The sequence below is a fragment of the Pseudomonas sp. BF-RE-21 genome (genome assembly GCF_019947305.1).
Taxonomy (GTDB): domain Bacteria; phylum Pseudomonadota; class Gammaproteobacteria; order Pseudomonadales; family Pseudomonadaceae; genus Aquipseudomonas; species Aquipseudomonas migulae.
Genome location: NZ_JAGYGF010000014.1, coordinates 56,765 through 114,435, shown reverse-complemented (window position 1 = coordinate 114,435; position 57,671 = coordinate 56,765). Strand labels below are relative to the sequence as shown.

The window sequence follows — 57,671 nt, the reverse complement described above, 5'->3', positions numbered from 1 at the left end:
GATCCTGAAGGTGTCGCCCGCCGTGGCAGAAGCCGCGTTGAACTTCATCTCGACGCCGTCGATGACCGGTGCCGTTGCCGGCGCTACCGTGCTGAAGGAGCCCATCGGCGTGTTGTCCGGCAGGCGCTGCACGGTGTAATCGGTCGCGGTGGTGAACGTGACCTTGTAATCGTTGATGGTCAGCTTGCCAGTGTCCTTGATGCTCACATCAAAGTTACCGGTGCCCACGTTGTTCAGGCTGGCGACGCTGCGTTCAGAGACCAGCTTGGCCGAGTTGATGTTATTGAACAGGTTCGAACCGAAGGCGCCGTTCTTGTCGATGCCCTGGGCCTGAAGGCTGTTCATCTGGTCGGCGACGACCAGGGCCACACGACCCAATTCGTTCATGGCCGGGTCCAGCACGGTGCTGCGATAACGCAGCAACCCGCCGATTTCGCCGCCGGTCATGATCGCGGTGATATCAATGGTGCTCGAACCGCGATTGAGTTGCAGCGACAAGCGGCCCGGATCGTCTTTGCCCGGTACCACTTCAAGTTTGTTGACCGTGTTACCCATGACCAGCGGCTGACCGCTGCCCAGGTAAATGTCGAGATTGCCTTCACGCTCCACCACTTGCGCACCGGTGAAGGTCGCCAGCTGGCGCACGGTTTCGTTACGGGCGTCGAGCAGCTCGTTCGGCATGCCGCCGGAACTGGAAACCTCGGAGATCTTCTGGTTCAACTGCGCCACGGTAGCGGCCAGCTTGTTGACCTGATCCGCCATGTTCGTCAGGTTGCCGTTGATATTGGCATTCTGCTGGGTCAACTGCGCGGAGACCGAGTTGAAACGGTTGCTCAAGGCCTGGGCATCGCTGAGCAGCAACTGGCGGGACGCGTCGTCACCCGGCTTGGCGTTGACGTTCTGCACCGAGGCAAAAAACTTGGTCAGTGCGCCGTTCAGGCCGGTGCTGGTGTCGGAGAGCAATTTGTCCAGCGGCGTGACCTGATTCAGGTAGGCGGCCGAATCGCTGTTGAGCGAGGTGGTGGTCTGCAACTGCGCATCGAGGTAGCTGTTGTACACGCGACGTACATCGGCCAGGGTCGTGCCGGTGCCGATGTAGACATTGCCGAACTGCTGCGAGGCCTTGGTGCCCTGCACTGTTTGCTGGCGCGAGTACCCGGCGGTGTCGACGTTGGCAATGTTGTTGCCGGTGGTCATCAACGAGGATTGGCCAGCGGCCAGACCCGACATCCCGATATTGAGCAAACTCATGGTTCGACCTTAATCCTTGTGCCTATAAAGGCGTGGTGGAAACGCCCGCCGCAGCGTAGTTCTGGTAACTCGTCATCTGCTTGGCTATCTGCGAAATCTTGCTCGCGTAGTCCGGGTCGGTTGCGTAACCGGCCTTTTGCAACTCGCGTACAAACTGTTCTGGGTTATCGGCCGACTTCACGACATCTTGATAGCGATTGTTGGTTTGCAACAAAGTCACAAGGTCATGGAAGCTGTCCTTGTAAGAGCCATAGGAACGGAACTCGGCCGTCTCCTTGACCATCGCGCCATTTCGGAATTCGCTGGTGATCGCCCGCGCCGAATCGCCCTTCCAGCTGCTGCTGGCCTTGATGCCGAACAGGTTGTGGCTGCTGCTGCCATCCTGTGCGCGCATGACCGATTTGCCCCAGCCGGTTTCCAGCGCCGCTTGAGCCACCAGGTAACGCGGATCGACGCCGATGCGCTCGGCGGCTTCCTTGGCCATCGGCAACATGGTGTTGACGAACTGGTCGGCAGAACTGAAGGCTTTTTTCGCCGGTGCCAACGGTATCTGAGCGATGGCACGACCATGAATCTGCAAGCCGGCGTTCGCTGATGCTTGCGCAGTCGCCAGCCAGTCACCGTTGAACAAAGGCCCCGAACCGGTCGGCGTGGTGCGCTCTGCCAATCGAGTGTTATTGAGCGGCGCGGCGGCCGTCGTCGCCGAAGGCACCAAGCCCGCCAGCAAGCGGTCAGCCAGTTTCGGTGGCAACGCCAGGCGCCGCTGATTGATCAGCGCCATGTCGTTGCGATGTGCGCCCTCGCCTGCCGCCTGTGGAGCGCTGATCGAGCGCGAAGCCCACAACGGGCGCTGGCCATTGACTCGCGACAGCGGCCCGTTGGTCCCGACCGTGCCCGCCGCCACCGGCGTCTGCACCGCTGCTTTTGCCGCTTCCTGCTTGGCCGCCGACAGCGTTGCCGCTTCGCCCGGTGCCAATGGTTTGTTCTTCGACATCTGGCGCATCAGCACGTCCGCCAGACCAATACCGCCGCCCTCGCGGGACATGGAAACGGCCAACTGCTGGTCGTACATTTCCTGGTACTGCTTGGCCGCCGGCGTGTTGAGCGGATTGCCCTCGGCCAGCGTGTCGGTCGCCTTGCGCATGGACTTGAGCATTTCACCGAGGAACAGCGACTCGAATTCCTGCGCCACTTTGCGCAGGTTTTCGTCACTGTTCTTGTCGCCGACCTTGAGCTGATTCAGACGATTGAGGTCCGAATAGGACCCCGAATCGGCGCTGCTGACCAGACCACTCTTGTGCATATCCATGGTCGCCAGCCTCAGATCACGATCAGGTCGGCTTGCAACGCGCCGGCCTGTTTCAGTGCTTCAAGGATTGCCATCAAGTCGCCTGGCGCCGCGCCGACCTGGTTCACCGCACGCACGATCTCGTCGAGGGTGGTGCCCGGGCCGAACTTGAACATCGGCTTGGCTTCCTGCTGGGCGTTGACCCGCGAGCGCGGCACAACAGCGGTCTGACCATTGGACAGAGGGCCGGGCTGGCTGACGATCGGGTCTTCGGTAATGGTCACGGTCAGGCTGCCGTGAGTCACGGCGGCCGGGGACACCTTGACGTTCTGGCCGATCACGATGGTGCCGGTGCGGGAGTTGATGATGACTTTCGCCACCGCCTGACCCGGATCGACTTCAAGGTTCTCGATGATCGACAGATAGTCGACGCGCTGGCCCGGATCCAGTGGCGCACTGACGCGAATCGAACCGCCGTCGATGGCCTGGGCAACGCCAGGGCCGAGCATGTCATTGATCTTGTCGACGATGCGCTTGGCGGTGGTGAAGTCGGAACGGTTGAGGTTCAACGTCAGGCTGTTGCCCTGGTTGAAACCGCTCGGCACCGAACGCTCGACCGACGCACCACCCGGGATGCGACCGGCCGACGGAACGTTGACGGTGATCTTCGAACCGTCACGACCTTCAGCATCAAAACCGCCGACGACCAGGTTGCCCTGGGCGACCGCGTAAACGTTGCCGTCGATACCCTTGAGCGGCGTCAGCAGCAAGGTGCCGCCGCGCAGGCTCTTGGAGTTACCGATGGAGGACACGGTAATGTCCACCTGCTGACCCGGTTTGGCGAAGGCCGGCAAGTCGGCACTGATCGATACCGCCGCGACGTTCTTCAACTGCACGTTGCCCGAACCGGGCGGCACCTTGATGCCGAACTGCGAGAGCATGTTGTTGAAGGTTTGCAGGGTGAACGGCGTCTGCGTCGTCTGGTCGCCGGTACCGTTGAGCCCGACCACCAGGCCGTAGCCGATCAATTGGTTGGAACGTACGCCGGAAATACTGGCGATATCCTTCAGCCGCTCGGCCTGAGCACCGAAGGCTGCGGACATCAGGAACGCAGCCACCATCAGGTGTTTGAAATTCAACGTGACCACCTAGAAAGGGAACAGCGGGCTGAGGAAGAAACGGTCGAACCAGCCTGGCTGACTCGCATCGGCAAACGAACCGGTGCCCGAATAGGTGATGCGTGCATCGGCGATGCGCGTTGACGAAACCGTGTTGTCGGTCGCGATGTCATCGGCCCGGACCAGGCCGGCGATCCGTACCAGTTCATCACCGGTATTGAGGGTCATCCACTTCTCGCCGCGCACGGCAATGATGCCGTTGGGCAAGACGTCGGCGACGGTCACGGTGATCGAACCGGTCAGGCTGTTGCCCTGCCCTGCCTTGCTGTCGCCCTTGGTCGCGCGGTCGCCGCTGTAACTCGCATTCAGTGTCAGATCATTCTCATTGAATGGGTTGTTAGTGTTGGGCACCACACCGAACAACGACGTCAGGCCAATGCCGGCCTTGCTGTTCTTGGCCACTTGCGAGTTGGCGTTTTTACTGGCCTGGGTTTTTTCGTTCAGGGTGATGGTAATGATGTCACCGACCCGGAACGCCTTGCGGTCGCTGTACAGGTTCTGTTCGAAACCGGCCTGGTAGATCGAGCCGTTGTTCGCGGCAGCCGGCAATGGCGTACGCGGCAACACCGGGGCGTAGTAAGGGTCATTGGGCTTGGGCGTCGGACCGACGCAACCCGCCAGCGCGACGACGCCACTCAGTGCCAGGACAGATACAAAGCGATTCATGACCCTACCTCACGGTGTTGCAGGCGGCCTCATGACCGCCTCATAGACTTGATTACAGATTCTGCGTTACGAACGAGAGCATCTGGTCGGCGGTGGAGATCACCTTGGAGTTCATCTCGTAGGCGCGCTGAGTGGTGATCATGTTGACCATCTCTTCAACGGTGCTGACGTTGGAAGTTTCCAGGGTGTTCTGCAGCGTGGTACCGAAACCGGCCAGGCCTGGCGTGCCGACTTGCGGCGCGCCGCTGGCAGCGGTTTCCAGGAACAGGTTGTTACCCACGGCTTGCAGGCCGGCCGGGTTGATGAAGTCGGCGGTTTGCAGGTTGCCGATCACCTGGGATGCCGGGTTGCCGGCAATGGTGATGGACACGGTGCCGTCGCGACCGACCGTGAAGGTCTGCGCGTCGTTCGGAATGACAATGGCCGGCTCGAGGGCGAAGCCGTTGGCGTTCACGATCTGGCCGTTGGAGTCGAGGTGGAACGTACCGTCACGGGTGTAGGACGTGGTGCCGTCCGGTTGCAGGATCTGGAAGAAACCCCGACCGTCGATGGCCATGTCCAACGGCTGCTCGGTAGTTTGCAGGCTACCGGCGTTGAAGTTTTTCTGGGTGCCGACAATGCGCACACCGGTACCCAATTGCAGACCCGACGGCAGTTCGCTGTCCTGGGTCGACTGGGCGCCTGGCTGGCGTTTGATCTGGTACAGCAGGTCCTGGAACTCGGCGCGATCACGTTTGAAACCCGTGGTCGACACGTTCGCCAGGTTGTTGGAAATGGTGGTCAGGTTGGTGTCCTGGGCGGACAGACCTGTTTTGGCAACCCATAGAGCCGGAAGCATTCGATTCTCCTCGTGCGCCTGTTTTACGGCGCGACGTTCTGATAATTAGCTGATCTGCAAGACCCGAGCCATGGCCTGGTCATCGTCTTTGGCGGTGTTCATCATCTTGATGTGCAGCTCGAACTGCTTGGCCAGCGCCAGTACCGAAGTCATCTCTTCCACGGCATTGACGTTGCTCGACTCCAGGAACCCGGACACCAGTTTGACGTTGGCATCGGCTTGCGCCGGCTTGCCATCCTTGGTGTGGATCGAACCGTCCAGGCCTTTGGTCATGTTCTTGAAATCCGGGTTGACCAGCTTGATGCGGTCGACTTCAGCCATCACTCGTGGGCCTTCGCCCATCGCACGAATGCTGACGGTGCCGTCTTCACCCACTTCGATTTGCTGCTCGGGCGGCACGGAAATCGGCCCGCCATTGCCCATCACCGGCATGCCGTTGCCGGCCCGCAATACGCCCAGAGCGTCAACGTTCAGACTGCCGGTGCGCACGTAGCTTTCACCGCCGTCGGGGTTCTGCACCGCGATCCAGCCGTTGCCCTGCACCGCGACGTCGAGGTCGCGACCGGTTTGTACCAGAGAGCCCGCGGAGAAGTCGGTGGCCGGGCGTTCGGACATCGCAAACGCACGCGCCGGAAAGCTGTCACCGAATACCGGCATCGAACGCGCCTGCTCCAGGTCTTTCTGGAAGCCGTTGGTGGAGATGTTCGCCAGGTTGTTCGCATGAGCCTTCTGCGCCAGTGCATTCTGGCTGGCGCCGGTCATTGCCACATAAAGGTACTTGTCCACACTCTTTCCTCTGCATGCCGGACGTTTGCCGCCCACCGCTGTACTGCTGAGCGATAAGCAATTTGCAGACCAACTTTTTTCTGGCGGCGCGGAGCCCGGCAAACAAAGGACTTGGAGGGTTCAGGGGGAAATGGGGGAATGTGTCAAAGACGAAAAACCGGCGGTGTTATGCCGGTAAGTGGCAAGGCTTGGCCTTGAGGCTGAACAGGATACCGCTATCGCGAGCAGGGCTCGCTCCTACATTTGGAATGCAATCCCCTGTAGGAGCGAGCCCTGCTCGCGATGGGGCCAAAACAAACACAGCAAACGCCAGCTAGGACTCAGTCTTGCCAACCTCATACTCACGCAACTTGTTGGCAATGGTGGTATGCGAAACCCCTAACCGCTTGCCCAGTTGCCGACTGCTCGGATGCTCCGAATACAAACGCTCCAGCACCGCTTTCTCGAACCGCCCGACAATCTCATCCAGCCCGCCTTCAAGCGAAAAATCGCCAAGCGGCTGACGCACGCCATAATCCGGCAGGCGAATATGTTCAGCCTTGACCGTCCCGCCCTCGCATAACGAAACCGCCTGGAACAGCACGTTTTCCAACTGCCGAACGTTGCCCGGCCAATGGTAGTGACTGAGCCGCTCCATGGCCGCCGGCGCCAGTTTCGGCAGAGGACAACCGATCTGCCGACTGGCCTGATCAAGGAAGTGCTCCACCAACGGCGTCAAACCATCCAGGCATTCGCGCAGTGGCGGGATATGCAGCGAAAGCACGTTCAAACGGTGATACAAATCCTGGCGAAACTCGCCACGCGCGCACAATTCCGACAGGTCGACCTGGGTGGCACAGATCACTCGCACATCGAGGTAAACCTCTTCATCACTGCCTACACGACGGAAGCATCCGTCCTGCAGGAATCTGAGTAATTTCACCTGCAGGCGTGGGCTCATTTCCCCCACGCCATCGAGAAACAGCGTACCGCCCGCCGTCAGCTCCAACAGCCCGAGCTTGCCTTCGGCACGGGCGCCTTCAAACGCACCGGGGCCGTAGCCGAACAGTTCAGTCTCGGCCATGGACTCCGGCAGGCCGGCGCAATTGAGCGCCATCAGCGGCGACTGCCCCCGGGGGCTCGCCAGGTGGCAGGCGCGTGCCAGCAATTCCTTGCCGGTGCCGGTTTCGCCTTCTATCAATAGCGGCGCATCCAGCGGTGCCATGCGCCGGGCTTCACGCACCACCGCCGCCATCACTTTCGAGCTTTGGAAGATGCTGTCGAACCCGCGCAGTTCCTGTTTGCGCACGTTGTAAATGCGCTCCCCTACCCGGTCAGCACGGTGCAGCGTCAGCACCGCGCCGGCCATGGCCTCGCTGTCGTCATGCTCCGATTGCAGCGGCGCGATGTCGGCCAGAAACACGTCGCCCTTGACCTTGACCCGCAGCCCGTTGATCCGCGACTTGTTGGCGCGCACCAGTTCCGGCAAATCGAAATCCTCGGCGTAACGCGACAAGGGAATCCCCGGCACCTCATCGACACGCACGCCGAGCAACTGCGCCGCCGCGCGGTTAGCCGCGACAATCGAGCCGCCCATGTCGATCGACAACACCGGAAATTCCAGAGCACCGAGCAAAGCATTGAGTTCCATGTGCCGACGCTCGCTCGGCATCAGGCCTACACGCTTGACGCCAAAGACCCCGGCAATCGACTCGAATTTCGGACGCAATGCCTGGAACTGAATATTGATCAGGTTCGGGCAATGCAGGTAGATCGCGTTGCCATGCTCGCCACCCACTTCACCTCGAGCGACGTTGATCCCGTACTCGACCAGCAAATTGAGAATGTCGCGCAGGATGCCGATGCGGTTCTGGCAGTGGACTTTGATACGCATATAAGGCCCGAAGATAAATTAAGGCGATGGATCGCTCCCTGTAGGAGCTGGCTTGCCGGCGATGGCGTCCTTGAGAACGCTATCGCCGGCAAGCCGGCTCCTACCTACAGCGGTTTACCAATCAATCGAGGGCCGCAGGGGAAATTTTCTGTTGGCGCCCTCAGATAGTCGTCAAGATTATGTGACACCTGTGAGCCATTTCAAACCCGAAAAACTCATGCGCAGCGCCACAGCCGCCAATCCGTAACGAAAAGTTTACGAAAACCAACGAATTTTCCTACATGCGACGGCTTACACGTGCTGCAACATCGCAATTCCTGAGGTATTTCTAAGTCCATAGCAGGACATAACAAGAACGAAATCCCCTAGCAGGAGAGCAGCATGAAGCAGACGCAGTACGTGGCTCGCGAGCCCGATGCGCAAGGTTTTATCGACTACCCCGCAGAAGAACACGCGGTGTGGAACACGCTGATCACTCGCCAACTGAAAGTGATCGAAGGGCGTGCGTGCCAGGAATACCTGGACGGTATCGAAAAACTCGGCCTGCCCCACGACCGCATTCCGCAACTCGGCGAAATCAACAAAGTCCTCGGTGAAACCACCGGCTGGCAGGTTGCCCGAGTACCCGCACTGATTCCTTTCCAGACCTTCTTTGAATTACTGGCCAACAAGCAGTTTCCGGTGGCGACGTTTATTCGTACCCGCGAAGAGCTGGATTACCTGCAAGAGCCGGACATTTTCCACGAGATCTTTGGCCACTGCCCGCTGCTGACCAACCCTTGGTTCGCCGAATTCACCCACACCTACGGCAAACTCGGCCTGAAGGCTTCCAAGGAAGAACGCGTGTACCTGGCGCGCCTGTACTGGATGACCATCGAGTTCGGCCTGGTCGATACCCCCGAAGGCCAGCGCATTTACGGCGGCGGCATTCTTTCCTCGCCGAAAGAAACCGTTTACAGCCTGTCGGACGAACCTGAGCATCAGGCCTTCGACCCATTGGAATGCATGCGCACGCCTTACCGCATCGACATCCTGCAACCGTTGTATTTCGTCCTGCCGAACCTCAAGCGTCTGTTCGACCTCGCCCACGAAGACATCATGGGCATGGTCAAGCAAGGCATGCAGCTGGGCTTGCACGCACCGAAATTTCCGCCGAAAGCCGCGTGATCCGCAGCTTTTAGAATCAAGTGAGCCTGTCAGGAATCGACGCTTTGGTTTAGCGTGGTTGCACTGACGGCCGATTTCCAATCATTCGAATTCAGGAACACATCATGTCCACATTGAACCAAGCCCATTGCGAAGCCTGCCGCGCCGACGCCCCTCAGGTCAGCGACGAAGAGCTGCCGGTACTGATCAAGCAAATCCCGGACTGGAACATCGAAGTCCGCGACAGCGTCATGCAGCTGGAAAAGGTTTTCCTGTTCAAGAACTTCAAGCACGCGCTGGCGTTCACCAACGCCGTCGGTGAAATCTCCGAGGCTGAAGGTCACCACCCGGGCCTGCTGACCGAATGGGGCAAAGTCACCGTGACCTGGTGGAGCCACTCCATCAAAGGCCTGCACCGCAACGATTTCATCATGGCCGCGCGCACTGACGAAGTGGCCAAGGACGCCGAGGGCCGCAAATAATGCATTTCGACGCCATAGGTCGAGTACCCGGCGACCCGATTCTCGGCCTAATGGAGGCCTATGCGCAGGACCCCAACCCGCGCAAATTCGACCTTGGCGTGGGCGTCTATAAAGACGCCTTTGGCCTGACGCCGATTCCCCAGGCCGTGAAGATTGCGGAGCAGCGCCTGGTGGATCGCCAGACCACCAAGACCTACATCGGCGGTCACGGCGAACCGGCGTTCGGCAAAGCCATCAACGAGTTGGTGCTCGGCGCCGATTCTGCGCTGATCGCCGAACAACGGGCCGGCGCCACCCAGACGCCGGGCGGCACCGGTGCGCTGCGCTTGAGCGCGGACTTCATCGCCCAGTGCCTGCCGGGTCGTGGCGTGTGGTTGAGCAACCCGACCTGGCCGATTCACGAAACCATTTTCGCCACGGCCGGGGTCAAGGTTAATCACTACCCTTATGTCGGCAGCGACAACCGCCTCGATGTTGAAGCGATGCTGGCAGCACTCAACGAAGCCCCTGAGGGCGATGTGGTTTTGCTGCACGCTTGCTGCCACAACCCGACCGGTTTCGATCTGTCCCATGACGACTGGCGCCGGGTGCTGGAAGTGGTGCGCAGTCGTAATCTGGTGCCGCTGATCGACTTCGCCTATCAGGGTTTCGGCGACGGACTGGAGCAGGATGCGTGGTCGACCCGGTTGTTCGCTGCTGAACTGCCGGAAGTGTTGATCACCAGCTCCTGCTCGAAGAACTTCGGCCTGTACCGCGACCGCACGGGTGCGCTGATTGTCTGCGCGAAGACGGCTGACAAACTGGTGGATATCCGCAGCCAACTGGCCAACATCGCCCGTAACCTGTGGTCGACTCCACCGGATCACGGCGCCGCCGTCGTGGCAACGATCCTCGGCGATCCAGAGCTGAAAAGCCTCTGGGCCGACGAAGTGGAAGCCATGCGTTTGCGTATCGCCCAACTGCGCAGCGGTCTGGTCGAGGCGCTGGAGCCTCATGGCTTGCGCGAGCGCTTTGCGCACATTGGTGTGCAACGCGGCATGTTTTCCTACACCGGATTGACGCCTGACCAGGTTAAACAGCTGCGTGATCATCACAGCGTTTACATGGTCGGTACCGGCCGGGCAAACGTGGCGGGGATTGATGCGACGCGTCTTGATCTGCTGGCCGAAGCCATCGCCAAAGTCTGCAAGTAATCTCAAGAACTCTGTAGTTCCCTTGTGGGAGCGAGCCTGCTCGCGATAGCGGTGTATCAGTCGACATAGACGTTGACTGACACTCCGCTATCGCGAGCAGGCTCGCTCCCACATTTGTTTTGCGGTGTGCCCTCTTCCACACCTGTCTAGACAAGCCCATCCGTCGTAACAATTGGATATAAAAGTCTGATTGTCATTTCTCCTGCTGTATCCTGCCCAGGCTTTGTAAAAGCGCGGATCTACCAGATCTATCAACAGACTTTGCGAGGAGCGCGAAACATGCACGAGATCCCTAATCTCCCCTTCCCAAGCCTGCACGAAACTGAGCAGACACCCACGCAGCAAGCCGGCGCCCAACAGCCCGAGCCGAAAGAAGCCACTGAACGCCGCCAGGCCGACAGCGAAGACTGAAACACCCGCAATGCCAGACCGTGTGGAAAGCGCTAACATGCGCTTTCCACACCGCCTGAACCCTTGAGTTGCACACCATGACCGATGACTTTAGCGAGACCCAGGCCAGCGTTCTGATCGGCACCGCCGAGAAGATGATCGAGATCTGGAATCGCCTCCCCCCCGAGAAACAAGCGGCATTGCTCGCCCGTTTCGGCAGCGAAGAAAATGCCCTGGCCGCCCTGGTCACGACACAACTGGTCGCCCCCGCCAAACCCTGATTCACCCCCCACCCGGCAAATAGTTTTACTTTTCCACGCCCGCGGCCTCTCACGCCGCTATCATAAGCAGCCTATCTATCCTGCTTTCCCGTGGACCTTTACCCATGTCTGAAAACCAGCGCCCCCTGGCGGTCACGCTGCAAGTCGTTTCCATCGTCCTGTTCACTTTTATCGGCTACCTCAACATCGGCATTCCCCTGGCCGTATTGCCCGGCTACGTCCACAGCGATCTGGGTTTCGGTGCCGTAGTCGCCGGCCTGGTGATCAGCGTGCAATACCTGGCCACCCTGCTCAGCCGTCCATACGCCGGGAAAATCATTGATAACAAGGGCAGCAAACTGGCGGTCATGTATGGCCTCGCCGGTTGCGGCCTGAGCGGCGTATTCATGCTGATTTCGGCCTGGACCCAAAGCCTGCCGATGCTGAGCCTGATCAGCCTGTTGATCGGCCGCCTGGTGCTTGGCAGCGCGGAAAGCCTGGTGGGCTCGGGCTCGATCGGCTGGGGCATCGGCCGGGTCGGCGCGGCGAACACCGCCAAAGTAATCTCGTGGAACGGCATCGCCAGTTATGGCGCACTCGCCGTCGGCGCACCGCTTGGCGTGTTGCTGGTCAGTCAGTTGGGCTTGTGGAGCATGGGCGTGAGCATCGTGTTGCTGGCCGTGCTGGGCCTGGCGCTGGCCTGGCCGAAAACCGCCGCGCCCATCGTGGCCGGGGAACGATTGCCGTTCATGCATGTGCTGGGTCGAGTGCTGCCGCACGGTTGCGGCCTGGCGCTGGGTTCGATCGGCTTCGGCACCATCGCCACCTTCATCACCCTGTATTACGCCACGCAACATTGGGACAACGCGGTGTTGTGCCTGAGCCTGTTTGGCGCGAGCTTCATCGGCGCGCGGCTGTTGTTCGGCAACCTGATCAACCGCCTCGGTGGTTTTCGCGTGGCGATTGCCTGTCTGTCGGTGGAAACCCTCGGGCTGTTGCTGCTGTGGCTGGCACCGGATGCTCATTGGGCCTTGGCCGGCGCGGCGCTGAGCGGTTTCGGTTTTTCCCTGGTGTTCCCGGCGCTGGGCGTGGAAGCGGTCAATCTGGTGCCAGCGTCCAGCCGTGGCGCTGCGGTTGGCGCGTATTCGCTGTTCATCGATTTGTCGCTGGGGATTACCGGACCGTTGGCGGGCGCGATTGCCGCCGGATTTGGTTTTGCTTCGATCTTCCTGTTCGCCGCAATCGCCGCTTTGAGCGGTTTGGCACTGAGCGTTTACCTGTACAGGCAAGCGCCCAAATATCGTGAAGAGCGAGACGCCCGCTAGAAATCGACCTTGCCGCGCCCGGCCTTGATGCTGCCGCGCTTGGTCTTGGATTCGAGCCGACGCTTCTTCGAGCCGAGGGTCGGCTTGGTCGGACGGCGTTTCTTTTCGACCTTGGTGGCGCTGAGGATCAACTCGGTCAGCCGCTCCAGCGCATCGGCGCGATTGGCCTCCTGCGTGCGGTATTGCTGGGCCTTGATGATCAACACGCCGTCGCTGGTGATGCGGCTGTCACGCAGCGCCAGCAGCCGCTCCTTGTAGAACTCGGGCAAGGACGAGGCCGGAATGTCGAAGCGCAAGTGCACGGCGCTGGAGACCTTGTTGACGTTCTGCCCACCGGCGCCCTGGGCGCGGATGGCCGTCAATTCGATCTCGGCATCCGGCAGATGCACGTTGTTGGAAATCACCAGCATGGAAAAGCGTCCGTATTCAGAGTGCGCAGGATACCTTGATTAGCACCGTCCCTGTGGGAGCCAGCCTGCTGGCGATGAGGCCGTGTCAGTCGACATCATCATTGCCTGACCTGCCGCTATCGCGAGCAGGCTCGCTCCCACAGGTGTTTTGTGTGTACCCCAGAAACAACAAACCCGGCACATGGCCGGGTTTGTTGTGTCTGCACGCTGCGTTATTTCACTGCAGCCTGCAACGTTTGTTGAGCACTGCGCTTGTTCTTGATGCCGTAGCAAATCCACATGAACACGACCCACACCGGAATCGCGTACACCGAAACCTGAATGCCCGGGATCAACAGCATCACGCCAAGGATGAACACCACGAACGCCAGGCAGATGTAGTTTCCGTACGGATACCACAGGGCCTTGAACAGCGGCGTCTGCTTGGTCTTGTTCATGTGCTGGCGGAACTTGAAGTGCGAATAGCTGATCATCGCCCAGTTGATCACCAACGTGGCCACCACCAGCGACATCAACAGTTCCAGCGCGTTTTGCGGGATCAGGTAGTTCAACAGCACCGCAATCAGCGTCACTGCCGCCGAAGCGAGGATCGAACGCACCGGCACGCCGCGCTTGTCGATCTTCGCCAGGGCTTTCGGCGCATCGCCCTGCTCGGCCATGCCCAGCAGCATGCGGCTGTTGCAGTAGGTGCCGCTGTTGTACACCGACAACGCCGCGGTCAGCACCACGAAGTTGAGGATGTGCGCGGCGGTGTTGCTGCCGAGCATCGAGAACACTTGCACGAACGGGCTGCCGCTATAGGAATCGCCGGAGGCGTTCAGGGTCGCCAGCAGGCTGTCCCATGGCGTCAACGACAGCAGGATGACCAGTGCGCCGATGTAGAAAATCAGGATCCGGTAGATCACCTGGTTGATCGCTTTCGGGATCACGGTTTTCGGTTTGTCCGCTTCTGCTGCGGTGAAGCCGAGCATTTCCAGGCCGCCGAAGCTGAACATGATGATCGCCATGGCCATCACCAGACCACTGACGCCATTCGGGAAGAAACCACCGTGGGACCACAGGTTGGTCACCGACGCTTCCGGTCCGCCGTGCCCGCTGACCAGCAGATAGCTGCCCAGGGCAATCATGCCGACGATCGCCACGACCTTGATGATCGCGAACCAGAACTCCGCCTCGCCAAAGACTTTGACGTTGGCCAGGTTAATGAGGTTGATCAGCACGAAGAACCCGGCTGCCGAGACCCAGGTCGGGATGTCCGGTGCCCAGTAGTGGATGTATTTGCCGACGGCGGTCAGCTCCGACATGCCCACCAGAATGTACAGGATCCAGCAGTTCCAGCCCGACAGGAAACCGGCGAAACCACCCCAGTATTTGTGCGCGAAGTGGCTGAAGGAACCAGCCACCGGCTCTTCGACGATCATTTCGCCGAGCTGGCGCATGATCATGAAGGCAATGAAGCCGCAGATGGCGTAGCCGAGGATCATCGACGGGCCGGCGGATTTCAGTACACCGGCCGAGCCGAGGAACAGGCCGGTACCAATCGCGCCACCGAGGGCGATCAGTTGAATATGACGATTCTTCAGGCCGCGTTTCAGCTCGCCTGAATGCGAGTTTTGTCCACTCATGAAAAGGGTCTCACGCAAGGTTTGATGATGTTCAATAGACGTTGCTGCTCGGTTGCGACTTTAAGCAGCGCCGATCAAACCCCAGCGCAGGCACCAGGAGTTCAGCGTATTTACAACGGTCATGCGTCACCTGTTTGTTTTTATCTGTGACGAAATCGAACCCGACACGCTCGTGACGCGGCGGAGTGAACAAGGCGGATAGCCTTGAGGTTTGCGCAGGTGCGCAGGAGGTCACAGGTAAAACGCGGCGCATTGTACACCGCTAACCCCCTGCTGCCAGACACCGCTGGATCAGCGCGTCGGTTGCCGGGATTGCCTGTGTCCGCCCCGAGTGTTTCGGGCGGCTGCAAAAAGAGAGTCAGACCTTTGCGGGTCGTCGGCGTGAGCGATAGGAAAACCGCCCCACGGGGAGAGATGGAGATGAGTCACGGCGTACATTGCGCCTCCTTTTTGTTATGCACCTGCACGACAGGCATGGGGCGCATGACACCCTTCTGGAGCCGCTGAAACAAGCGGGCCAGAGAGCTGAAAAAGGTCTAAAGGCTCATAGAGCGGAAGAAATTTCTTACGGTTATCGTCGGAGGGTGGTTTCGCGAGGCCAATCGGCAGAAATCGTCAGGTTTTCTTTACGAGGCGTAACACCTATTTTCCACGCTGACTTTGGCAGTGCTCCCACTGACGCCTTCGCGGGCAAGCCTCGCTCCTACAGGTATCGCGGCTCGCGGAAACGGCACCGAACCTGTAGGAGCGAGGCTTGCCCGCGAAGACGGATTCACAGACAACTCACCACTTAAGTCAGGGCCAAAAAAAACGCCAACCCGAAGGTTGGCGTTTTTCATCTGCCGCTCAGCCCTTACTCAGGCTTGCGACGACCGAAGCCCGGACGCTGGCCCGAACCGGCTGGCGCGCCGCGGCGCTTGCCCGATGGTTTGTCACCCTCGACCAGCTTGATCCCCGGACGTTTTGGCGCTGGCTTGGCCGGGCGCTTGGTGTCCGATGGACGATCCGCCACTGGCGTACCGCGACCTGACTCACCACGACCCGCAGGGGCACCGCGGCCTTCGCCACGCTCAGTGCGACCGTTGGCCGGACGCGGCGTGCGTGGACCACGCTCGCCGTCGGCGCGTGGCGCTGCTGGCTTGCGGGCCGGGCGCTCGCCTTCGATATGCGGTTCACGGGTATCGCGCGGTGTAGCAGCGGACTGGTTACCGATGGCAGGACGCAACGAACGCACGCGCTCGGTCTTGCCCATCGGACGCGACGATTTACGCTGCATACGGTCGAGCTTGTCTTTGCTCTTGGCGTTCATCTGCGGCATGGCCACAGGCGTCAGACCCACTTCCGCACTCAGAATGTCGACTTCGTACTGGCTCATTTCGCGCCAGCGGCCCATCGGCAGGTCGGAGTTGAGGAACACCGGACCGAAACGCACGCGCTTCAGACGGCTGACCACCAGGCCCTGGGATTCCCACAGACGGCGAACTTCGCGGTTGCGACCTTCCATCACCACGCAGTGGTACCAGTGGTTGAAACCTTCGCCACCTGGCGCTTGCTTGATGTCGGTGAACTTGGCCGGGCCGTCTTCAAGGACGACGCCTGCCTTCAGACGCTCGATCATCTCGTCATCGACTTCGCCACGCACACGTACCGCGTATTCACGGTCCATTTCGTAGGAAGGGTGCATCAGGCGGTTGGCCAGTTCACCGTCGGTGGTGAACATCAGCAGGCCGGTGGTGTTGATGTCCAGACGGCCGATGTTGATCCAGCGACCTTCTTTGGGCCGTGGCATCTTGTCGAACACGGTCGGACGGCCTTCCGGGTCAAGGCGGGTGCAGATTTCACCGTCGGGCTTGTTGTACATGATCACGCGGCGTACCGACTCGGCGGCTTCTTCGCGCTTGATCACCTTGCCATCGATGGTGATGGCGTCGTGCATGTCGACGCGCTGCCCGAGGGTGGCGTCTTTGCCGTTGACCTTGATGCGGCCGTGGCTGATCCAGGCTTCTACGTCACGGCGCGAGCCGACGCCGATACGGGCGAGGACTTTCTGCAGTTTCTCGCCTGCTGGGCCGATTTCCTGGTCGTCTTTCTGGTCGTTGATACTCATCTGGGCACCTCCCGGTGTGGTCTGTTCAGGCTTTGCCTGAAGAGTTGAAAGCTTGTACTTGGGCGAAGGGATCGCCGAAGGGTCGCGAATCATACGCTCATGTCGGCGTTTGCGCATCAGAGACTAGCTGATGAATGGCCAGTTACCCGGATTTCCGCCGACCGGTGGTACCGAGGTTGATCAGACGCTGATCTTTGGTTGAACTCATCAAACTCTCCAGCCAACACAAACCCTGTAGGAGCCGGCTTGCCGGCGATGGCGTCCTGTCAGGCACTAAATGTGTCGACTGACCCACCGCTATCGCCGGCAAGCCGGCTCCTACAGGGATTTCATCGTCTGTGAGGTCGGAGGTCAGTCTTCGAACTCGCGGCGTTCGGCTTCGATGGCTTCGGCGAGGGCCCGGGCTTCGGCTTCTTCGTCGGACAACTCGGGTTCGGGCTCGGGTTTCGGCTGTTCGAGCGCGGCGACGGCGGCCAGGAGCTTTTCGCGCGCCTCAGCCACACCGAGCACATCATCTTCCCGTTCTTCTTCGACGGTGGCTTCTGGTTCGACTTGAAGCTCAGCCTCAATGACCGCTTCCGGCTGCGCCAAAACCTCTTCGGTCACGCTCATCTCGCCATCACGCAAAATGTCATCGAAGTCGGTCTTGAGCCCCTCCTCCATGGTGTCCAGCTCCAGCAACAACGTATGGAAGCTGGTTTCTTCTTTCGGCTCTTCCGGCTCGGCGCTGGCGTCCGCCAGTTCCTGCAAACCGGCTGGCACGGGCGCATCGTCGAAGTCGAGCACCGGGTCAGGCTCCAGCTCGCGCAGTTCTGCGAGCGGCGGCAGATCGTCAAGATTCTTCAGGTTGAAATGATCGAGAAACGCCTTCGTCGTCGCAAACATCGCCGGTTTACCGGGCACGTCGCGATAACCGACGATGCGAATCCACTCCCGTTCCAGCAACGTCTTGACGATGTGACTGTTGACCGCCACGCCCCGCACGTCTTCGATCTCGCCACGGGTGATCGGCTGGCGATAGGCAATCAGGGCCATGGTTTCGAGCATGGCGCGGGAATACCGCTGCGGGCGCTCTTCCCACAAACGCCCGACCCATGGCGAGAATTTTTCGCGGATCTGCAGGCGATAGCCGGAGGCGACTTCCTTCAGCTCGAACGCACGGCCCTCGCAGGACTTGGCCAGGATCGTCAGGGCTTTTTTGAAAACCGGCGGTTCCGGCCGCTCGCCCTCCTCAAAGAGTTCGAACAGGCGTTCAAGCGATTGCGGTTTTCCCGAGGCCAACAGAAAGGCTTCAAGCAGTGGCGCCAGCTCGCGGGGTTCAGTCAGGTTCATGATTCAACTCGTTATTCGGCTCGGGCTCGCACGTGGATCGCCGCGAACGGCTCATTCTGCACCAGCTCGACCAAGGATTCCTTGACCAGTTCGAGGATCGCCATAAAGGTCACCACCACCCCCAGGCGTCCTTCTTCAGCGGTGAACAGCTCGACAAAGGGAACGAAACCGCCCCCCTTGAGCCGCTCCAGCACGTCGCTCATACGCTCGCGCGTGGACAGCGCCTCGCGGCTGACCTGGTGGCTTTCGAACATGTCGCCACGGCGCAGCACCTCGGCCATGGACATCAACAACTCGGACAGACTCACATCCGGCAACAGCTTGCGCGCCCGTGCTTCCGGGGCATCCAGCTTGGGCACCACCACATCACGACCGACGCGGCTCAGGCCGTCGATGCCTTCGGCGGCTGCCTTGAAGCGCTCGTATTCCTGCAAGCGACGGATCAGTTCGGCGCGCGGATCGTCTTCTTCGTCTTCGATGGTTTCGGCGCGAGGCAACAGCATCCGCGATTTGATTTCGGCCAGCATCGCGGCCATCACCAGGTACTCGGCGGCCAGTTCCAGGCGCACCGACTGCATCAATTCGACATAGCCCATGTACTGGCGGGTGATTTCCGCCACCGGGATGTCGAGGATGTTGATGTTCTGTTTGCGGATCAGGTACAGCAGCAGGTCGAGGGGGCCTTCGAAGGCTTCGAGAAAAACCTCGAGCGCATCCGGCGGAATGTACAGGTCCAGCGGCATTTCCAGCACCGCCTGGCCATAGACCATGGCGAAAGGCAGTTCTTGCTGGGCGCCGGCCTGACTGTCGATAACGGGTTCTACTGCAGACATTTACGCCTCGGCCATGAACGGCGTCGGGTCGCCGCAACCGACGCGGATCACTTCCGGCTCGCCATCGGCGAGGTTGATCACTGTGGACGCCTTGATCCCACCGAAACCGCCGTCGATGATCAGGTCCACTTGATGCTCGAGCAATTGGCGCATTTCGTAAGGATCGCTCAGCGGGTCGGTGTCGCCCGGCATGATCAGCGTCACGCTCATCAGCGGTTCGCCGAGTTCTTCCAGCAGCGCCAGGGCAATCGGATGGCTTGGCACACGCAGGCCGATGGTGCGCTTTTTCGGGTGCAACAACAGCCGCGGGACTTCACGGGTGGCGTTGAGAATGAAGGTGTAAGGCCCCGGCAGGTGCGCCTTGAGCACGCGGAAGGTGCCGGTGTCGATCTTGGCGAACAGCCCGAGTTGCGACAGGTCGCAGCAAATCAGCGCGAAGTTGTGCTTCTCGTCCAGTTGACGCAACCGGCGCACGCGCTCCACGGCATTCTTGTCGCCGATCTGGCAACCAATGGCGTAGGAAGAGTCTGTGGGATAAATCACCACCCCGCCGTTGCGGATGATCTCGACAGCCTGTTTGATCAGGCGCGCTTGCGGGTTTTCCGGATGTATCTGGAAAAATTGACTCACATTCTCTACCTGTTCAGACGGCGGCAATAATTGGGTCATGTTTGAATCGACACCACAGTGGTGGCAGATCCTCCGGGAGCGGGCGGTATTCACCGATCTCGGACCAGCCTCCAGGGCCATGAAAATCACTGCCAGCGCTGACCAGCAGACCGAACTCGCGGGCGAGAATCGCCAGGCTGCCCACTTGCTCGGCGGGCTGATGGCCATTGACCACTTCGATAGCGTGGCCCCCAGCTTGAATATAGTCAGAAATCAGGCGGCGACGCTTGCTGCGAGTGAAATCGTAGTGCCAGGGATGCGCCAGGCTCACCCAGGCTTTGGCGGCGCGCAGGGTTTCGACGGTTTCTTCCAGGGTCGGCCAGTGTTGCTTGACGTCCCCCAGCTTGCCGGCGCCCAGCCATTTGCGGAACGCTTCGGCGCGATCCTTGACGAAACCTTCACGCACCATCCAGTCAGCGAAGTGCGGGCGGGCCGGCGCGTTGCCGCTGTCGCCCAGTTCCTGTTGAATCGCCCGGGCGCCCTCCAGCGCACCCGGCATGCCCTTCAACGCCAGTTTGCGGCTTATTTCTTCGGAACGTAGCCAACGGCCATCGTGCAACTTGGCGATGGCATCGACCAACGGCGCGGCATTGACATCAAATCCGTAGCCCAGCACATGAATGGTTGCGCCGCCCCAGGTGCAGGACAACTCGACGCCGTTGACCAGTTGCATCCCCAGCGCCGTTGCGGCGCTACGGGCCTCATCGAGGCCTTCAAGGGTGTCGTGATCGGTCAAGGCCAGGACTCGCACGCCTTTCTCGAACGCACGCGCAACCAGAACCGCAGGCGCCAGGGCGCCATCGGAGGCCGTGCTATGGCAGTGCAAATCAACATTCACAGGGATGTGTAACCTCAAATCAGCCGGCGCTATCGCGCGCCCATATGTTTGTTATTATGCCGCCACATCCTGCTTCTGGCTGCCACTGTGAAACAATTCATCGATTTCATCCCGCTCCTGCTGTTTTTCATCGTATTCAAAATCGATCCACGGGTCGTCGACATCGCCGGTCATCCAGTGACTGTAGGCGGTATTTACAGCGCCACGGCAATGCTGATCATCAGCTCCCTGGTGGTGTACGGCACGCTCTTCATCAAGCAGCGCAAGCTGGAAAAAAGCCAATGGCTGACGCTTATCGCGTGCCTGGTCTTCGGTAGCCTGACACTGGCGTTCCACAGCGAGACCTTCCTGAAATGGAAAGCCCCGGTGGTCAACTGGCTGTTTGCCCTGGCGTTCATCGGCAGCCACTTCATCGGTGACCAGCTGCTGATCAAGCGCATCATGGGCCACGCACTGACCCTGCCGGACCAGGTCTGGACTCGCCTGAACATCGCCTGGATCGCATTTTTCCTGTTCTGCGGTGCCGCCAACCTGTTTGTCGCGTTCACGTTTCAGGAATACTGGGTCGACTTCAAAGTCTTCGGCAGCCTGGGCATGACGCTGTTGTTCCTGGTCGCTCAGGGTATTTACCTGTCCCGCCACCTGCACGACGCCGATACCACCACGCCAAAAACCGAGGACTGACATGCTTTACGCAATCATTGCCACAGACGTCGCCAATTCCCTGGAAGCCCGCCTGGCCGCACGGCCTGCACACCTTGAGCGCCTGCAAGTGCTCAAAGGTGAAGGTCGTATCGTATTGGCCGGCCCACACCCGGCAGTCGACAGCAATGACCCGGGCGCTGCGGGTTTCACCGGCAGCCTGATCGTCGCCGAATTCGATTCCCTGAGCGCCGCCCAGGCTTGGGCCGACGCCGACCCGTACATCGCTGCAGGCGTCTACGCCAACGTTTTGGTCAAGCCGTTCAAGCAAGTCCTCCCGTAAAATCCCCCCGTGCGATGAACCTTCCCGGTTCATCGCGCTCTCAATCGCTCATTATTCTCGTTTGCCTGCCGACAACCTGCCCAATAATCGATTGGATTCAGGAGCTCCGATGCGCAAAGGTCCGTTGTGTCTGATGTTGGTCACGTTGTCGATCGTGGCGCCCGCCCACGGTGAAGAAAGTGCCGCCGGTGGTAGTTCGACGCCTCTGTCCTTGAGCGCCGGGAGCCAGATCAGCGAGTTGCAGCAACGCTTGAAGGTGAGCGAACAGCAACGAGAAGAACTGAGCAAACAACTGCAAAGTGCAGATGCCGAACGCGAAAGCCCTCAGCTGAGCCGGTTGCGCCAGGAGAATCAGCGTCTGAAGCTGCAACTCAAGGAAGCCCAGGCCAGCAGTCCGCTGCCGCGCTTTTTGACAGACCAGCAGCAATGGTTCGTGATCGGCGCAGGAGTTGCGCTATTGGCCCTGCTCTGCGGTATCTTCGCCAGTGGTGCAAGTCGAAAACGTCGACAATGGCTAAATTGAGTGAGTCATGAGCGAGCTGTTATTAATTGATGACGATCAGGAGCTGTGTGAGCTTCTGGTCAGTTGGCTGAGCCAGGAAGGCTTTCATGTCCGGGCTTGCCACGACGGTCAGAGTGCTCGTCGCGCGCTGGCCGAAACGTCCCCGGCGGCGGTGGTGCTGGATGTGATGCTGCCGGACGGCAGCGGCCTGGAACTGCTCAAGCAATTGCGCAGCGACCATCCGGAATTGCCGGTGCTGATGCTCTCGGCCCGCGGCGAACCTCTGGACCGCATCCTGGGCCTGGAACTCGGCGCCGACGATTACCTGGCCAAACCGTGCGATCCACGGGAACTGACCGCCCGCCTGCGCGCCGTCTTGCGCCGCAGTCATCCTGCGGCGGTGTCCAGCCAGCTTGAACTGGGCGATCTGTGTTTCAGCCCGGTGCGCGGCGTGGTCAGCATCGATGAACAGGAATTCACCCTCACCGTCTCCGAAAGCCGCTTGCTCGAAGCCTTGCTCAAGCAGCCGGGCGAGCCGCTGGACAAACAGGAACTGGCGCAGATCGCCCTCGGTCGCAAGCTCACCCTGTACGACCGCAGCCTGGACATGCACGTCAGCAACCTGCGCAAAAAGATCGGTCCCCACCCCGACGGCCGCCCGCGCATCGTCGCCCTGCGCAGCCGTGGCTATTACTACAGCCTCTGATCCCCAGCGATGACCGCGTCGTCTGCATCGCCGGCAAGCCGGCTCCTACAGGGTCGGTGAATACAACCTCCTGTAGGAGCTGGCTTGCCGGCGATGGCGGCTTACCTGACACACCGCGTTGTCTGAATCGCCGGCAAGCCGGCTCCTACAGGTTTGGTGTTGTGTCAGGTGGATGCCAAACCGTCTTTACCCAAGCTTTACGCTCCGCTGACCGCCGCTGACCTTGATCTGCGTAATCTGTACTCATCCGGAACGTACCGGGAACGAGACAAGGAGATTCACCATGCGCAAGACTCTTATCGCTCTGATGTTCGCTGCCGCCCTGCCAACCGTTGCCATGGCCATGCCTGAAGGCGCCGGCCCGATGGGTGGTTCGATGGACGGCTCGCGCCACGGCGGTCAGATGCACGGCATGCACGGCAAGGGCCCGTACAGCCAACTGGACCTGAGCCGCGAACAGCGCGAGCAGATCCGCAAGATCATGGGCGAGCAGATGCACGAGCGTAAGCAAGTGGTCGACAAGTACCTGGAAAAACTCTCGCCGGCGGACCAGAAAGCCATGAAAGATGAAATGGCCGCCAACCACAAGAAAGCCGAGGCCGATGTGCGCGCCCTGCTGAAACCGGATCAACAGAAGCAATTCGACGAGATCCAGAAAAAACAGGCTGAGCGCCGCGCCGAATGGGCCGAGTTCAAGGCCTGGAAAGCGCAACAACCGCAAAAAGCGCAATAATGCGCTGACCCCGGACCCAACGGCTGTACACCGTTGGGTCTGATACCACCCTGTTCAATGTGGGAGCGAGCCTGCTCGCGAAAGCGGTGTATCAGACCAAGTTACTTTGACTGACACACCGCCATCGCGAGCAGGCTCGCTCCCACATGGAATTCAGTCAGCTTGAGGATTTTCTGTGCGCTCATTGTTCTGGCGTATCCTGGCCAGCTTCTGGCTGGCCATCGCTCTGGTGGCAGGGTTGTCCATTCTGCTCGGGCACATGCTCAACCAGGACGCGTGGATTCTCAGTCGCCACCCGGGCCTCAATACCCTGCCCGAAGAATGGACGCAAACCTACGAAGCCCAGGGCGAAGAGGCCGCCCAGGACATTCTCGAACAGCGCAAACGCCAGTATCACATCGACGTTCAGGTGCTCAACGAAAGCGGTGACCCGCTCGTTCGCGGCACCTTTCCGCGCCGCGCCGCCGCCTTCGAAGCACGGCAGAACAACGATGACCGACGCCTGCCGTGGCGGCGTCTGACCGCCGAGTACACCAGTGAAAAAACCGGCGACACCTACCTGCTGATTTATCGTATTCCGCACCCGGAGCTGGACTCATGGCACCGCGAAAGCCTGCTCTGGCCACTGAGTGCGCTGGGCATCGCGCTCGTGGTGCTGACCCTGTTCAGCCTGTTCGTGACCCTGTCCATCACCCGACCGCTAAGCCGCTTGCGCGGCGCGGTGCATGATCTGGGGCAAACCACCTATCAACAGAACAGCCTGGTGAAACTGGCCAACCGTCGCGATGAGTTCGGCGTGCTCGCCAACGATTTCAACCGCATGGGCTCACGGCTGCAAAGCCTGATCGGCAGTCAGCGCCAATTGCTGCGCGATGTGTCCCACGAATTGCGCTCACCGCTTGCCCGGTTGCGCATAGCGCTGGCACTGGCCGAACGGGCCAACCCAGAAGAACGGGAAAAACTCTGGCCGCGCCTGACCCGCGAGTGCGACCGCCTCGAAGCGCTGATCAGCGAGATCCTGGTACTGGCACGGGTCGATGCCGACAACGCCAGCGCAGAAGACGTTGATCTGAATGCGCTGCTCAACTCGCTGCAAAAGGATGCGCAACTGGGTTCGCCGGAGCAGAACGTTCGCCTCGACGCAGAACCGCAACTGAATCTCAAAGGCTGGCCGACGATGATCGAGCGCGCCGTGGACAACCTGCTGCGCAACGCCCAGCGCTTCAACCCGGTGGGGCAATCGATTGAAATGCAGGCAGTGCGTCAGGGTGAGCGGATTGTGGTGAGCGTGCGTGACCATGGGCCGGGGGTCGACACCGAGCATTTGAGCCAGTTGGGTGAGCCGTTTTATCGGGCGCCGGGGCAAACGGCAGCGGGGCATGGTTTGGGATTGGCGATTGCACGCCGGGCGGCGGAGCGGCATGGCGGGAGTCTGGTGTTGGCCAATCATCCGGATGGCGGGTTCATTGCCAGTCTGGAATTACCTTTAGTGCCCGGGGCTGTCGTCCAACCCTAAAAGCTTCGCGGGCAAGCCTCGCTCCTACAGGTTTATGTCAGTCACAATGCTGTGGCACGACACCTAACCCTGTAGGAGCGAGGCTTGCCCGCGAAGCATTTGATCTTAGGGTTTGGAAGGCCAGACGCTGACGAATTCAGCCAGATCGACTTTCTCTGCAACACGCGGTTCTTTCAGCGGCGTGCCCAGGTACAGGAAAGCAATCACCTCTTCCCCTTCAGCCAACCCCAAGCCCTTGGCCACATGCGCCGAATACGCCAGCTCACCGGTGCGCCAGACCGCGCCAATACCTTGCGCATAGGCTGCCAGCAGAATCCCGTGCGCCGCACAGCCGGCCGCGAGCAACTGCTCGGACTTCGGATACTTGACGTGATCCTGCAACCGCGCGATCACCACGACCACCAACGGTGCGCGCAGCGGACCATTGCGGGCCTTGTCCAGCACCGCTTCGGACGCTTCGCTGTCCTGCAGTTTCGCGGCTTCGGCCAGCAACTCGCCCATTTGCTCGCGCGCTGCGCCTTCGACTGTCAGGAAGCGCCAAGGCTGCAAGTGGCCGTGATCCGGCGCACGCATCGCGGCGTTAAACAGCACTTCGCGCTGCTCGGCGGTAGGGGCCGGGTCGATCAGTCGTGGAACGGAAACACGGTTGAGCAAAGCGTCGAGAGCCTGCATCGGCCACCTCCTGAAAAAAATGTCCGGCTATTCTAGCTGCAAGTGCCACGGGGATGCCGGTTTACATGCCCTGCCCCACGGGTAGAATGGCGCCCTTCCTACTTTCAGCCCGAGCGGACTTCATGGCGTTGCCGACCTTACGTCTCATTGGTTTCATCATCGGCCTCTTCCTGATCACGCTGGCGATCGCCATGGTCGTGCCCATGGCCACCCTGTTGATTTTCGATCGCACCGGCGATCTGCCGTCGTTCCTCTGGGCCAGCATGATCACCTTTGTCGCCGGCCTGGCGCTGGTGATCCCCGGCCGCCCCGAGCACGTGCACTTGCGCCCGCGGGACATGTACCTGCTGACCGTCAGCAGCTGGCTGGTGGTGTGCATCTTCGCGGCGCTGCCATTCCTGTTGACCCAGCACATCAGCTACACCGACTCATTCTTCGAAAGCATGTCAGGGATTACGGCCACCGGCTCAACGGTGCTCAATCACCTCGATGACATGTCCCCCGGCATCCTGATGTGGCGCTCGTTGCTGCACTGGATCGGTGGCATCGGCTTTATCGGCATGGCCGTCGCGATTCTGCCGTTGCTGCGTATCGGTGGCATGCGGCTGTTTCAGACCGAGTCGTCGGACCGTTCCGAAAAAGTCATGCCCCGTTCGCACATGGTGGCGCGTTTGATCGTAGCAGCCTACGTCGGCATCACCATTTTCGGCAGCCTGGCGTTCTGGTGGGCCGGGATGAGCCCGTTCGATGCGATCAACCACGCGATGTCGGCGATTTCCACCGGCGGTTTCTCCACGTCCGACCAGTCACTGGCCAAATGGACGCAACCGGCGGTGCACTGGGTGGCGATTGTCATCATGATTCTCGGCAGCCTGCCGTTCACCCTGTACGTGGCAACGTTGCGTGGCAACCGCAAGGCGCTGATCAAGGATGAACAGGTTCAAGGTTTGCTCGGCATGTTGCTGGTGACGTGGCTGGTGCTCACCACCTGGTACTGGTGGACCACTCAGTTGCATTGGCTGGACGCGCTACGGCATGTGGCGCTGAACGTGACGTCGGTGGTGACCACCACCGGTTTCGCACTCGGGGACTACAGCCTGTGGGGCAATTTCTCGCTGATGCTGTTTTTTTATCTGGGGTTCGTCGGCGGTTGTTCGGGATCAACTGCAGGCGGGATCAAGATTTTCCGTTTCCAGGTCGCCTACATTCTGCTCAAGGCCAACCTTAACCAGTTGATTCACCCGCGCGCGGTGATCAAGCAGAAGTACAACGGCCATCGCCTCGACGAAGAGATCGTGCGTTCGATCCTGACCTTTTCGTTCTTCTTCACCATTACCATCTGTGTGATCGCCCTGCTGCTGTCGCTGCTCGGCGTCGACTGGATGACCGCGCTGACCGGCGCCGCCAGCACCGTTTCCGGGGTAGGCCCGGGACTGGGCGAAACCATTGGCCCGGCGGGCAACTTCGCCACCCTTCCGGATGCCGCCAAGTGGATTCTGTCGTTCGGCATGCTGCTCGGCCGACTGGAGATCATTACGGTGTTTGTTCTGTGTATTCCGGCGTTCTGGCGTCACTGACCTGGTTCGGCGCATCCATCAGCCGCACCCGGTACTCGCCGGGGGTGGCATCGAACCAGCGTCGGAAGGCGCGGAAGAAATTGCTCGGATCGGCGAACCCCAACAGGTAGGCAATTTCCAGCAGGGTCATGCTCGGTTGCGCCAGATACTGCTCGGCCAGTTCGCGCCGGGTGTCATCGAGCAGCGTCTGAAAACTCGTGCCCTCTTCCTGCAAGCGTCGCTGCAACGTCCGTTGCGACAAGTGCAGCGTCTGCGCCACGGTATCGCGCTTGGGTTCGCCCTGAGGCAGTAAACGGCACAACACCTGACGGGCCTTGTGGGTCACGCGGCTTTCGGAAAAGCGCGCCAGGTATTCCCCGGCAAAGCGGTCATGCAGCAGCGCCATGGCCTCATTGGCGGTTGGCAGCGGTGCTTCCATGTCGGCGCGCTCGAAAATCAGCGCGTCATAAGGCGCGTTGAACACCAGCGGCGCATGGAAGGCTTGTTTATACGGTTCGAGATCGACGGGCTGTTCGCCCTGCACCAACACCTTGCGCGGTTGCAGGGTGCGCCCGGTCAGCCAGCCGCACAGCGCCAGCGCGCAGGCCAGCGAGGCTTCGGCACTTTGTCGGGTCGGCGGCAGATGGTCGCCGTGGACCGTCAGAATCAGGGCATACCCCTCATCCAGCAGACGGAAACTCAGGTCGGCACTTTCGGCGATGATCCGCTGATAACGCACCAGGCGCTGAAAGCCTTCGGCCAGGGTCTGACTCGACATCAAGGCGTACCCAGCCACGTGGAATGACGCCGGTCGTACTACCTTGCCCATGTTCAGGCCAATCGCCGGGTTACCGGACAGCTCGACCGCGCGCTGCCACAGGCGTGTCATGGAATCTTGCGGGAAGCGCGCATCCGGATCGTCCAGTGACGCGTAGTCGAGCCCCAGCTGCTTGAACAGAACCCGGCAATCCAGGCCGTCCATCTCCAGTGCTTTGACAATCCCCATCGCCCAGCTTGCAGAAGTCGTTCGTTCGCTCATGGCGTTTACTTACATGATGAGCCGCATGCTACGGCCAATTTCCGAAGGATACTAAAGTGGCGCCCATTGTCACTGGCTGATGCCAATGATCACTCTAGACTCAAATAAGCTACCCGCAGAACAACTTGCAGTCAGAACAATAACCACAGAGATCGCAGTCGTGGAAAACATCAGACGTTTCAACAGCTTCGCTGAGTTTTACCCGTATTACCTCAGCGAACACAGCAACAGTACCTGCCGACGATTGCACTTTATTGGCACGACGCTGGTTATTTGCATTCTGGCGCTGACCATCGGCAAAGGTGCCTGGTCGATGCTGCTGGCCGTTCCGCTGGCGGGCTACAGCTTCGCCTGGGTCGGGCATTTCTTCTTTGAAAAGAATCGTCCTGCAACCTTTCAACATCCGTTTTACAGCCTGCTCGGCGATTTTGTGATGTTTCGCGACATGATTCTGGGCCGCGTACCGTTCTAGGCGCAGCCGCTATAGAAAAGCAAAGAGAGACTAGCCGATGAATGCCAATGCCCGCTTCACCCACATGCAGGACGGCACGCAGGAAGACTGGGCGATCATCGCCGCCGACTTCAGTGCCTACGCGAGGCAATTACCACAACGGATCATGGCGCACCTGAAACTGCTGGAGGGTGATTTTGGCGGGTTCCCGGTGGATCGCCTGACCCACTCCCTGCAAACCGCCAGCCGCGCCTGGCGCGATGGCCGCGACGAAGAGTACGTGGTGTGCGCCCTGCTTCACGACATCGGTGACACGTTGGGCTCCTACAACCACCCGGACATCGCGGCGGCGATCCTCAAGCCATTTGTCAGCGCCGAGAATGTGTGGATGGTGGAGAAACACGGGATTTTCCAGGGGTACTACTTTTTCCATCACTTGGGGATGGACCGGCATTTACGCGAGCAATTTAGCGGGCATCCTCAGTATCAGGCGACCATCGAGTTTTGCGCGAAGTATGATGCGGCGGCGTTTGATCCCGAGTATGAAACGTTACCGCTGAGCTTCTTCGAGCCGATGATGGAGCGGTTGTTTGCTCATCCGAAGAACTCGATTTACAGGGCGGCGATGCAAGAACACGCGCCGGCCTGATCGATCTGCGGTGTCAGGCCTGGCCCCTTCGCGGGCAAGCCTCGCTCCTACAGGCTTGCGCTGGCCCTGTAGGAGCGAGGCTTGCCCGCGAAGGCGTCTGACCTGCCTACGCGGGTTCGGCGACTTTGATGGCCTTCAACTCCGCCTCCCGCGCCTGGGCATCCGCCAACCGGTACAACTCGATCGATCCATCCCAATGCTCGATCAGCGCCGTACACGACTCCACCCAATCCCCGCAATTGAGGTAATCCACCTCGCCGACCTTGCGAATCTCGGCATGGTGAATGTGCCCGCACACCACGCCGTGCAATTCGCGTTTGACGCATTCGTGGGCGATGGCTTCTTCGAAGTCGCTGATGAAGCTGACCGCGGTTTTCACTTTGTGCTTGAGGTACGCCGACAGCGACCAGTAACCATAGCCATACCGGGCACGCCAATGGTTGAGCCAGCGGTTGAGGGTCAGGGTGAATTCGTAGGCCGAGTCGCCGAGGAACGCCAGCCAGCGGTGATAGCGGGTAATCACGTCAAACTGGTCGCCGTGAATCACCAGCAAATGACGGCCGTCGGCGGTCACGTGCACGGCTTCGTCCACCAACTGGATGTTGCCCAGAATCAGCTTCGAGTAACGGCGCAGGAATTCGTCGTGGTTGCCGGTGACATAAATCACCTCAGTGCCGCGCTTGCTCATGGTCAACAAACGACGGATCACGTTGGTGTGCGCCTGAGGCCAGTACATGCCGCCGCGCAGCTTCCAGCCATCGATGATGTCGCCGACCAGGTAGATCTTGTCCGCGTGGTAGCCCTTGAGAAACTGCGACAAGTGCTCGGCCTGGCAATCCCGGGTGCCCAGATGCACATCGGAAATCCACAAGGTCCGCACACGTTGCTTACGACTGGGTTTGGCGAGCTCGGCGCTGGTCATGGGCAACCCTCTGCGATTGTTTGCGCAAGCTTGCGCCGGTCGGGTTAATTGCCCATGACAGGGACAAGTCAGTCCTGTGACAACGCACATGAACGCCCTCGGTGTAGACTGGCAGCCTTAATCGGGAGACCTGCGATGAGACCGATCCTCACGCTGCGCCAATACACTCACGACCTGATCGTCCACAGCCACGACCACGCGCAACTGGTGTTCGGGTTGTCGGGTGCGCTGGATTTCGAGGTCGACGGGCATGGCAGCCAGGTGGTTCAGCAGAGTTTCGTGGTCGTCCCGTCCGGCTTCCATCATGCGTGCGGCAGCGCCAATGGCAGCCGCTGCCTGGTGCTGGATGTGCCGAGCGATCAATGGGTGGTTCAGTCCCTTGGCGAGCACGCCGATGCCAGCCGCCGCTTGCTCGACAACGCCGGGCGCCTGCCGCTGGATGCCGGGCAAAGCCAATTGGTCAGTTGGCTGGCGGGCAGTCAGGTCAGCGACCCGCTGATCGCGCAACAAGGCGCGGTACTGTTGCTGGCCAGCCTCAACAACGCCAAAAGCGAAGGGGTGGGCGGTCGGCGTCTGCCGTACGCCGCATTGAATGCGCACATCGATCAATACGCGGCCTATCCGTTGCAAGTGGCCGATCTGGCGCGCATTGCCGGGCTGTCCAGTGCTCGGCTGCATGCGCGATTTGTCGCTGAATGCGGGCAGACGCCGATGGACTACATCCGCAGCCGTCGCTTGCACATGGCCGTGAGTATGTTGCGCGATTCAGCATTGCCCGTTGGCGAGATTGCGAGTCGGGTCGGCTACAGCTCTCAAAGTGCATTTTCAGCGGCGGTGCTGCGGGAGTTTGGTGTCTCACCCGGCAAATTGCGGCGCGAGGCTGGCGACAAATGATGCGAGCCTGACGACAGACAGGCATACCGACAGCCCTCTAGACTGCACCTCTGTTGGTTATGTTTATCAAGGATCGCAATGACTCCCCGTACCGCCCTGGGCGCACTGCATATCGGCGCATTGATGTTTGGCCTGACCGGTGTGTTCGGCAAACTCGCCGCCGCCTCCCCCGCCGTTATTGTCTTCGGTCGCGCGGCCTTTGCCGTACTCGCCCTGGCCCTTTTCGCACGGTTCGCCAGCCACACCCGCTGGCAAAAACTCGACGCCGTGGACTGGCGCCGATTGCTGCTCAGCGGTTTGTTGCTGGCCGGACACTGGGTGAGTTTCTTCATTGCGGTAAAGGTGGCGGGCGTGGCGATCGCGACCCTCGGTTTCGCCAGTTTCCCGGCGTTCACCGTGATCCTGGAAGGGTTGATCTTCCGTGAGCGAATTCGCGCCAACGAGATCCTGCTGGTGGTGCTGGTGAGTGTCGGGTTGGTGCTGGTCACGCCGGACTTCGATCTGGCCAGCGGCGCCACCACCGGCCTGTTGTGGGCGGTAGGTTCTGGCCTGCTGTTCGCGTTGCTGTCGCTGACCAACCGCGCCAGTTCCGGGAGAATTCCGCCGGTACAGGCTGCGCTGTGTCAGAACGTAGTGGTCGCGTTGTGTTTGCTGCCAGTGGCGGCACCGCAACTGAGCGAAGTGCGCACCATTGACTGGCTGTGGATCGGCCTGCTGGGAATATTCTGTACCGGCGTTGCTCACAGTCTGTTCGTCGCCAGCCTCGCGGTGATCAAGGCACGAACCGCCGCCGTGGTGTTTGCGCTGGAGCCGGTGTACGGCATCACCATGGCGTGGTTGTTGTTCAATGAAAACCCGACGCTGCGCATGCTGATCGGCGGCGCGTTGATCATCGTCGCGATTGTCGTGTCCAGCAGGCTCTCCGGCGGTTCAAGCAAGAAAGCGGTTGCTGCCGAAGCCGCGTCTCACTGAGTGCGGTCGTTGTGTCCCAGGTCGCGGTCCGGATCAATCTGATCGCGGACCCGCTGCTTGAGTACCTTGGCCTCCGGAAAACCGCCGTCAGCCTTGCGCTCCCAGATCTGCACATCGTTACAGAAAATGTGAAACACGCCACCGGTGCCCGGCACCAGCGACACCTTGCCCAAATCGTCGCCAAAGGTACTGAGCAGTTCTTGCGCCAACCACGCCGCACGCAGCAGCCATTGGCATTGCGTGCAGTAAGTGATGACAATTTCCGGTTTATGCGCGGTCATGACGGGCGAAACTCCTGAGCCAAGGGGCACCGCCATGATAGAGCGTCAGCGGATACCGGCCAACAACGTCCGCGCAGTCTGTTTGAGTGGCTCATCACCGTCCTTGAGCAACTCGTTCAGCAGTTCGATGGCGCTGTCCAGATCGCCGTCATCGATGCAGGTCTGAGCCTGTTCCAGTTTGCCTGCGTTGCTCGGTTCCACCGGTTTCGGTCCCAGCGGTACAAGCTCAAGCGACTGACTTGCATCGGCGAATTCGTTGAGAAAATCGTCGTCCAGAGACTGTGAATCCGGTTCGGCGATCCATTCCAGCTCGGGCTCGCCCAGGGTCGGCTCTTCGGGTTTGGGCGATTCGTCCGAGGGTTTAGGGTTTTCGAATGGACTGACCAGGTCCCAACTCGAATCCATCGACAGGTCCTCCAGGTTCAACTGGAACTCATCGCCCGGCGCTGCTTCGGATTTTACCGGTGTCGTGATAACGCTGGTCGCAGCCTCGGGCACCGCGCTGTTCAGTTTCGGGTAGCGGGCACGGATTTCCTGAAGTTGCCGGGAATCGAACCCCGCGTCTCGCAAGCTGCTCTCCTGCGCATCATAGGCTGGCACATCCCCTTGTTTACCGAGGACTTCCAACAGTTGCACCGCCAGATCCGTGCGCTGTGGTTCCTTGACCAGGGCTTCTCGCAACAATGCCGCCGCTTCGGAAAAACGCCCATACGTCAGGTAGATGCCCACACCCTCCAGCACATCGCCAGATGGCGTCTCTTCGTGATGGACAGGGGCGGCCCTCACAGTTGGCGCTACGGTTCGATCAAGCACCGGTTCATGCCGCGACGGTAAAACCGGGAGATCTTCGGGCAATGCCTGAATCTGCTGTCGTTGCCGACGAACAATCAGCCCCAGCACCAGCCCCAGCAGCGCCAGCAACCCGATAATCAGCGGCCAGTTGAACGCCTCGGGCTCTTGTTCCACGACCGGGGCCGGCACCATGGCTTGCGGCGTGACCGGCGGTGCTTGCTGGACCTCCGCCAGGCGGGTTTGCAATTCGGTGATCTGTTTTTTTTGGCCGGCGATCTGTTCGTCTTGAGCCTGCAGCTTCGCATTCAACTCATCGACGGTTTTTTGCAGTTGCTGATTTTGCTGCACGCTGGCAGCCAGCTGTTCTGCGACAGGATCAATCATCGGTACAGCGGCAGGTGGCTCAACCTTCGCCTGGGCGGTTTTCTTCGCTACGGGTGGAGGCGCAACGGCAGGTGTAACGCTCGGGAATGGAGAGTTCGGTGAACTGGCGGCGGGTTCGTCAGTGACCGGAGTAATCCCCGGCGTTCCCGGAGGATCGATCAGCACGGTGTACTCGCGCAGCACACGGCCGTTCGGCTGGTTCAGTTGCACGAGAAAATTCAGGAAGGGTTCGTTGACCGCTTTGTTGGAGCTCACCCGGATCAGGCTGCGATTGCCCCGCAGGATCGGTGTGAACTTCAGGTCATTGAGAAAGAAAAGCCGTTCGACACCAGCACGGCTGAACTCGTCTGCCGTCGCCAGGCTGACCGACAGCTCGCCCTCCTCCAGACCGGCGGCATCCACCAGGGCGATGTCGGCACGCAACGGTTGATTGAGCGCCGAATGCAGGGTGATCTCACCCAGGCCCAGTGCAGGCGCCAATGCCGAGTAGCTGACAAACCCACCGGCCAGCAGCAGCCTGGCGCAACACCGCAATACAACGTGCCAACTCTCAAGCATGAGCATCCCTTAGATAACCAGAACCAACCAGTGCGTGTTCGCACATCCGTTACGAACACGATATTGCCTGGTAGTTCTTTATAGTCTGCCCAACGGGGTATCTCAAAAAGCCGGCGCTTGCTTATGCCTCAAGATTTTTCCAGGTTGGCCAGTATGTGCCCGTGGACTCGCATGCAGACCTTCAAATCCGCCTCATCGACGCCGTCGAACAGCTCGTGGCGCAGTTGAGTGGCAATGGTTTCAATTTGTTCGATCAGGGGAAGGGCCGGTGCACAGAGGACGATTTTTTTTGCCCGGCGATCTTCCAGTACTGCCTGGCGCTGAACCAGGCCCTGACTTTCCAGGCTGTCGAGCAGTCGTGCCAGGGTGGGCCCTTCGACGCCGACGCTTTGCGCCAATTCACGTTGGGTCGGGGCGTCGTCAAAACGCGCGAGGTGCAGCAGCACCAGCCAGCGCGCCTGAGACAAACCCAGGCCGGCCAGACGGCGGTCCAGTTCGGCACGCCAGCCGCGCGACATCTGGGCCAGTTGCATGCCAAAGCGGTGTTGATCGGTTAACGGCATAAAACACTCATGGTTAGACTGAAATAGAGAAAAACTAATTATTAGTCAGCTAAGCATGACCCTTGGCTTGAGGCAAGGTTTGCTCTGTACTGAATCGTTACATCAATACAACCGTTTCAGGATTTGAGCGTCAGATCTCGAATTCCGATTGCAGTGCGGCACGTACGCAGTACAAAACACCTTCCGGCACACGACCGGCGAACAGCGCAGCAATCTCCGCCACCGGCGGCAACTCACCCTCGCCGTCGAGGAACGCGTCCTGCACTTCCCCCATCAAGTCTTCGGGCAGATCAAGCGCCTGTTCCAGCGACAACTGCTGCTTGCCAATGGCCTCGGCGAGCATGGTGTAGACATTCTTTTCCGAACATTGCAGCTGACCGGCGATTTGCAGCGGCGTCATGCCGGCCCGCGCGAGCGTTATCAATTCGTGGCGCACGTCGGCCACCACTTTTGGTGCCTCGACCTGACCGCCGAGGACTTCGAGGAAGGCCTCGCCGTAACGCTCCAGTTTGCGCGCACCGACACCGCTGACCGTGGCCATTTCCGACAGCGAGGTCGGCTGGCTGCGGAGCATTTCCAGCAAGGTCGAGTCGGGGAAGATGACGTACGGTGGCACCCCATGTTCCTCGGCGAGCTTGCGGCGCAAGGCGCGCAAGGCTTCCCACTGTTCGCGTTCTTCGCCGCGAACCAGCTGGCTTGCCTGGCTCTTGCTGCTTTTCGCCGTGGTTTGCGGCTTGAGGTCGCGACGCAGTTCCAGGGTCACTTCACCCTTGAGCAGCGGTCGGCAGGTGTCACTCAGGCGCAGGCCGCCATAGCCTTCGAGATCGATGTCGGCCAGACCGCGAGCCACCAATTGGCGAAACAGTGAGCGCCACTCACTTTCGCCCATCGCCTTGCCGACACCGTATACCGACAGGTGCTGATGGCCAAAGCTGCGGACCTTTTCGTTGTCCTTGCCCAGCAACACATCCACCAGATGCCCGACGCCGTAACGCTGGCCGGTGCGATAAATCGCCGAGAGCGCCTGACGGGCCGGTTCGGTAGCGTCCCAGGTCTGCACGCCGTCAACGCAGTTGTCGCAGTGACCGCAGGGCTCGGGCATGTCTTCGTCGAAGTAGGCCAGCAAGGTTTGACGACGGCAGCGGGTTTCTTCGCAGAGCGAGAGCATGGCATCAAGCTTGTGATGCTCCAGACGCTTGTGGCGCTCGTCACCTTCGGAGTTCTGCAACATCTGCTTGAGCATCACCACGTCTTGCAGGCCGTAAGCCATCCAGGCATCCGCCGGCAGACCGTCACGGCCGCCGCGACCGGTTTCCTGGTAGTAAGCCTCGAGGGATTTCGGCAAATCGAGGTGAGCAACAAAACGTACGTTGGGTTTGTCGATGCCCATGCCGAACGCCACGGTGGCAACCATGATCAGGCCTTCCTCGTTGAGGAAGCGCTTCTGGTGCAGCGCTCGCGTTTCGTTAGGCAGTCCGGCGTGGTACGGCAGCGCCGGGAAACCCTGTTCACTGAGGAACACCGCCACTTCGTCGACTTTCTTGCGTGACAGGCAATAGACAATGCCAGCATCGCTGCGCCGCTCCGCGAGGAACGCCAACAACTGTTTGCGCGGCTGCTCCTTGGGCACGATGCGGTAAAAAATGTTCGGGCGGTCGAAACTGGAGAGGAAGCGCTCGGCATCCTGCAGGTGCAAACGATCGACGATTTCTTCGCGAGTACGCTTGTCCGCCGTAGCGGTCAGGGCGATGCGTGGAACATTGGGAAACAGTTCCGCCAACTGGCCCAGTTGCAGATACTCGCGGCGGAAGTCGTGGCCCCATTGGGACACGCAGTGGGCTTCGTCGATGGCGAACAGGGCAATTTCAAGGCTTTGCAGGAAGGCCAGCATGCGTGGCTGGACCAGACGTTCCGGCGCGAGGTAGAGCATCTTCACTTCACCGCGCTTGATCCGCGCGGCGAGATCGCGCTGCTGCTCGGCGCTTAGCGTGGAGTTCAACGCAGCGGCAGCGACGCCCAATTCTTCGAGGGTCGCGACCTGGTCGTCCATCAGCGCGATCAGCGGCGACACCACCACCGCCAGCCCTTCGCGCAGCAGCGCCGGCACCTGGAAGCACAGGGATTTACCGCCACCGGTAGGCATCAGCACCAGGGCGTCGCCGCCACTGGCCACGCGCTCAATGATTGCACCCTGACGGCCACGGAAACTGTCGTAGCCGAAGATGTCCTTGAGGACGCGTTGAGCCTGTTCGAGCATAAAAACTCCAAAAATCACCGAAACATCCCTGCAAGGCTGGTTCAGAACCACGCGGGCTGCACTGACAAATCGTAAGTGCGCATTGCATGACGCTTCACATTTCAGCCGTGACGCCAGCAGGGCATCACAAAGCGCGGGAGTATACCCGAGGGTTTCCTTGCAAAGGGCGCCGCTTAGAAGAGGATGATGTGTACATATCCGTTTCTGCGGTAACGGCTGCTATTGGTTTCGCCCTTACGGCGAGTTACTTGGAAAAGCGCCAAGTAACCAAGCGCTCTTGCCCCTTTCGTTCGGCCCTTCGCCAAGGCTCAGGGTCCCCTCGCTCCGGTCCTGCTCCGTGGGCCCGCCGCCATCGGCCATCCATGGCCGGGGGCGGCTAACCCGGCATCCATGCCGGGTTGCCCACTGCTCAGAACCTGCGCTCAGCCTCTCGAGGGGGCGACTACCGCCACAGCCGCCGAGGCGGCCTGAAAGCCGACCTGGCTCTTTGGATGTCCGCGTTGTCCTTCTCTGCTGCGTTCACTCATTCCGGATATGTACACCGCTCCCCTGTAGGAGCCGGCTTGCTGGCGATAGCGTCCATCCAGCCAATACAAACGTCGACTGACCCACCGCTATCGTCGGAACGCCGCCCGCAGCAAGCCGGCTCCTACAATGGATTGGGTTCACACGATTCAAAATTGTAGGAGCTGGCTTGCCAGCGATGGAGGTCAACGATAACGCGGGCTGTCTGAATGAACGCGTTGCCCCGACGCTTTTCGCCGGCAAGCCGGCTCCTACAATGGATTGGGTTCACACGATTCAAAATTGTAGGAGCCAGCTTGCTGGCGATGGACGTCAACGATAATGCGGACTGTCGGAATGAACGCGTTGTCCGGTCGTTTTTCGCGGGCAAGCCTCGCTCCTACAGGGAATCGTGTGTGCTTTTGATTTCCACCACTCATCAGGCCGAGCGTTAGCTCGCCTTCGGCTTTTGATCTGAGCGCCCCCTCGAGAGGCCGAGCGCAGGTTCTGCGCAGTGGGCAACCCGGCATGGATGCCGGGTTAGCCGCCCCCGGCCAGGGATGGCCGATGGCGGCGGGCCCACGGAGCAGGACCGGAGCGAGGGGACCCTGAGCCTTAGCGAAGGGCCGAACGAAAGGGGCAAGAGCCCTTGGTTACTTGGGGCTCTTCCAAGTGACTCGCCGTAAGGGCGAAACCGATAGCAGCCGTAACCACAGAAACGGATATGTACACCATCAAAATCCTCGCCGACTGACACACAGCATTCGCAAGCAGGCTCGCTCCAGCAAGGAATGCGCTGTTCTGGAAAATCACTGAGCGCAAATATGCCGCGCGGCTGGCCTGAGTGCTCAAGAAGGCCTAGAATTCCCGCATCTGTTAATTCCCAAGGTAGCCCTTTAATGTCCTTCGCTGAGCAACTAACCCGCCTGCAAGTCTTCCTCGACGCCGATGAACTGCATGACGAGGCGCTGGACTACGTGGCCGCCCACGGCTACCTCACCGCGCTGTCGATCTGTTCCGAAAGCGTTCCCGACCGTGAATGGATCGACGCCCTCTTCGCCGAAGAGCCGCATTACGCCGACGACACCGAGCGTGAAGCCATCGAATCCACCCTGCTGGCCCTCAAGGCTCACATCGCCCGCCAACTGGCGTCCGATGAAGAGTTCGAGCTGCCGTGCGAACTGGACCTCGGCGAAGATCCGGACGATTCCGACCTGCGTGGCTGGTGCATCGGCTTCATGGAAGGCGTGTTCCTGCGCGAAGCGGCCTGGTTCGAAACCGCCGAAGACGAAGTCAGCGAAATGCTGCTGCCGATCATGGTCGGTTCGGGTCTGTTCGACGAACAGCCCGAGTTCTCCGACATCGCAGCCGACGCCAACCTGATGGACGACATGATCGTGCAGATCCCGGAAGCACTGACCGCGCTGTACCTGCTGTGCAACGCGCCAGACGAAAAACCGGCGATCCTCAAGCCACGTCACCACTAAGGTTTTGCCTATGGACAACCCCATAGGCAACCGCTCCCTGATGTTGCGTTACGGGCTGCTGGCCATCGGCTGGCTGAGCGTAGCGCTGGGGGTGATCGGGATTTTCCTCCCGGTATTGCCCACCACGCCTTTCCTGCTGCTGGCGGCCGCCTGCTTCGCCCGCAGTTCGCCGCGTTTTTACAACTGGCTGGTGGAGCATCCACGGCTGGGTCCGTGGATTCGCGACTACCTCGACGGCAACGGCATTCCGCTCAAGGGCAAGGTCTACGCCATCGGCCTGATGTGGGCGAGTATTCTGTTGTCCTGCTACCTGGTGCCCCTGCCGTGGGCGCGCGGGTTCATGCTGACCAGTGCGGTGCTGGTGACGGTATATATTCTTCGGCAAAAAACACTCTGAAAATCCGAGCCATTGCGATGTGATGCTGGCCGTCACTCCAACCGCTTATCGGAAACCCTTCCACAACTGTTATTTCTGACAGTAGTCAATGTTGATGCTTCACGCATTAAATCAATCCGGCACTCACACCAGGACCGGAGTCCATCACCATGACAGCCAGACAACCGAACGTCCCATCGGGCACTGCGCCCGAGGAAACAGATTTGACATTGAGTATCAGAGCCGTCAGGGACTCCAAAAATGTCCTTGTAGGTCAAAACGGCACGACCTCCGATACCTTCTTCACGGTCAGTGGAACCGCTGAGCCGGACAAGCCGATTCTGGTACGGGACGGCTTTTTTGAATTGGCATCCGCCCAAAGCGACGGGGAAGGCCAATGGAAGACCGAGTTATTCGAGGTCAAGGAAGTCAAAAAATACAGCCTGACTGCCATGGGTAATTACGGCAACAAACCTGTTTCCAGCCCACCTCGAACCTTCACCGTGGTCGCCGACGCCCCCATCATCGAGTCCCTGAAAGATGACGAGGGAATAATTGGTGAAGGAGAAACGACCTACTCCTCATCGGTGAGCGTCACAGGTAAAGCCCTCCCGAACCAGAAAGTTCAGGCGTTCAATGGCAGCACACCACTTGAAGAGGCGCCGGTTAACCAAAATGGCGTTTACACACTTGAACTCAAGAATCTGCTGTCAGGCACCTCCTACACCATCACCGTCAAGGCACTCTACGGCGAAGGTAAATCATCCGAACCACGAAACTTCAACGTTGCAGCGGACATCGGCCTGTCTCTCGATGCTGTCGAAGACTCGGACGGCAATCCTGTCAACGAAGGTGACACTACCTCCGACCAAAACCTCACCGTCGTGGGCAAGTGCAGGCCAGGCAAGGATGTTCAACTCCTCGACCACGACGCCCCAGAAGGATTTCCGCCGGCGACCGCCAAGGGTAACGGAGAGTGGGAAATCAAAATCAAACTGGACCCAGGCGTGCATAGCCTGAAAGCCAAAAAACTGTACGGTGACGGGGAAGTAACCCCTACGCCCAGAACCTTTACCGTTAAAGGGGCGGATCTTGTAACGCTGGACACCGTGACTGACACCCATGGAACAACCGTCAATGACGGTGGTTTCACCTATGAGAGCAACCTGATTGCCAAAGGCGAAGGCGAAGCAGGCGAGTACGTCGAGATCTTCAACGGCAACGTCTCTTTAGGTGAGGGGCAAATCGGAGCTGGCGGCTACGAAGTCCCCATCGGCCCGCTGCCACTCGATAATTATCGCCTTGTTGCCAAGGCAAAATACCCCGATGGCGGTGAGTCTGGCCCGTACTCGTTTGAGGTCAGAAAATCCATCGCACCACGCGAAACCCAAGTGCATGATGCCAAAGAGGAAATTATCGATAACGGTAACACCACCTCCAGTTATGTAAGAGTCGGCGGCAAAACCGAACCGCTAGCGTCGGTCAACCTCAAGGTCAACGGGACCGTCGACCCGAAATCAGAGTCGGCCAACGAGGATGGTAATTGGGCGACACTTCTCACCGGATTGACAGTAGGCAGTGCCTATGTGGTCAGTGCCGTTGCTTCCGACGACCATAACGCCGAATCGAATAAAGTAAGGTTCACGCGGGTTTCGGCGAACGGTTCTACCGACAGTTAACAAAGACCATTGTGGCAGTGCAAAAAAAACCGCTTTTAGCGGTTTTTTTTGTCTCACACATTTAAAACTGATAGTTCGCACTGAAGGTGGCAGCCACGGGCTGTTCGACATTTTTACCCTTGGCATAATCGACACCGACACCAAGATGCAGTCTCTCGGACACTGAAACCATCACCCCTGCACCGACTTCGAAACCGCTGCCCGACAGGTTGTTATTGATCGAGTTTCCATTGACCCGCACGTTGTTATCGTTCGATGCAAACTCATGGACCACCGCCACTCGCCCGTATGGACGCACCTGAGTGTCGCCCAGGTTGATGCTTCGACCCGCCATAACGCCGAGCTTTGTGCGCAATGAATGCGTGTCGTCACCCTCAGCGCTCATGCCATTGTCCAAGTAATAGCTTTCTCCCTGGATGATTGCAGCGGATACCTGAACAGAAGGTTTGGCAAACCAGCCATCCCCCAGATCAATTTGGCGCCCCCCTTCTACCATCGCACTCACAGCCGAGTTGTTGTAATCGCCTTCGGCACGTTTGCCATCGCTCATACCGACTTTGGACTCGTTACGGAAATGGTTGAACTTAAGGACGCCATCAACGAAGTAGCCATTGTCCTGATTCCGCCAGCCGAAATAAGGACCGAAGTAGTAACTGTCAACCGTGGCCGAGGTGCCGCCGTTGAGATTCAGATCGGATTTGCTGTATCCCGCCAGCATACCGACAGTCCACGGACTGTCACCCAGTCGGGTATCGGCGCCCAGGGTGAAACCCTGTTGCTCTTGACGATAACCCACACCCATCGAACCGTCGTCAACGTTCCACTTGTTGCCATAAGCTCGTACCCACAGGCCGTGGCGCTTGTCATCCGCCTGCAACTCGCCCATGCGGTTTTCCAGCGACTTCAACTCGCCATAGGACACGGTAAGGGCTGTTTGAAACAATGCCACTACCGATTGAGCACCGGAACTGAGCCGGGTGGTAGGGTTCAGGTAATACTCCGCTTCGCCGGAGGCGTTGGTTCTTTCAGCTAAATCGTATTGCCATGTCCCCACATCGACCCGGCCACCCAACAGCGCGAAATCTGCCTGGTTATTTCCGATCTGCACCAGCGTCAATTGTTGAGGAGACGTCGCGTCCTTGCCCGAAGCGTTGACGGCCAATTCATAGCTGCCAGTGGCCGCGCCGGCTTTCAGCAAGTCACTTTCACCGGTCTGGAAGTTGCCCTGCATGGCAATGATGCCGCTGCCATTGAGCGTACCCACCTCAAGTTGACGATTCGCACGTGGCACGCCAGGCGCACCGAAATTAACCGTGCTGTCGCTCAACGTCAGAGTGTCGATGCGGTCATCGCCAACCATGGTCAGGCTCGAACCGCTGTTAAGGCTCAGGTTGCTGTTGTTCAGGCGTCCGGTGAACGTTGAGCCATTGTTCAAGGTGACATTGGCCGTCGAACCGTTCTCGCGCAGGATATCGCCCTCCATCGAAGCACTATCGAAGGTGAGATTGGCGGTGCTATTGCCAGTCACTTGCACATTGCCTTGCAAGGCGCTGTTCGCAACCCGCATGTTCGCCGTCGAGGCGCCTTCCACTTCAAGTACATTGCCGTTATTGCCAATCAGCGTGGAGTTGTTCAACACCTCGATGCTGGCATCGGTGGCCTGCGCCACAACAATGGCCGCGCCATTGCGACCTCCAACGGTAGAGTTGTCCAGCACCAGGGAAGCATTCCCCACGTTCGCCGGGTCTTTTTTTATCAATACACCCGCAACATCACCGCTGATGCGGGTACCCGCCGTTGCACGCACTGCGCCGCCAAAAATGTCCAGCCCGCGACTGCCTGCGGCCGTTCCCGTCACTTGGCTATTGATCAAGTTGAGAGTACTCAGGCCCGACACTGTGGCGCCAGTTACGGCACCACTGAACTGACTGTCAGTAGCCGTCACCGTAGAGCCCAGGTTCGATCCGTTAGGACGGTTGACCAACAAAGCGGTGGCGTCGGCGGTCACCGTGGTCTGATTGATAGTCGCCGTACTGCTATTGATCGTTACACCGTTGCCGCCGCTATTGCCGTTGACGATCCCACCATTGATCGTCAGGGTAGAACCGCTGGTGACTGTGACACTGTTGGTCGTCGCGCCTGTTACATTTAACGTGCTGTTATTTCTCACCAGATAATCGGTGATTGGCGCCGTGGACGAATCGACATCCAACGTGTTGCCGTTATCAACGATAGTTGCCGCAAACGCTGAACAACTCATCAAAAAAAAAGCCGGCAATGTCGCCAGCGATTTAAAAGCACCTGTACCAGCAGGTACGCGTAAAACTTTGTATTGAGTCGTCATTTGCCTGCACCTTCTCGTGATCCGGTCTCCGTTGGCCAACTGTTGGGAGACACCAAAGGGTGCGGACGATACAGACGCTTCCTACGAAAAAATGTAGGACTAATCTCTTTCGACTACGGAAAATCCGTCAAACCAACCATTGCACGGAACAATAAAAACCATTCCCATCGCTGACAAAAAAGGAGGCACCAAGTGCCTCCTTAAACAAGTCATTAGATTGGGCAGGTCCCCCCACCGATTCGCATCGTTACTTTGGTCGGATCGGATCCTCCCGAGGCCGGTTGCCCATCTATTAACGCCGTATACTTAAGGTCGCCCCAACCGTCATTAGTCACGGCAAACTGCGCATAAGGGATTTTTACAAGGAAGCCATCTCTGGCTTCAACAGTAGACGGTGTTTTTTTCACTGTTACGGTGTTACCCGATATTGCTGGCCCTGGTTTATTTTGCCCGGGGGTGGACAGATCGTTAACATAACCCTGATAGACAAATGAAAGTTCCTGATTTGCCAGTCTAAGTTCGCCACCAGGAACCTCTACTTCAATGACCTTGCCCAGCAATGAATCATCTTTAATCGAACGACACCCTAATGTAGGTCCCCATAGACCGGTAACCGTGTGAAGAAATTTTGGTTTGGGGATAGTAACCGGCACTAGGAAAACATCAACTTCCTGATCTTTTGAACGATTGAAGTTCTCGTTGAGCGAGTGAGTCACATTGTAGTGAACCTTGGTGGCCGGATTGTTTCCGCTTGCTTCAAAAATTTCTGGAGCAATAGTAAAGGTCAACATCGTTGCAGCCGTTTCAGTACCATCCATCGTCCAGACACCACCCTTGCCTCTTACAGGGTCCTCCGGAACGGTAACTCCTTCCACATAAAGCGATACAACATGCCCTGTCTTGAAACCCTCATAAATAAGTACCTGTGCATCCACGCCGGCAACCAGGTCAACAGCCCTGATCTTGTTAGGGTCCGTCGTTACCGTACCTTGCACTGTTACCGGGAAAAGCTTGTCATGCGGAAAACCTGGCAACCCCGGTTTATCCGGATCAATCGGCAGTGGCGAATAGAAGTCAATGTTCAGATCTTTCGGAGTTGGAGTCCTGGGATGTAAAAGTCTGCCTCGCTTGATCTGATAGACAAGCGGAACCGTTTTCGGACCTACATTGCCGTTATGCAGGTATTTATAGGACAGCTGAAGTGGGAACGGAACCTGGGTAATAGGCACATCGATGGGAGTTTGCCCGTCTACGCTCAACAGCAGCCTGTCTTGAGGCAACCAGTTTTCGTAGTTGATTATGGCAGTAACCGGTGTCTGTGCATCCTCGACCAAGATCTGATCATCATCATCGTGCAGTCCAACCAGCAGAGTCTGGTTTTTTGGAGGTTCAGAGAGCACTACATCCAGCAAAAGAAACTCGGATATAAAGCTTTGATTACCTTTACGGTCAAACAGGACGAAAAACAGCGAGAATACGCCCTCTGCAGACCCAATAAATTCCTTGGTCAGTTTTTCGGTAACAGGCAAGATCGAAAGATCGTTGCGTACGATTCTTTCAATGAGTCGGGAGTTGGGTATCGATGAACCATATCGAAACTCAATTTCGTCTCCGATCTTTGCCCCTCCCCACTCTCGGCATGTCAACTTAACAAAGCCATGAGTATCCAGATAGGCCTTGGTAATCGTTAAATCTGCTTCAATTTCAGCCGGAACCCCTACTTTCCCAACAGGGACAGGCGGATCCATATCAATATTGATTTCAAGATCTTCTGTTCTGGCATCATTCGGCCCGTAAGTCTGATGATAAGACAACAAATGCGGCCCCGGAACGTTGATACGCCCCACATTAACTTCAAATTTCATTGGAAATTTTGCAGCAATCTCGTCGGGAGTCAAAGGCGTTACAAAATCCTGGACAGGTCCGAACAGGGTGCCATCCCACTTCAACTGCACAGTGACTCTTTCTGGATCTGGAGAACTGGCATCGGGAAAAAAAGGAACATCCACAACCAGAGGAAACACCCGATCTTTGTACTGGAGCTGTTGACCTGGATCATCGGCGGTCGGACCTAACAACGTAGTATTCGGCAAACCAGGTGGATCATTCGGGGGTGGTTCTTGATTGGCCAGCATCACTCTATTGTTGTACAACCGCTGTTCTTGCGGAGTCAGCACTTTATACTTTTCATAGATAGTCATTTCACAGTTCCTTGTTAACGGGCTTCAACTGCCCAGGATGTGGCGGATCTACGCACGATCAAAAATGACCCGGCGCTTGTTCGGGAAAACAATGTCGTGAAAGGCCAGGGTGACGGCCGACGGGAGTAAAAAATCGATTTGTCGAACTGCTTGAAAAAAACGCTTTCACTCAACCGATGACATGATTTAAAGGCAGTCACCAAAGTCTGGCTACTGTCAGAAATCACAGGTTTTGCTACCGCCGGTCGGACACTTCCCTAAACAACGCACAACAAAAAACCCGCCATCCCTTACACAGGGATGGCGGGTTTTGTTGTTTAAGGTTTCAGGTCACACGGTATCGACCTTCAACGAATGGTCATTCAGCATGCCGTTGATGATGGTCGCCGTATCCGCCCCGGCAATCACCCCACCCGCGCCCGGTGTCACACCGTAATGGCTGGCCAGGTCCACACCGGCCAGGTCGATAGTCTGGTTTGGCGCAGCACCCGCCATGCCGCTGACGTCGATGCTGGTGACCAGTGAATCGCCGCTGCCGGTGACTTTGAAGTGCAGGTAGTCATCCAGCGACGCCGCCGTGCCGTTCTCCCCTTGCAACAGTTGCGACAGGTCGAGTTTGTCGGTGCCTGGCGTGAAGTCGGTAACCACGTCGTGGCCGCTGTTGCCTTTGAGCCACAGGAAGGAGTCGGCACCGGCACCACCGGTGAGGGTGTTGTTGCCGAGGCCGCCGATGAGCACGTCATCGCCGCCGCCACCGTTGAGCACGTCGTTGCCGAGGCCGCCGGTGATGATGTTGTTGTGGCTGTCGCCGGTCAGTTTGTCATCGAAGCTGGAACCGGTGAGGTTTTCGATGGCGGTCAGGGTATCGGTGCCGGCGCCCACAGTGTTTTGCGCGCCAAGCAGGCTCAGATCCACTTTGACCCCGGCGGTGGCGTGGGCGTAGCTCGCGGTGTCGATACCGGTGCCGCCGTCGAGCAGGTCGTTGCCCGCGCCGCTGTAGAGCAAGTCATTGCCGGCGCCACCGTGCAACTCGTTGTTGCCCGCACCGGCGGTGAGCACATCGTTGCCGTCGCCGGCGTTGATCACGTTGTTGCCAGTGCCCGCCACCAGCATGTCGTCACCCGTTGTGCCGGTGAGGGTGTGTCCGTCCTGATAGCTGATGGTCACCGCTGTGCTGTCGTCGACGGCGTAGGCGCCGTGATAGTCCGGGGTGGTGTTGTGGGCGCCGGAGTAGTCGACGGTCAGGGTCAGTTGATAATTTTCCGCGCCCTTGCCGTTGCCATGCCCGCCGTCATCGATGTTGATGATGTGGATCTGGTAGGTGCCGTCTACTGCGGCGGTGATGGTCTGGCCATCACCGATGCCGATGAACGAGCCGCCGTTGACCGAGTACTCCATGCTGACGTGACCGCCCGCCAGGTTGTGATCGAGGTTCAGGGTTTCACCCTGTTTGAGGGTGACGGTGATGTGGTCCTCGTCATTGCTGTTGCTGTTGCTGTTGCTGTTGCTGTTGCTGTTGCTGTTGCTGTTGCTGTTGCTGTTGCTGTTGCTGTTGCTGTTGCTGTTGCCGTTGCCGTTGCCGTTGCCGTTGTTGTTTTTGGCTTCGCCCAACGCTCCGCTGACCACCAGCACCGCGGTCATGGCTGCGGTGTTGGCGACGAATGCGCTGCGCGCGATGGTCACCGATTGAGCGTTGTTGCCGGTGAAGCTGTAGCTCGGGTTGCTGCCGGTAAAGTCCGCACCTTTGACAATCCAGCCAGTGTTGAAGGTGGTTGGCGATACGGTCAGCGGGTTGGCGTTGGCATCGATGTCGTTGGCCAGCAGCACGTCGCCCGGCACCGTGACGTTGCCCGACAGGACGTTGGTGATGATGGTTACGCCATTGTCGCTGACCGCGTTGATGCAGCCGTTGCTGACGTCGATGGTGATGGTCGTGGTGCTTTCGTCACCGTCGTTATCACGCAGGGTGTAGGTGAACACGTCGGTCGCGCCGGGGCCGTTCACGGCATTCGGGGTGCTGTGGTATTCGACGTTGCCCTGGGCGTCCAGGGTCAGGTAACCGTAGGTGCCGTTGATGTGGGTGTTGAGGCCGCCGTTGACCGGGGTCGAAGTGTCCGAGCCGGCGCGCACGCCGACCACACCACCGCCGAGCAAGGGTCCATCGGCGCCGGCGACGTCGTTCCACAGCACGTTGCCGCTGACGGTGCCGCCCTCCACCACCGACGCTGCCTCAGGGTTGGCGTTCGGTGTGTCATCGACGATGTTGACGTTGATCTGTCCGGTCGCGGTGCTGCCGTTGACATCCTTGGCCGTCACATCGAAGTTCTCGGAGATGCTGTCGGCACCACCGGGATTCGGGTGGTCGCTGTCGTAACGCAACGTGTAGCTGTAGCTCACCACGCCGGTCGCCGGGTTGTAACCGGTGATGGTGAAGATCGCGCCGGTATCGGTCTCGCTCGATTGCGGGAAACCTGCCGCCACGCCTGCGGTGACCACGGCGATGCCGCCGACGGTGAGGGTTAGCAGGCCATCCGGCGCGTTGACGTTGAAGGTGCCAGTCTGGGTCAGGGCCGGTGCGTCCGGGTCGGTGCCGTAGGTGAGGTTTTTTTCGTAGACGGTCAGTTCACCGCCATACGCGTCAAGGCCGCTGAGGGTGACCGGGCTGATGCAGCCATTGGTGACGTCGATGGTGATGGTCGTGGTGCTTTCGTCGCCGTCGTTATCACGCAAGGTGTAGGTGAACACGTCGGTCGCACCGGGGCCGTTCACGGCATTCGGGGTGCTGTGGTATTCGACGTTGCCCTGGGCGTCCAGGGTCAGGTAACCGTAGGTGCCGTTGATGTGGGTGTTGAGCCCGCCGTTGACCGGGGTCGAAGTGTCCGAGCCGGCGCGCACGCCGACCACGCCACCGCCGAGCAAGGGACCATCGGCGCCGGCGACGTCGTTCCACAGCACGTTGCCGCTAACGGTGCCGCCCTCCACCACCGACGTTGCCTCAGGGTTGGCGTTCGGCGTGTCATCGACGATGTTGACGTTGATCTGCCCGGTCGCGGTGCTGCCGTTGGCATCCCTGGCCGTCACATCGAAGTGCTCGGAGATGCTGTCGGCACCACCGGGATTCGGGTGGTCGCTGTCGTAACGCAACGTGTAGCTGTAGCTCACCACGCCGGTCGCCGGGTTGTAACCGGTGATGGTGAAGATCGCACCGGTATCGGTCTCGCTCGATTGCGGGAAACCTGCCGCCACGCCGGCAGTGACCACGGCGATGCCGCCGACGGTGAGGGTCAGCAGGCCATCCGGCGCGTTGACGTTGAAGGTGCCGGTCTGGGTCAGGGCCGGTGCGTCCGGGTCGGTGCCGTAGGTGAGGTTTTTTTCGTAGACGGTCAGTTCACCGCCATACGCGTCGAGGCCGCTGAGGGTGACCGGACTGATGCAGCCGTTGCTGACGTCAATGGTGATCGTCGTGGTGCTTTCATCACCGTCGTTATCGCGCAGGGTGTAGGTGAACACGTCGGTCGCACCCGGGCCGTTCACCCCGTTCGGGTAGCTGTGGTATTCGGCGTTGCCCTGGGCGTCCAGGGTCAGGTAGCCGTAGGTGCCGTTGATGTGGGTGTTGAGCCCGCCGTTGACCGGGGTCGAAGTATCCGAGCCGGCGCGCACGCCGACCACGCCACCGCCGAGCAAGGGGCCATCGGCGCCGGCGACGTCATTCCACAGCACGTTGCCGCTGACGGTACCGCCCTCCACCACCGACGTTGTCTCAGGGTTGGCGTTCGGTGTGTCATCGACGATGTTGACGTTGATCTGTCCGGTCGCGGTGCTGCCGTTGACATCCTTGGCCGTCACATCGAAGTTCTCGGAGATGCTGTCGGCACCACCGGGATTCGGGTGGTCGCTGTCGTAACGCAACGTGTAGCTGTAGCTCACCACGCCGGTCGCCGGGTTGTAACCGGTGATGGTGAAGATCGCGCCGGTATCGGTCTCGCTCGATTGCGGGAAACCTGCCGCCACGCCCGCCGTGACCACGGCGATGCCGCCGACGGTGAGGGTTAGCAGGCCATCCGGCGCGTTGACGTTGAAGGTGCCGGTCTGGGTCAGGGCCGGAGCATCCGGGTCGGTGCCGTAGGTGAGGTTTTTTTCGTAGACGGTCAGTTCACCGCCATACGCGTCGAGGCCGCTGAGGGTGACCGGGCTGATGCAGCCATTGGTGACGTCGATGGTGATGGTCGTGGTGCTTTCGTCACCGTCGTTATCACGCAGGGTGTAGGTGAACACGTCGGTCGCGCCGGGGCCGCTCACCCCGTTCGGGTAGCTGTGGTATTCAGCATTTCCCTGGGCGTCCAGGGTCAGGTAACCGTAGGTGCCGTTGATGTGGGTGTTGAGGCCGCCGTTGACCGGGGTCGAGGTGTCCGAGCCGGCGCGCACGCCGACCACGCCACCGCCGAGCAAGGGGCCATCGGCGCCGGCGACGTCATTCCACAGCACGTTGCCGCTGACGGTGCCGCCCTCCACCACCGAGGTCGCGTCGGGGCTGGCGTTCGGTGTGTCATCGACGATGTTGACGTTGATCTGCCCGGTTGCGGTGCTGCCGTCGACATCCTTGGCCACCACGTCGAAGTGCTCGGAGATGCTGTCGGCACCACCGGGATTCGGGTGGTCGCTGTCGTAACGCAGCGTGTAGCTGTAACTCACCACACCGGTGGCCGGGTTGTAACCGGTGATGGTGAAGATCGCACCGGTGTCGGTCTCGCTCGATTGCGGGAAACCTGCCGCCACGCCGGCAGTGACCACGGCGATGCCGCCGACGGTGAGGGTTAGCAAGCCATCCGGCGCGTTGACGTTGAAGGTGCCGGTCTGGGTCAGCGCCGGGGCATCCGGGTCGGTGCCGTAGGTGAGGTTTTTTTCGTAGACGGTCAGTTCACCGCCATACGCGTCGAGGCCGCTGAGGGTGACCGGGCTGATGCAGCCATTGGTGACGTCGATGGTGATGGTCGTGGTGCTTTCGTCACCGTCGTTATCACGCAGGGTGTAGGTGAACACGTCGGTCGCACCGGGGCCGTTCACCCCGTTCGGGTAGCTGTGGTATTCGGCGTTGCCCTGGGCGTCCAGGGTCAGGTAACCGTAGGTGCCGTTGATGTGGGTGTTGAGGCCGCCGTTGACCGGGGTCGAAGTATCCGAGCCGGCGCGCACGCCGACCACGCCACCGCCGAGCAAGGGGCCATCGGCGCCGGCGACGTCGTTCCACAGCACGTTGCCGCTGACGGTGCCGCCCTCCACCACCGAGGTCGCGTCCGGGCTGGCGTTCGGTGTGTCATCGACGATGTTGACGTTGATCTGCCCGGTTGCGGTGCTGCCGTCGACATCCTTGGCCACCACGTCGAAGTGTTCAGAGATGCTGTCGGCACCACCGGGATTCGGGTGGTCGCTGTCGTAACGCAACGTGTAGCTGTAGCTCACCACGCCGGTCGCCGGGTTGTAACCGGTGATGGTGAAGATCGCGCCGGTGTCGGTCTCGCTCGATTGCGGGAAGCCCGCCGCCACGCCCGCCGTGACCACGGCGATGCCGCCGACGGTGAGGGTCAGCAGGCCATCCAGCGCGGTGACGGTGAAGGTGCCGGATTGAGTCAGCGCCGGAGCGTCCGGGTCGGTGCCGTAGGTGAGGTTTTTCTCGTAGACGGTCAGCTCGCCGCCCTCTACGTCGAGGCCATCCAGGGTGACGGGATTGTCTGGATTGTCTGGAGTATCCGGAATGTCCGGACGATCCGGGGTATCCGCCACAATCGGTGCAGCGGTCGCATTGCCGCCATTGTCCGGATCACCGGCGTCCGGATCACCGGCCAGGCGCTCCCGGGGAAATTCGGGAACACCATTGAAGCCCGCAGTGGGAAAACCGACCGTCGGATCGACCCGCCCGGCCACTTCCTCCAGCAGCACAAAACTATGGCCGCCACCCAATGCACCGCCGGGCGCACCCGGTGTGCCCGGCCCCGCCGCGGTCGCTTCAGCGGTTTGGGTCGGGTCGTCGCCCGCCGCGATGGCTTTTTGCACTCGCTCGACATCTGACAGTTGAGCCTGAGTCGGCGTAGTCGCTTCAGGTGTATTCACATGGGAGGCGTGATCCACCAGCAACTGAGGGTTCATTTGCAGACTGCTGCCACGCCCGAGCGTCAGTTCCTGGCCATTTTGCAGGTGCACCGCCACCGCGCCTTCGGCCCCGGTGATCAGTTGATCGCCGGCAAACAGCCGGTCCCCCTCGATCAGCACACGCCGGGTACCGTCGCTCCCCTGGGCGAACACCTGACCAATGACCTTACTGACGATACCGATGAGCGTAGCCATGTGCACTTCCTCCGCTGCCGACTGCCGTCGGCATCCTGTTGTTTGCGAAGAACGTGCTCATGGGTAAAGCGGTGGCCAGCGAGCCTCTTCCGGGGAGCAGCTCGTCAACACCAAGCCACTGCCCTGGCGACTATCTCGCCAAGCGTGTCGCTCACGGGCGACGTGTCCGCTACGGAATAAAACCCTCTGCAATCAAAGGCATCGGGATCCTGTTCGGTAACACCTCGTCCAGTGAGCGATGCGTAACGGTTCTGAACCAACCAAGTGACAAAAAACCGTCACCAAGAAAACCGTTTCGCGTCCCTCCCCTCCAGCACTTCTACGCCCTAGTCGATATGTGGGCGGAACTTTCCTTTTGCCCTTTCGAGCGCCCTAACGCTCATAAATCAAGGGCTTTCGACGTGAACAATGTGCTGGATTTTGCAGAGCGCATAAGTTTTTTTTGGCATAACCCTTATGAGAAATCCTTCTTAGATTCCTCCCAGAATGTTCTTAGCTCTGTTGTAAAGAGCATGAAACGGTTTCACCTATAAATGTCGTCAAATAATTGGCGACTAATAAGCACCATTAGGACTCAGGGAGATGTACCCATGCGCCGATTGAACCCCATCTGCAGTGCGATTCTATTGGCGATGGCCTGTACTTCTCAGGCTCACGCCATGTCACTGACCGAGGCGATCCAGAGCACCATTGCGACCCACCCGGAACTGGCGTCGCGGGTGGACAGCCGCCTGTCGGCCGATGAAGACGTGAAAGTCGCCAAGGGGGGCTTTTATCCTTCCGTGGACCTGAACGCCTCGTACGGGCGCGGGTACAGCGATAACACCAACACCCGGGCCTTCGGCAATCACCACACGGAAATCCTGAATTACACCCAATCGGAACTGCGTCTGCGGCAGATGCTGTTCGATGGCTTCAACACGGCCAACGAAGTCGAGCGCACCAAAGGCGTGGTTAATTCACGGGCCTATTACGCGCAGGGCACCGCTCAGGACCTGGCCCTGCGCACCATCGAGGTCTACCTCGAAGTGCTCAAGCGCCGCGAACTGGTGACACTGGCCAAGAACAACCTGCAAGCCCACCTGCGCGTCAACGACCAGATCGGCCTGCGCACCCAGCGCGGGATCGGCAGCACCGCTGACGCCGACCAGTCCGTGGCGCGTCGGGCACTCGCGGAAAACAACCTCGACACCGCCGAAGTCGATCTGGCCGATGCCGAAGCGAATTTCTACGCCGTCACAGGGCGCATGCCCGATGAACTGGAAACGCTACCATCGATTCGCGGCGAATTGCCGGCCACGATCCGGGATGCCCAACAGAGCATGGTCGACAACAACCCGTACCTGAAATCGGCCCAGGCGGATGTGCAATCGGCCGAGAGCCAGTACGAAGTCGCCAAGTCGCCGTTCTACCCACGCTTCGACGCTGAAGCCGCGGTGGGGGCGAATAACAACATCGCCGGTGAAGAAGGCCACGACAACGAATGGCGCGTCGGCGTCGTGATGAACTACAACCTGTTCCGTGGCGGCAGCGACAAGGCGCGACTGGCCTCCGACGCGCACAAGATCAACCAGGCCATGGACATCCGCAACAACGCCCTGCGCCAGCTCAACGAGAACATTCACCTGGCCTGGAACGCCATGGTCAACGCGAAAAAACAAACCCCGACCGCCCGCGAATACGCCGAAACCACCACCCGTGTACGGGCGGCGTATCAGGACCAGTTCGGCCTCGGCCAACGGACCCTGCTTGACGTGCTCGACAGCGAAAACGAACTCTACAACGCCAACCGTCGCTATACCGAAGTGCGCTACACCGAGGAGTTCTCGATGTACCGCGTGCTGGCAAACATGGGCCAGTTGCTGAGCAAACAACGCGTGGTACTGCCCGCCGACGCGATTGCCCAGACCGAAGTGAAAAACGAAGCCCGTTTGCCTGAACTGAAGTAGCGTACTGGAGCGAGCAATGTGACCAGCATGGAATCCGGCAACACTGGTGTCGATCCGCGGCTGAGCTTCGATGACCCGCTTCTGGACGGTCTGTTGATTCTCTGCAAACTTCATGGCGCGACGGTCAGTCGTGCCAGCCTGAGTGCCGGGCTGCCAATGGCACACCAACGCCTGAGCCTGGACCTGCTGCCGCGCGCAGCGGCCCGGGCCAGTTTGCAGGCGCGCTTGTTGCGCCGTGAACTGGACGACATTTCTGCGCTCAACCTGCCGGTGCTGCTGATCCTCGACAACGGTCGCACCGCCGTGCTGCGTCGCTTTGGCGATGATGGCCGCCTGCTGATCCTGCCGAGCGAAGCCGACGGCGGCGAGCAATGGGTCAGCCGTGAAGAGCTGGCCGAAAACTACAGCGGCCAGGCCTTGTTCGCCCGGCCACGGCATGAACTCGAAGACCTGCGTTCGCCTCTGGTGCCGCGTGTGGAGGCGTGGTTTCGCGACACCTTGAAGCTGTCGAAGTGGCTGTACAGCGATGCGATCCTGGCGAGTTTCCTGATCAACCTGCTGGGGCTGATGGTGCCGTTGTTCGTGATGCAGACCTACGACCGCGTGGTGCCGAACCAGGCCACTTCGACCCTGTGGGTGCTGTCCATCGGCTTGCTGATCGGCACCGGTTTCGAGCTGGCGTTACGGGTGGTCCGCGCGCACTTGCTGGACACCGCCGGCAAGAAGACCGACGTGATCCTGTCCGCAACCTTGTTCGAACGCATCACCGGCATGTCGATGAAAGCGCGGCCGGCGACCATCGGCGGTTTCGCCCAGAGCATCCATGACTTCCAGGGCCTGCGCGAATTCCTCACCGCCGTCACCCTGACCAGCCTGATCGACCTGCCCTTCGCCGTGCTGATGCTGGTGGTGATCGGCCTGCTCGGTGGCTGGCTGGTAGTCATTCCGTTGCTCGCGTTTCCGATTACGATCCTGTTCGCAATGGTGATTCAGGTAAGGCTGCGCGACACCGTGCAAAAAAGCCTGACCCTCGGCGCCGAACGCCAGGCGTTGCTGATCGAAACCCTCGGCGGCCTGGAAACCCTCAAGGCCTGCAGCGCCGAAAGCGAGCGCCAGCACAAATGGGAAAGCACCCACGGCGCCCTCACCCGCCTCGACAGCCACGCGCGCAACCTCTCGGCGCTGGCCACCAACGGCACGCTGTTCATCCAGCAGTTCTCCGGCATGGCGACCATCGTCGCCGGGGTCTACAGCATCATCGCCGGCAACCTCAGCGTCGGCGCGCTGGTGGCGACCTACATGCTTGGCAGTCGCGTACTCGCACCGTTGGGGCAGATCGCCGGGCTGATCACGCGCTATCAGCAAGCGCAACTGACGATGAAAAGTACCGATGCGCTGATGGGCCTGCCGCAGGAGCGCGATGCGAAACAGCGGCCATTGGAGCGCACGCAACTGCAAGGCGCCCTCGACGTCAGCGGCGTGACCTTTCGCTACAACGGCCAGAATGCACCAGCGCTGGCCAACATCAGTTTCAGCCTCAAACCCGGTGAGCGGGTCGGCATCATCGGTCGCAGCGGTTCGGGCAAAAGCACCTTGGGGCGACTGGTCATGGGGTTCTATGAACCGGAGGAAGGCCAGTTGCTGCTCGATGGCCTGGACCTGCGGCAACTGGACGTCGCCGACCTGCGCCAGCAGATCGGTTATGTCGCCCATGACCTGCCGTTGCTGGCCGGCAGCCTGCGCGACAACCTGACACTCGGCGCGCGCTACATCAGCGATGCGCGGATGCTGGAAGTGGCCGAACTGACCGGCGTCACCGAGCTCGCGCGTCAACACCCACAAGGGTTTGACCGGCCCGTCGGCGAACGCGGGCAGTTGCTGTCGGGCGGGCAACGCCAAGCCGTATTGCTGGCTCGCGCCTTGTTGCTCGACCCGCCGATCATGCTGCTCGACGAACCCACCAGCGCCATGGACAACAGCAGCGAAGATGTTTTGCGGCAAAAACTTCACGGTTGGGTCCAGGGCAAAACCTTGCTGCTGGTGACCCACCGCACCTCGATGCTCAGCCTGGTGGATCGGCTGGTGGTGCTCGACAACGGGCGGATCGTCGCCGACGGTCCGAAAGAAGCGGTCATCGATGCACTGCGCAAGGGCCGTGTCGGCTCTGCGGCCGTCTAGGAGTCCGCTCATGTCATCGTCACAAAGCTCACGCGGCTACTTCGACAGCTTCAGCAAAAGCGCCGAAAGCGAGTTCATGCCGGAAACGGCCGGCGCTTCGTTGCAGGATTCACCGCGCTGGTCGCGGATCACCGTGTGGCTCGCCGCTGCGTTGATCATCAGCGCCGTGGTCTGGGCCAAATTCGCCGTGTTGCAGGAAGTCACCATGGGCGAAGGCAAGGCGATCCCGTCGAGCAAGGTTCAAGTGATCCAGAACCTGGAGGGCGGCATCGTCACAGAAATCTTCGTGCGCGAAGGGCAAATGGTGAACAAGGGCGACACGTTGCTGCGCCTGGATGACACGCGGTTTCTGTCGAACAAGGGCGAGAGTGAAGCGGATCGTTATGCCTTGACCGCGCAGGTCGAACGCCTGTCTGCCGAGGCCGAGGGACGGCCGTTCAGTTTGTCGCCGGAGGTGATCGCCAAAGCCCCGCAAGTGGCCGAGGACGAGCGCTCGCTGTACGAACAACGGCAACGCCGGTTGGCCAGCGAGCAACGCACGCTGACCGAACAACTGCGGCAGAAAACCCAGGAACTGGCGGAGTTCCGCTCCAAACAGGGGCAATACAGTTCAAGCCTGGCGCTGCTGCAACAGGAAATGAACATGTCCGCGCCACTGGTGGGCACCGGGGCGGTGTCGCCGGTGGAAATCCTGCGGCTCAAACGCAGCGCAGTGGAGATTCGCGGCTCGCTGAATGCCACGACGCTGGCGATTCCTCGCGCCGAGTCGGCGATCAACGAGATCAAAAGCAAGATCGACGAGTCGGAACAAACCTTCCGTTCGGACGCGGCGAAGGAGCTGAATGAGAAACGCACCGAGCTGTCGAAAATCACCGCGTCGAGCATCGCCATCGACGACCGCGTGAGCCGCACCACGGTGGTATCGCCGGTACACGGGATTATCAAAGTGCTGAAGGTCAACACCATCGGCGGCGTGGTCCAGCCGGGCAGCGACATGGTGGAAATCGTGCCCATCGAAGACAACCTGCTGATCGAAGCCAAGGTGCGCCCGCAAGACGTGGCGTTCCTGCATCCGGGGCAGAAAGCGATGGTCAAGTTCAGTGCGTACGACTACACGATTTATGGTGGGTTGAGTGCCAGGCTTGAGTTGATTGGTGCGGACACGATTACTGATGACAAGGGCAACAGCTTCTATCTGATTCAGGTGCGGACCGATAAAAACCACTTGGGCGGGGATGTGAAACCACTGCTGATCATTCCGGGGATGGTGGCGACGGTGGATATCATTACCGGGGAGAAAAGTGTGCTGGATTATCTGCTGAAACCGGTGTTGAAAGCGCGGACGGAGGCGATGCGGGAAAGGTAGTTTTTGCTGAGATTTTCTTTGATTGTTTTACCGTCATCGCGAGCAGGCTCGCTCCCACAGTGATCGCGTTTCTTCTGGAAGAACCCGGTCAACTGTGGGAGCGAGCCTGCTCGCGATGAGGCCTTCAAGTCCAACGATTATTTCGGACCGTGGTTGCGCTGGAAAACCTCCTCCCCCATCGCCGCAATCTGCCCCTCGATCAACGCCTCGAACGGTTTCAATAACGGCTCGAAACTGACAGGCGCTTCCAGCGTCTGCAACGCCTGCACAATCGCCTCCACCGTCGATAACGCCCCCGGCGCTGGCGCCTTGCGCAAGCGATACCG

General features: G+C 59.8%; 48 protein-coding genes (2 of these 48 running past the window's edge). 23 read left to right on the top strand and 25 right to left on the bottom strand.

The genetic code is table 11. The annotated features are described in order from the left end of the window. The 7 genes from flgK to KGB25_RS12720 all read right to left on the bottom strand — a co-directional run. Positions 1 to 1,251: the 5' portion of a flagellar hook-associated protein FlgK gene (gene flgK / locus KGB25_RS12750; RefSeq protein WP_008042677.1), read on the bottom strand. Its footprint begins 816 nt before the window's first position; the window shows 1,251 of its 2,067 coding nt (coding positions 1-1,251); its start codon is at positions 1,249 to 1,251; its stop codon lies beyond the left edge, outside the window. 22 nt (positions 1,252 to 1,273) lie between these two features. Then, positions 1,274 to 2,560, bottom strand: a complete 1,287-nt coding sequence (gene flgJ, locus KGB25_RS12745) for a flagellar assembly peptidoglycan hydrolase FlgJ (protein WP_223435088.1) — start codon at positions 2,558 to 2,560, stop codon at positions 1,274 to 1,276. 11 nt (positions 2,561 to 2,571) lie between these two features. After that, a complete protein-coding gene (locus tag KGB25_RS12740; protein WP_032832736.1) occupies positions 2,572 to 3,660 on the bottom strand; it encodes a flagellar basal body P-ring protein FlgI in 1,089 nt (362 codons plus the stop codon). A gap of 27 nt (positions 3,661 to 3,687) precedes the next feature. Next, the gene (gene flgH / locus KGB25_RS12735; protein ID WP_008042681.1) at positions 3,688 to 4,383 is read right to left on the bottom strand and encodes a flagellar basal body L-ring protein FlgH; all 696 of its coding nucleotides are present in this window, start codon (positions 4,381 to 4,383) and stop codon (positions 3,688 to 3,690) included. 52 nt (positions 4,384 to 4,435) lie between these two features. Then, complete coding sequence (gene flgG / locus KGB25_RS12730) at positions 4,436 to 5,221, bottom strand: flagellar basal-body rod protein FlgG (RefSeq protein ID WP_008042682.1); 786 nt, start codon at positions 5,219 to 5,221, stop codon at positions 4,436 to 4,438. Positions 5,222 to 5,266: 45 nt separating this feature from the next. Next, complete coding sequence (locus KGB25_RS12725) at positions 5,267 to 6,007, bottom strand: flagellar basal body rod protein FlgF (protein WP_008030482.1); 741 nt, start codon at positions 6,005 to 6,007, stop codon at positions 5,267 to 5,269. A 313-nt stretch (positions 6,008 to 6,320) separates the two neighbouring features. Beyond that, a complete protein-coding gene (locus tag KGB25_RS12720; protein WP_111451850.1) occupies positions 6,321 to 7,880 on the bottom strand; it encodes a sigma-54-dependent transcriptional regulator in 1,560 nt (519 codons plus the stop codon). Between the two features lie 381 nt (positions 7,881 to 8,261). Between KGB25_RS12720 and phhA the strand changes: the two genes are divergently transcribed. The 6 genes from phhA to KGB25_RS12695 all read left to right on the top strand — a co-directional run bounded on the left by phhA (position 8,262) and on the right by KGB25_RS12695 (position 12,676). Beyond that, positions 8,262 to 9,047, top strand: coding sequence for a phenylalanine 4-monooxygenase (gene phhA, locus KGB25_RS12715; RefSeq protein ID WP_223435087.1), 786 nt, complete (start codon positions 8,262 to 8,264; stop codon positions 9,045 to 9,047). A gap of 104 nt (positions 9,048 to 9,151) precedes the next feature. After that, positions 9,152 to 9,508, top strand: a complete 357-nt coding sequence (locus tag KGB25_RS12710; protein WP_008030478.1) for a 4a-hydroxytetrahydrobiopterin dehydratase — start codon at positions 9,152 to 9,154, stop codon at positions 9,506 to 9,508. Further along, positions 9,508 to 10,701: an amino acid aminotransferase gene (locus tag KGB25_RS12705; protein WP_225609762.1), complete on the top strand. Its 1,194-nt coding sequence runs from the start codon at positions 9,508 to 9,510 to the stop codon at positions 10,699 to 10,701. The genes KGB25_RS12710 and KGB25_RS12705 overlap by 1 nt, the downstream gene beginning before the upstream one ends. Before the next feature lie 279 nt (positions 10,702 to 10,980). Beyond that, a complete protein-coding gene (locus KGB25_RS30395; protein ID WP_008030474.1) occupies positions 10,981 to 11,112 on the top strand; it encodes a hypothetical protein in 132 nt (43 codons plus the stop codon). A gap of 77 nt (positions 11,113 to 11,189) precedes the next feature. Then, a complete protein-coding gene (locus KGB25_RS12700; RefSeq protein WP_207285383.1) occupies positions 11,190 to 11,372 on the top strand; it encodes a hypothetical protein in 183 nt (60 codons plus the stop codon). A 104-nt stretch (positions 11,373 to 11,476) separates the two neighbouring features. Further along, positions 11,477 to 12,676 (top strand): MFS transporter, encoded by a 1,200-nt coding sequence (locus KGB25_RS12695; RefSeq protein ID WP_192226000.1) that lies wholly within the window; start codon positions 11,477 to 11,479, stop codon positions 12,674 to 12,676. On the opposite strand, the gene arfB is transcribed toward KGB25_RS12695, so the two are convergent. From arfB to KGB25_RS12660, 7 genes are all read right to left on the bottom strand, one after another. After that, positions 12,673 to 13,086, bottom strand: a complete 414-nt coding sequence (gene arfB, locus KGB25_RS12690) for an alternative ribosome rescue aminoacyl-tRNA hydrolase ArfB (protein WP_003222786.1) — start codon at positions 13,084 to 13,086, stop codon at positions 12,673 to 12,675. The two genes, KGB25_RS12695 and arfB, sit on opposite strands and share 4 nt — an antisense overlap. 212 nt (positions 13,087 to 13,298) lie before the next feature. After that, entirely contained in the window at positions 13,299 to 14,711 is a 1,413-nt protein-coding gene (locus KGB25_RS12685) for an amino acid permease (RefSeq protein ID WP_008042687.1), read from the bottom strand. 853 nt (positions 14,712 to 15,564) lie between these two features. Then, positions 15,565 to 16,818, bottom strand: a complete 1,254-nt coding sequence (rluB, locus tag KGB25_RS12680; protein WP_008030465.1) for a 23S rRNA pseudouridine(2605) synthase RluB — start codon at positions 16,816 to 16,818, stop codon at positions 15,565 to 15,567. Between the two features lie 351 nt (positions 16,819 to 17,169). Then, entirely contained in the window at positions 17,170 to 18,150 is a 981-nt protein-coding gene (scpB, locus tag KGB25_RS12675; protein WP_223435086.1) for an SMC-Scp complex subunit ScpB, read from the bottom strand. An 11-nt stretch (positions 18,151 to 18,161) separates the two neighbouring features. Further along, entirely contained in the window at positions 18,162 to 18,920 is a 759-nt protein-coding gene (locus tag KGB25_RS12670) for a segregation and condensation protein A (protein WP_404943248.1), read from the bottom strand. 63 nt (positions 18,921 to 18,983) lie between these two features. After that, the gene (locus tag KGB25_RS12665) at positions 18,984 to 19,613 is read right to left on the bottom strand and encodes an L-threonylcarbamoyladenylate synthase (protein ID WP_032832737.1); all 630 of its coding nucleotides are present in this window, start codon (positions 19,611 to 19,613) and stop codon (positions 18,984 to 18,986) included. Positions 19,614 to 19,626: 13 nt separating this feature from the next. Then, entirely contained in the window at positions 19,627 to 20,490 is an 864-nt protein-coding gene (locus tag KGB25_RS12660) for a PHP domain-containing protein (protein ID WP_008030458.1), read from the bottom strand. Between the two features lie 87 nt (positions 20,491 to 20,577). Between KGB25_RS12660 and KGB25_RS12655 the strand changes: the two genes are divergently transcribed. From KGB25_RS12655 to KGB25_RS12630, 6 genes are all read left to right on the top strand, one after another. Continuing rightward, on the top strand, positions 20,578 to 21,174 hold the full coding sequence (locus KGB25_RS12655) for a septation protein A (RefSeq protein WP_008042693.1): 597 nt from the start codon (positions 20,578 to 20,580) through the stop codon (positions 21,172 to 21,174). A 1-nt stretch (position 21,175) separates the two neighbouring features. Beyond that, positions 21,176 to 21,475, top strand: a complete 300-nt coding sequence (locus KGB25_RS12650; RefSeq protein WP_007984134.1) for a YciI family protein — start codon at positions 21,176 to 21,178, stop codon at positions 21,473 to 21,475. 109 nt (positions 21,476 to 21,584) lie between these two features. Continuing rightward, the gene (locus tag KGB25_RS12645; protein WP_008042694.1) at positions 21,585 to 21,998 is read left to right on the top strand and encodes a hypothetical protein; all 414 of its coding nucleotides are present in this window, start codon (positions 21,585 to 21,587) and stop codon (positions 21,996 to 21,998) included. Between the two features lie 7 nt (positions 21,999 to 22,005). After that, positions 22,006 to 22,683, top strand: coding sequence for a response regulator transcription factor (locus tag KGB25_RS12640; protein ID WP_008030451.1), 678 nt, complete (start codon positions 22,006 to 22,008; stop codon positions 22,681 to 22,683). Between the two features lie 283 nt (positions 22,684 to 22,966). Next, positions 22,967 to 23,416 carry a hypothetical protein gene (locus tag KGB25_RS12635; protein WP_008030449.1) on the top strand — a complete coding sequence of 150 codons (450 nt, stop codon included), beginning with the start codon at positions 22,967 to 22,969 and terminating at the stop codon, positions 23,414 to 23,416. Between the two features lie 175 nt (positions 23,417 to 23,591). After that, positions 23,592 to 24,932 carry a sensor histidine kinase gene (locus KGB25_RS12630; protein WP_223435085.1) on the top strand — a complete coding sequence of 447 codons (1,341 nt, stop codon included), beginning with the start codon at positions 23,592 to 23,594 and terminating at the stop codon, positions 24,930 to 24,932. A gap of 105 nt (positions 24,933 to 25,037) precedes the next feature. Here the strand turns inward: KGB25_RS12630 and KGB25_RS12625 are convergent, their stop codons facing one another. Beyond that, positions 25,038 to 25,604: an NAD(P)H nitroreductase gene (locus KGB25_RS12625; protein WP_223435084.1), complete on the bottom strand. Its 567-nt coding sequence runs from the start codon at positions 25,602 to 25,604 to the stop codon at positions 25,038 to 25,040. Positions 25,605 to 25,726: 122 nt separating this feature from the next. Here KGB25_RS12625 and KGB25_RS12620 point away from each other — a divergent pair, with 122 nt between their 5' ends. Further along, the gene (locus tag KGB25_RS12620; protein ID WP_008030441.1) at positions 25,727 to 27,181 is read left to right on the top strand and encodes a TrkH family potassium uptake protein; all 1,455 of its coding nucleotides are present in this window, start codon (positions 25,727 to 25,729) and stop codon (positions 27,179 to 27,181) included. Here KGB25_RS12620 and KGB25_RS12615 read toward each other — a convergent pair. Further along, positions 27,138 to 28,199: an AraC family transcriptional regulator gene (locus KGB25_RS12615; protein WP_202949139.1), complete on the bottom strand. Its 1,062-nt coding sequence runs from the start codon at positions 28,197 to 28,199 to the stop codon at positions 27,138 to 27,140. The two genes, KGB25_RS12620 and KGB25_RS12615, sit on opposite strands and share 44 nt — an antisense overlap. 160 nt (positions 28,200 to 28,359) lie before the next feature. On the opposite strand from KGB25_RS12615, the gene KGB25_RS12610 reads away from it, so the two are divergent. Together KGB25_RS12610 and KGB25_RS12605 are read left to right on the top strand one after the other, a co-directional pair. Continuing rightward, positions 28,360 to 28,671: a DUF962 domain-containing protein gene (locus tag KGB25_RS12610; protein WP_207285395.1), complete on the top strand. Its 312-nt coding sequence runs from the start codon at positions 28,360 to 28,362 to the stop codon at positions 28,669 to 28,671. 37 nt (positions 28,672 to 28,708) lie between these two features. Further along, positions 28,709 to 29,299 carry an HD domain-containing protein gene (locus KGB25_RS12605; RefSeq protein ID WP_008030435.1) on the top strand — a complete coding sequence of 197 codons (591 nt, stop codon included), beginning with the start codon at positions 28,709 to 28,711 and terminating at the stop codon, positions 29,297 to 29,299. A 106-nt stretch (positions 29,300 to 29,405) separates the two neighbouring features. Here KGB25_RS12605 and KGB25_RS12600 read toward each other — a convergent pair whose 3' ends face one another. After that, entirely contained in the window at positions 29,406 to 30,221 is an 816-nt protein-coding gene (locus KGB25_RS12600; RefSeq protein WP_008030433.1) for a UDP-2,3-diacylglucosamine diphosphatase, read from the bottom strand. 135 nt (positions 30,222 to 30,356) lie between these two features. Here KGB25_RS12600 and KGB25_RS12595 point away from each other — a divergent pair, with 135 nt between their 5' ends. Beyond that, positions 30,357 to 31,115: a helix-turn-helix transcriptional regulator gene (locus KGB25_RS12595; protein WP_008030432.1), complete on the top strand. Its 759-nt coding sequence runs from the start codon at positions 30,357 to 30,359 to the stop codon at positions 31,113 to 31,115. A 78-nt stretch (positions 31,116 to 31,193) separates the two neighbouring features. Beyond that, positions 31,194 to 32,087: a DMT family transporter gene (locus tag KGB25_RS12590; protein ID WP_008043640.1), complete on the top strand. Its 894-nt coding sequence runs from the start codon at positions 31,194 to 31,196 to the stop codon at positions 32,085 to 32,087. Here the strand turns inward: KGB25_RS12590 and KGB25_RS12585 are convergent. From KGB25_RS12585 to recQ, 4 genes are all read right to left on the bottom strand, one after another. Then, positions 32,081 to 32,368: a SelT/SelW/SelH family protein gene (locus KGB25_RS12585; RefSeq protein ID WP_008030428.1), complete on the bottom strand. Its 288-nt coding sequence runs from the start codon at positions 32,366 to 32,368 to the stop codon at positions 32,081 to 32,083. The genes KGB25_RS12590 and KGB25_RS12585 overlap by 7 nt on opposite strands. A gap of 45 nt (positions 32,369 to 32,413) precedes the next feature. After that, the gene (locus KGB25_RS12580; RefSeq protein WP_223435083.1) at positions 32,414 to 34,102 is read right to left on the bottom strand and encodes a FimV/HubP family polar landmark protein; all 1,689 of its coding nucleotides are present in this window, start codon (positions 34,100 to 34,102) and stop codon (positions 32,414 to 32,416) included. A gap of 128 nt (positions 34,103 to 34,230) precedes the next feature. Next, the gene (locus KGB25_RS12575; RefSeq protein ID WP_008030423.1) at positions 34,231 to 34,665 is read right to left on the bottom strand and encodes a MarR family transcriptional regulator; all 435 of its coding nucleotides are present in this window, start codon (positions 34,663 to 34,665) and stop codon (positions 34,231 to 34,233) included. Positions 34,666 to 34,795: 130 nt separating this feature from the next. Further along, positions 34,796 to 36,922: a DNA helicase RecQ gene (gene recQ / locus KGB25_RS12570; RefSeq protein WP_008043638.1), complete on the bottom strand. Its 2,127-nt coding sequence runs from the start codon at positions 36,920 to 36,922 to the stop codon at positions 34,796 to 34,798. 1,403 nt (positions 36,923 to 38,325) lie between these two features. On the opposite strand from recQ, the gene KGB25_RS12565 reads away from it, so the two are divergent. From KGB25_RS12565 to KGB25_RS12555, 3 genes are all read left to right on the top strand, one after another. Further along, positions 38,326 to 38,913, top strand: coding sequence for a YecA family protein (locus tag KGB25_RS12565; protein WP_008040607.1), 588 nt, complete (start codon positions 38,326 to 38,328; stop codon positions 38,911 to 38,913). Between the two features lie 10 nt (positions 38,914 to 38,923). After that, the gene (locus KGB25_RS12560) at positions 38,924 to 39,310 is read left to right on the top strand and encodes a YbaN family protein (RefSeq protein ID WP_008040608.1); all 387 of its coding nucleotides are present in this window, start codon (positions 38,924 to 38,926) and stop codon (positions 39,308 to 39,310) included. Between the two features lie 149 nt (positions 39,311 to 39,459). Then, positions 39,460 to 40,968 (top strand): hypothetical protein, encoded by a 1,509-nt coding sequence (locus KGB25_RS12555; protein ID WP_223435082.1) that lies wholly within the window; start codon positions 39,460 to 39,462, stop codon positions 40,966 to 40,968. Positions 40,969 to 41,029: 61 nt separating this feature from the next. Here KGB25_RS12555 and KGB25_RS12550 read toward each other — a convergent pair whose 3' ends face one another. The 3 genes from KGB25_RS12550 to KGB25_RS12535 all read right to left on the bottom strand — a co-directional run bounded on the left by KGB25_RS12550 (position 41,030) and on the right by KGB25_RS12535 (position 51,852). Next, positions 41,030 to 43,312: an autotransporter outer membrane beta-barrel domain-containing protein gene (locus KGB25_RS12550; RefSeq protein ID WP_223435081.1), complete on the bottom strand. Its 2,283-nt coding sequence runs from the start codon at positions 43,310 to 43,312 to the stop codon at positions 41,030 to 41,032. 212 nt (positions 43,313 to 43,524) lie between these two features. Continuing rightward, positions 43,525 to 45,513: a hypothetical protein gene (locus KGB25_RS12545; RefSeq protein ID WP_223435080.1), complete on the bottom strand. Its 1,989-nt coding sequence runs from the start codon at positions 45,511 to 45,513 to the stop codon at positions 43,525 to 43,527. A 330-nt stretch (positions 45,514 to 45,843) separates the two neighbouring features. Continuing rightward, positions 45,844 to 51,852, bottom strand: a complete 6,009-nt coding sequence (locus tag KGB25_RS12535) for a retention module-containing protein (RefSeq protein WP_223435079.1) — start codon at positions 51,850 to 51,852, stop codon at positions 45,844 to 45,846. A 590-nt stretch (positions 51,853 to 52,442) separates the two neighbouring features. On the opposite strand from KGB25_RS12535, the gene KGB25_RS12530 reads away from it, so the two are divergent. The 3 genes from KGB25_RS12530 to KGB25_RS12520 are packed head-to-tail and all read left to right on the top strand — an operon-like array spanning position 52,443 to position 57,345. Continuing rightward, the gene (locus KGB25_RS12530; protein WP_008040966.1) at positions 52,443 to 53,801 is read left to right on the top strand and encodes a TolC family outer membrane protein; all 1,359 of its coding nucleotides are present in this window, start codon (positions 52,443 to 52,445) and stop codon (positions 53,799 to 53,801) included. Positions 53,802 to 53,819: 18 nt separating this feature from the next. Beyond that, positions 53,820 to 55,979 carry a type I secretion system permease/ATPase gene (locus KGB25_RS12525; RefSeq protein ID WP_192420868.1) on the top strand — a complete coding sequence of 720 codons (2,160 nt, stop codon included), beginning with the start codon at positions 53,820 to 53,822 and terminating at the stop codon, positions 55,977 to 55,979. A gap of 10 nt (positions 55,980 to 55,989) precedes the next feature. After that, the gene (locus KGB25_RS12520; protein ID WP_008034253.1) at positions 55,990 to 57,345 is read left to right on the top strand and encodes an HlyD family type I secretion periplasmic adaptor subunit; all 1,356 of its coding nucleotides are present in this window, start codon (positions 55,990 to 55,992) and stop codon (positions 57,343 to 57,345) included. Positions 57,346 to 57,482: 137 nt separating this feature from the next. Here the strand turns inward: KGB25_RS12520 and KGB25_RS12515 are convergent, their stop codons facing one another. Continuing rightward, positions 57,483 to 57,671, bottom strand: partial view of a tRNA-uridine aminocarboxypropyltransferase gene (locus KGB25_RS12515; RefSeq protein ID WP_008040967.1) — the 3' end only. Its footprint extends 408 nt past the window's final position; only the last 189 of its 597 coding nucleotides appear in the window; its start codon lies beyond the right edge, outside the window — the gene reads right to left on this strand; it ends in the stop codon at positions 57,483 to 57,485.

Coding starts and splice junctions, on each gene's coding strand:
- flgJ (WP_223435088.1), bottom strand. CDS start 2,560: ATGGATATGCACAAGAGTGGTCTGGTCAGCAGCGCCGATTCGGGGTCC.
- KGB25_RS12740 (WP_032832736.1), bottom strand. CDS start 3,660: ATGGTGGCTGCGTTCCTGATGTCCGCAGCCTTCGGTGCTCAGGCCGAG.
- flgH (WP_008042681.1), bottom strand. CDS start 4,383: ATGAATCGCTTTGTATCTGTCCTGGCACTGAGTGGCGTCGTCGCGCTG.
- flgG (WP_008042682.1), bottom strand. CDS start 5,221: ATGCTTCCGGCTCTATGGGTTGCCAAAACAGGTCTGTCCGCCCAGGAC.
- KGB25_RS12720 (WP_111451850.1), bottom strand. CDS start 7,880: ATGCGTATCAAAGTCCACTGCCAGAACCGCATCGGCATCCTGCGCGAC.
- phhA (WP_223435087.1), top strand. CDS start 8,262: ATGAAGCAGACGCAGTACGTGGCTCGCGAGCCCGATGCGCAAGGTTTT.
- KGB25_RS12710 (WP_008030478.1), top strand. CDS start 9,152: ATGTCCACATTGAACCAAGCCCATTGCGAAGCCTGCCGCGCCGACGCC.
- KGB25_RS12705 (WP_225609762.1), top strand. CDS start 9,508: ATGCATTTCGACGCCATAGGTCGAGTACCCGGCGACCCGATTCTCGGC.
- KGB25_RS30395 (WP_008030474.1), top strand. CDS start 10,981: ATGCACGAGATCCCTAATCTCCCCTTCCCAAGCCTGCACGAAACTGAG.
- KGB25_RS12700 (WP_207285383.1), top strand. CDS start 11,190: ATGACCGATGACTTTAGCGAGACCCAGGCCAGCGTTCTGATCGGCACC.
- KGB25_RS12695 (WP_192226000.1), top strand. CDS start 11,477: ATGTCTGAAAACCAGCGCCCCCTGGCGGTCACGCTGCAAGTCGTTTCC.
- arfB (WP_003222786.1), bottom strand. CDS start 13,086: ATGCTGGTGATTTCCAACAACGTGCATCTGCCGGATGCCGAGATCGAA.
- KGB25_RS12685 (WP_008042687.1), bottom strand. CDS start 14,711: ATGAGTGGACAAAACTCGCATTCAGGCGAGCTGAAACGCGGCCTGAAG.
- rluB (WP_008030465.1), bottom strand. CDS start 16,818: ATGAGTATCAACGACCAGAAAGACGACCAGGAAATCGGCCCAGCAGGC.
- scpB (WP_223435086.1), bottom strand. CDS start 18,150: ATGAACCTGACTGAACCCCGCGAGCTGGCGCCACTGCTTGAAGCCTTT.
- KGB25_RS12670 (WP_404943248.1), bottom strand. CDS start 18,920: ATGGTCTATGGCCAGGCGGTGCTGGAAATGCCGCTGGACCTGTACATT.
- KGB25_RS12650 (WP_007984134.1), top strand. CDS start 21,176: ATGCTTTACGCAATCATTGCCACAGACGTCGCCAATTCCCTGGAAGCC.
- KGB25_RS12645 (WP_008042694.1), top strand. CDS start 21,585: ATGCGCAAAGGTCCGTTGTGTCTGATGTTGGTCACGTTGTCGATCGTG.
- KGB25_RS12640 (WP_008030451.1), top strand. CDS start 22,006: ATGAGCGAGCTGTTATTAATTGATGACGATCAGGAGCTGTGTGAGCTT.
- KGB25_RS12635 (WP_008030449.1), top strand. CDS start 22,967: ATGCGCAAGACTCTTATCGCTCTGATGTTCGCTGCCGCCCTGCCAACC.
- KGB25_RS12625 (WP_223435084.1), bottom strand. CDS start 25,604: ATGCAGGCTCTCGACGCTTTGCTCAACCGTGTTTCCGTTCCACGACTG.
- KGB25_RS12620 (WP_008030441.1), top strand. CDS start 25,727: ATGGCGTTGCCGACCTTACGTCTCATTGGTTTCATCATCGGCCTCTTC.
- KGB25_RS12615 (WP_202949139.1), bottom strand. CDS start 28,199: ATGAGCGAACGAACGACTTCTGCAAGCTGGGCGATGGGGATTGTCAAA.
- KGB25_RS12605 (WP_008030435.1), top strand. CDS start 28,709: ATGAATGCCAATGCCCGCTTCACCCACATGCAGGACGGCACGCAGGAA.
- KGB25_RS12600 (WP_008030433.1), bottom strand. CDS start 30,221: ATGACCAGCGCCGAGCTCGCCAAACCCAGTCGTAAGCAACGTGTGCGG.
- KGB25_RS12595 (WP_008030432.1), top strand. CDS start 30,357: ATGAGACCGATCCTCACGCTGCGCCAATACACTCACGACCTGATCGTC.
- KGB25_RS12590 (WP_008043640.1), top strand. CDS start 31,194: ATGACTCCCCGTACCGCCCTGGGCGCACTGCATATCGGCGCATTGATG.
- KGB25_RS12585 (WP_008030428.1), bottom strand. CDS start 32,368: ATGACCGCGCATAAACCGGAAATTGTCATCACTTACTGCACGCAATGC.
- KGB25_RS12580 (WP_223435083.1), bottom strand. CDS start 34,102: ATGCTTGAGAGTTGGCACGTTGTATTGCGGTGTTGCGCCAGGCTGCTG.
- KGB25_RS12575 (WP_008030423.1), bottom strand. CDS start 34,665: ATGCCGTTAACCGATCAACACCGCTTTGGCATGCAACTGGCCCAGATG.
- recQ (WP_008043638.1), bottom strand. CDS start 36,922: ATGCTCGAACAGGCTCAACGCGTCCTCAAGGACATCTTCGGCTACGAC.
- KGB25_RS12565 (WP_008040607.1), top strand. CDS start 38,326: ATGTCCTTCGCTGAGCAACTAACCCGCCTGCAAGTCTTCCTCGACGCC.
- KGB25_RS12560 (WP_008040608.1), top strand. CDS start 38,924: ATGGACAACCCCATAGGCAACCGCTCCCTGATGTTGCGTTACGGGCTG.
- KGB25_RS12555 (WP_223435082.1), top strand. CDS start 39,460: ATGACAGCCAGACAACCGAACGTCCCATCGGGCACTGCGCCCGAGGAA.
- KGB25_RS12550 (WP_223435081.1), bottom strand. CDS start 43,312: ATGACGACTCAATACAAAGTTTTACGCGTACCTGCTGGTACAGGTGCT.
- KGB25_RS12545 (WP_223435080.1), bottom strand. CDS start 45,513: ATGACTATCTATGAAAAGTATAAAGTGCTGACTCCGCAAGAACAGCGG.
- KGB25_RS12535 (WP_223435079.1), bottom strand. CDS start 51,852: ATGGCTACGCTCATCGGTATCGTCAGTAAGGTCATTGGTCAGGTGTTC.
- KGB25_RS12530 (WP_008040966.1), top strand. CDS start 52,443: ATGCGCCGATTGAACCCCATCTGCAGTGCGATTCTATTGGCGATGGCC.
- KGB25_RS12520 (WP_008034253.1), top strand. CDS start 55,990: ATGTCATCGTCACAAAGCTCACGCGGCTACTTCGACAGCTTCAGCAAA.